This is a genomic window from Alterinioella sp., from assembly GCF_058343375.1.
Window position 1 is genome coordinate 1 of sequence record NZ_JBTUJH010000016.1, and the last position, 53,442, is coordinate 53,442.

The window sequence follows — 53,442 nt, forward strand, 5'->3', positions numbered from 1 at the left end:
CCAATGTGGTGCCGCGCAGGGTGACGATCCCGTCGGAGACATAGACGGCGACAGCATCATAGCCGTCGAGCTGTTGGATGATCTCGCGAATGCGCACGGCCATTGCGGCGTCCTGCTGGACCGAGTTTTCCACCGAAATGATGCTGTCAGGTTGGGTTGTGCCCTGCGCGAATGCCGAAAAGGGCAGGGCAAGCAGGAACAGGAAAAGAATATATCGCATGGCAATCACCGGTTGAAATCAGAATTTCCCGATGATCCTAAGGGCTTCGCGGACCCGGGGAAAGTCAGATTGTCTGGTCGTAATCGCCCCCCGATGGCTCGGTGCGGATGACGGCATCAAGATCGGCGAAGATTGCCCGCATCTCATCGGCGCTTTCGGGGCTTTCGCAGACCACGACCAGATTGGGAGTGTTCGAGGGAGCCCGGACCAGCCCCCAACCGCCATTGTCCAGCATCACGCGCGCGCCGTGGACGGTGCCGATATCGGCAATCTTGCGCCTCCCCAACCGACCGCCGGTCGCATGCGGCGCCTGCAGGTTTCCGACCAGCCGGGCCAGCACTTGGTATTTTTCGGTATCGGGGCAATGGGGCGACATCATGGGGGTGGCGCAGGTCACGGGGCGGCTCCGTCCGGTCAGATCCGGATCGGATCTGCCTTGGCCAGTTGATCGAACTGCATCAGGCCTTGCACCAACGCACCCATCTGATCCAGCGGGATCATGTTTGGCCCGTCCGAGGGCGCGGTATCGGGGGCTTCATGGGTTTCGATGAAGACGGCGGCAATGCCAAGTGCCACGGCACAGCGCGCCATCACCGGCGCAAATTCACGCTGCCCGCCGGATGACCCGCCTTGTCCGCCCGGCTGCTGCACTGAATGGGTCGCGTCCATCACCACCGGGTAGCCCGACTGCATCATCTGGGGCAGGGCGCGCATGTCAGCAACCAGCGTGTTATAGCCGAAACTTGTGCCGCGTTCCGTCAGCAGGATGCGGGTATTGCCGGTGCTTTCCAGCTTGGAAATGACATTGAGCATATCCCAGGGGGCCAGAAACTGCCCCTTTTTCACGTTGATCGCCGCCCCGGTTTCACCGGCCGCGATCAACAGATCGGTCTGGCGGCACAAAAAGGCGGGGATTTGCAGGATATCGGCAGCCTCGGCCACCGGCGCGCATTGCGCCTCAGTATGGATATCGGTCAGGACAGGGCAGCCAAACGCCTCACGGACGCTTTGCAGGATTGTCAGCCCCGCATCCATGCCCAGGCCACGTTTGCCCGACAGGCTGGTGCGGTTGGCCTTGTCGAAACTGGCCTTGAACACATATTGCGCGCCCGCCGCTTCGCAGATCTCGGCCATCCGGCCTGCAATCATATGGGCGTGGTCGCGGCTTTCCAGCTGGCAGGGGCCGGCAATGACCGTCAGGGGGCGGTCATTGCCAAGGCTGATCTTCCCGATCTCAATGGTTTTCATGGTTTACGCAGATACCTGTTCCCGGAGGATGGACGCCGTCATCGACACCATCAGGTAAAGCCCCGAAAAGATCAGGAACGCAAGCATCGTGTTCTCCAGCTTGCGCGGATAGGCGGCCTCGTCTGTGGCCACCGGGTTCACACTGACCGTCAGGTAAAGCGATTGCCGACCGGCTTCGATCCGCGCGCTTTCCAGCTGTTGCAGGGCCTGGGCCAACATCAGTTGCCGGGTTTGCAGATCGGCCTGGGCCACAATGAGTTCCGAAGATATCTGCGCCAGCGATATTTCGCTCGTCTCTCCGCCGGTCATCGAGGCGCGCAAGCTGGCAATCAGGGTCTCAAGATGTTGAATATTGCGTTCGGCCACTTCCACCCGGGTCTGGTTGGGGCGGGAGTTCGACTGAAGTTCGGCCAGGCGCAAGCGTTCCTGCTGCAACTGGATCTCGAAAGTGGAGATCTGGCTAAACAACGCACCAACCTCGGCTTCTGAGCTGAGGATGCCGGATTGCTCCTGCAAGGCGACAATACGCCGTTGGGCGGCCATCATGTTGGCTTCGGCCTCTTCATAGCTGTCTCTTGCGCCTTCCATCTGGTCGCCGCGCAGGCGCTGCGCCATCTGACCGACGCGCTCTTCGGCATATCTGATCAGCGCGTTGGAAAAGGCCTCGGACAGGGCCGGGTCGGCGGACACGACTTCCATCCGGATCAGGCCTTCGGTCGGGTCGTATCCAATTGTCAGGTTGCGGGAATACAGGTCATAGAGGTCTTCCTCAGACGCATCAGGCGCCAGCCGATTCAGCGGGTCGATATCAGGGGAAGAGAAATGTTCGCGCAGGCCCAGTTCCGCATCGATCAGCCGCATGGCTTCGCGGCTTTCGAGAAAGCTTTGCACTGCAATCGAATCCTGCACCGTGGCAAATGTCGTGCCGCCAAAGAGGCCAGCAAGGCCGCCTGCGGGGCTGGACGATTCTGCCTTTTGAATCTGAAATTCCGAATTGGCCGCATAGAACGGCGTCGCGACAGCGTAGAAATAGTAGCCCACAAACATGGTTGGCAGCAGCACAAACACCAGCAGCCGCGCGCCAAGCAGGATCAGCCGTTTGCGGCGGCGGGCGGCAATATCGCGCTGCATGCGCAGAATTTCCTGCGCCCGGGTCGCCTCATCCAGTGTGGGGGGGGGCGCAGCCGTTGCCGGGGCCGGGACGGAAGGCTGGCGCACAGTCGCGGGAAGGCGCGGCGCATTGGTTTTCTGCTGGCCTTCATTGACCACCAGCTCCAGCATGTTGGAGCGTTCGAACGGGTCGATGCCCTGGCGGCGCAACAGGCGCACGGCATCGAAATCCGAGGCCGGTTGCAGCCCGTGTTTTTGCGCGGTGCGGCGCGCCATGCGCAATTGCCGCCCGGTCAGTCCTTCCTGACGGATCGCTGCAAGTTCCTGCTCGATCGACAGGGTCTGTGGCGGTTGGCTGTCGGCTTTGGCCGCCGCCGAGCCGGGGAACGCGCCGGGGCCAAAGCCGTCTTCGCTGTCGGAACCGGCTGCGTCGGGTTGCCGGGTTTCACCTGTGTTGGGTGATGTGCCGGTGCGCCTGATGCGGAACTTCCTACCCTTGGGTTTCATAGTCATAAAGTCTCTTTGCTTCTTCGAGCGTGTCAAACTGGTAGAAATGGCCGTCTTTCAGAACAGCAGCTTTATTCGCAAATTTTTCCAGCGTCTTGGCCTGATGCGACACGATGACCACGGTCGAGCTGGCCAGCCGATCGGCCAGAATACCGCCCGCCTTGCGATTGAATTCGGCGTCCGTCGTGCGCGGCATGCCTTCGTCGATCAGATATATATCAAATTCCAGCGCCAGCATCAGCGCAAACTGGAATCGCGCTTTCATGCCCTGGCTATAGGTTCCGATGGGGCGGTCGAAATATTCCTCAAGATCGCACAACCAGCGGCAGAACGCCTCAATGTAATCGGGGTCCAGCCCGTATAGCTGCGCGATATAGCGGGAGTTTTCGGTGGCCGACAGCTTGCTGATGACGCCGCCCATGAAGCCAAGCGGGAACGAGATCCGGCAGCCGCGCACAATCTCGCCCTCGTCGGGCTTTTCCAGCCCCGCCATCATGTTGATAACGGTCGATTTACCGGTGCCGTTGGGGGCGAGAATGCCAAGCGATTGGCCGATTTCAACGCGAAACGACGCGCGATCAAGGATCACCTTGCGCTGCGTGCCAGTCCAGAAGGACTTGGAGACGTTTCGAAATTCGAGCATCGTTGCCCTATACTGCTGCCATATCCATGCCCCATTTTTAGCGCGGGGCTTATGAACAGGAGATGTAAGCGATCAATTGGGCACCATTATGTCCAACACGGCCGTGTTTTCATAGCGCCAACCCGCATTTTGTGCGGCAATTGGACAATCGCCTGCAAAATGCCCCCCCGAAGGCTGCATCTGGCGGAGGGTCAAAAAGCAGCGGCTCAGATATCTTTCTTTTGGACCCTCAGCAACTTGCCCATGATGAAGGCGATAATCGCGGCAAAGAAGCTCAGGAGCGCGCCCATTTTTGCGGCGTCCTGCACCGGCCCGGAGTCGAAAGCCACCGAAGCCACAAACAGCGAGACGGTAAAGCCGATTGCCGCCACACAGCCGATCACGACAAGATCGATGAGGCGCATGCCGTTCGGAAGGCCCAGGCCAAGCGGGCGCGCGGCAATCCAGCCGAAGAGGAATATCCCCAGAGGCTTTCCGATCAGCAGACCGGCCAGAACCAGCCAGGTCGCAGACCCGATGGCGGAAAACTCGACCCCCGCATTCATCAACCCGAACAGGCCCAGAATAATCTCGACCGGGTATTTCAGCGCGTGCTCCATCTTGTTCAGGAGGTCATGTAAATGACGTTCCGCATCGGCAAATAACCCAAAGGCCCGATCGGCATGCGGAATGGCGGGCACGATGGGCAACAGGCCAAGCGCGGGATGCAGCCCGCTTTCCTGAAAGCCATACCAGCTGAGGCTGCCGGCGATGGCGTAGGGCCAGAAGCTGAATACTTTGCGCACGAAGGTTGACCGGGTGCGAAGCTGATCGCCCTTGTCCATCCGGCGCGGCAGCCAGTTGAACAGGAAATAAACCGCAACGGTCGCGCCAAGGCTGAGCAGCAGCCATTGCGGTGCCAGTTCGCCCGAAGGGTAGAAGATCGCCAAAATCAACAGCCCCGCCGCGTCATCGGCAATCGCCAACAGCAGCAGAAACCGCACCGCCGGGTGACCGGCACCAAAGACCATGCGGCCCACAAGGTAGGAAAAGGCGATATCGGTCGCAGTAGGAATGGCCCAACCATTGGCAACAGCATCATAGGTCTCGGACCCCATCACGACCGCTATTCCAAGATAGACCAGAATGGGGCCGAACATGCCGCCAGCCGTCGCAAACAGCGGTGTTGCCGCTTTTCGGCCACGCAGGCTGCCGTTTTTCAGGATCACGGCCTCCCACACTTCTTTGGCGGCAATGGCAAAAAACAGCGCCATCAGAACATCGTTGACGAAGTAATGCAGCGTCAGCACGCGCACCATTTCGCCAAGCTCGTTTTCCTCCAGGACGCCGATGAAGAAGTCTTCGATCAGAACGATCTCAAGAAACTCGTGATAGCCTTCCGGGTTCGTATTCGCCCAAATCAGGGCAATGATCGCTCCACCGATCAGGAACAGGGAATAGTTGGTGACAAAATTCCAGACGCGATACATCAGGCCCCTCCGCTTGTCCTTTCGCGGTCAGATAGCGGATGGGGCTTGCTTGGACAATGCAACTTTTGACCAAGCGCAATATGCGGGAACTGCCAGGGAACTGCGCGCGACCTTCGGGATACCCGGTAGATCGCGCTGGTAGGGTCAGGCAATGCCACCCCAGATGATCCCGGCGATTATGGCACCGGTAGTGGCAAACCCGAGATAGGCGGCGAAAATCCGCGGTTTGACCAGCGCCCAGACCGCAACGGCGGCGGGGATGGAACTGACGCCGCCGGCAATCACAAAGGACATTGCGGCCCCATTGCTCATGCCCTGTTCCAGCAGGCCCGCAATCAGCGGCACGGCTGCATAGCCATTCAGATAGGCGGGCGCGCCCAGGACGGCCCCCAGCAGGATCGGGCCAAGACCGTCACCGCCCAATGTGGTTCCGATCCAGGCCGCCGGCACGTAGCGGATCAACAGCGCTTGCAGAAGATAGGCCAGCAGCAGCCATTTGCCGAGAAACAGAAGGTTGCTCCAGGCGGCATCAGTAAAGATGCGCCGCCGCGGGGCCTCGTGCCAGAAGCGCCAGTTCAGTGTCAGGCGCGGGCCGCTGTTGCACGACCCGCAGCCCGATGGTGTCTGCGCCTTGAGCGGATCGGCGAAGAAGGCCGATTTCGACAATATGCTGACGGAAAACCCGCCCATCAGGCCGATCCCGACGGCGGCAATGGTCTTGGCAATGGCGAAATCGGCCCCGAGCGCGCCGGTGGTGATTGCGAACATGGCCGGGTCCATCAGCGGCGAGGCCAGCCAAAAGGCCATGACGGCCGATAGCGGCGCGCCTGCCGCCAATAAAGCCGCAACAAAGGGAATGACTTCGCAGGAACAGAAGGGCGACAACCCGCCAACCAATGCGCCAAGCACGATCATCCGCATCTCGCGGCCCTCAAAGGCCCCTTCCATCAGCCGTTCCGAACCTGAGGCCCGCATCACTCCGATGGCGGCGACCGCGAACAGGATGAAGGGGGCGGTGCTGGCAAGGCTGGAAAACGCGTTGGACATTGACGGCCAGAACGCGGCCCGGTCCAGCAGGAAGATGCCCGCCGCGATGGCCAGACAGGTCAAAAGGACCTTGTCGATCCGGCCCGCCAAACCGCGCAAAGGGGCCGGAGATTGCGTAAGATCAGCCATGCTGGCCGGCTTGCTCGTTGGGGCTGTTATCGGCGCAGCATTCCTGCAAAAGGTAATCGGAAACCGCGCGGATCTGGTCATAATCGACCGCGCAAAGGATCCGCCGCCCGTCGCGTCGTTGAATGACAAGCCCGGCGCTGACCAGTTGTTTCAGATGATGGGTCAGGACCGACCCTGTAATGCCGACACTGTCGCCCAATCTGCCCATTGGAACGCCGTCTGGCCCGGCGCGCACGAGGCGGCGCAGAATGGTCAGCCGGTGTTCCGAGCCGAGCGCCGCAAAGGCGGTGGCGGCAACGATATGGGCGGGGGCATTGGTTATCATTTTCATGATTCTATAAATATAGAATTAAAAAGGCCATGTCCAGAGGGTTTTCATTCCAGGCGTGGCGGGGTTTGGTGCGGTCATGTCCCTTGACGCGCTGATCTCGGAAATCTCTGCCTGCCGTCTCTGCGCAGATCGCTTTGCGGTGACCAGAACCGGCCATGAACCGCGCCCGGTGGTCTGGCTGTCGCAAAACGCGCGGGTGTTGATTGCGGGGCAGGCACCGGGCGCGCGGGTGCATGTTTCGGGCAGGCCCTTTAGCGACCCGTCGGGGGACCGGTTGCGCGACTGGATGGGGGTCGATGAGGCGGTTTTCTATGACCGAGACCGCATCGCCATTTTGCCGATGGCGTTTTGTTTTCCGGGTTATGATGCGCGTGGCTCCGATCTGCCGCCGCCGCCGGTATGTGCGAAAACCTGGCGATCTGCGGTCTTGCAGTATCTGCCTGATATTCGGCTGATCTTGCTGGTTGGCGGCCATGCGCAGGCCTGGCATCTGCCGGGCAAGGCCACTGTTGCGGCCCGGGTGGGCGCGTGGCGCGACCATGCGCCCGCCATCTTCCCCTTGCCGCATCCGTCCTGGCGCAATACCGGTTGGATCCGGAAAAACCCGTGCTTCGAGGCTGAGCTGTTGCCGGCCCTGCGCGCCCGCCTGAAAGAGGTTCTGAAGACATGAGCGAAACCCCCACGGCGCTGGACCGCGCCTTTGCGGCGATGGATGCTGCCCCCGAAGATGAGGCCCTGCGGCTGCGGTTTTATGAGCGAATGGCGGATGCCGAACTGTTCTTGCTGTTGGTCGAGGAACCGGGTGAAGAGGACATAGCTCCGCAGATATTCCCGGTTGAGGATCAGGAGTTCGTGCTGGTGTTCGACCGCGAGGAACGGTTGGCCGAATTTTCCGCCGGGGTGGCGGCGCTTGCGGTTCTTTCGGGGCGAAATATTGCGCTGATGCTGGCGGGTTCGGGGATCGGAATGGCGGTCAATCTGGGCGCGCCCTCCTCGATCCTGATCCCGGGCGAGGCGGTTGACTGGCTGTCAGAGACGCTGGGCTCGGGGCCCGAAGAGGTCGAGGAACTGCCCGAAGAAATCCGGCCGCCGGTGGGCCTGCCGGAAGCGGTGATCACGTCGCTGGACACCAAGCTTGCCATGGCGGCAGGCTTGGCGCGAATGGCGTATTTATGTGCGGTCACCTATCGCGGCGGGCGGGCCTCGCATTTGCTGGCGATCATCGATCCGGTGCCGGGGGCGGAACCGGCCCTGGCGCAGGCCGCGGGCGAAGCGCTGATTTTTTCCGGCATCGAGGCGGGGGTGATCGATGTCGGGTTCTTCAAGGCCTCCGATCCGATCTGTGCCAGGCTGGCGCGGGTCGGGTTGCGGTTTGATCTGCCGGTCGCTGAACGCGCAACGGAAATGCCGGGATTCGGACCGGGGATGGACCCGGAAAAGCCGCCCAGATTGCGCTGATGGGTGCGCCCCGGGGGCGGCCCGCGTCAAGCCCCCTTCGGGAGCCATCCTTGCGCCGCATTGCCATGGGTTTGCGGCGAGGGTCGGCGCGAAATTTCCATGTCACACCCTGTGCACCAGGCGTGCACAACCGGTGCATATGCTGGCGCAGGATGGGCGGTGGGGTTCCGGCGTGCCAATGTTGGCGTGGCGCGGTATTTCGGGTGGTGGATTCGAGTATTTTTGCAAAGAAGAAGACGGGGTTGTGGCCGCAGATTGGCCTGGGTCAATACCCCAGTTTGCGATCGACGAGATGCAGCAATGGCTGGCCGGCTTCAGCGCGCGCGATATTGCGGGCGATGCTTTCGGATGCGGTTTGGGGCCGGGTTTCAGATGCGATATGTGGGGTGACCGTGACGCGGGGATGGGCCCAAAACGGGTGGTGGGGCGGCAGCGGTTCAACCCGGAACGTGTCCAGGGTGGCGTGGCCGATCTGGCCCGTATCGAGCGCGGCCAGCAGGGCTTCATCGTCGATCAGCGGGCCGCGACCGGGATTCAGGATCACCGCGCCCTTTGGCATCACGCCAAGCGTGCGCGCGTTCAGGGTGTTTTCCGTGGCCGGAGTGTCGGGCAAGAGCAGCACGGCAATTTCAGCGCTGGAAAGACAGGCATCGAGGCCGTCTGCGCCATGATGGGTCTTGATGCCCGCCAGTGATTTGGGGCTGCGGCTCCAGCCGCTGGTGTCGAAATTGAGCGCCGCCAGCGCCTTGGCGCAGGCGGTGCCGAGCGCGCCAAGGCCCAGTATGGCAACCTTGCGATTGCGCGCCAGCGGCGGCACGTCGGCGCGCCAGATGCCATCCTGACCATGGATATGCCTGTCCATCCCCAGATGATGGCGCAGCACATGGCCGGTGACCCATTCCACCATGCCTTCGCGCAGGCCGGCATCGACCATGCGGGTCAGCGGCACGCGCAAGGTGTCATTGCCGACGATGCCTTCGACCCCGGCCCAGAGGCTGAGCACGGCCTTGAGGCGCGGGAAGGCCCCGAAATCCTGCACGGCGCTGTTGGGGGCGTAGATGATGTAATCCACCATGTCCGGGTCGCAATCGGTGCCGAGATCCGCATCGCCCAGACCTTCGGCCTGCAATGCGGCGCGCAGATGCGGTTCATAGGTTTTCCAGCGCTCGGACAAGGCGGCAAACAGGATTGTGGGCATCATAGCCTGCCTTTCAGCGCGGGCGGTGGATATGGGCCGATTGCACCAGCCCGAAGGCCACCAGAACCACCAGCATCGCCGATCCGCCATAGCTGACCATTGGCAGGGGCACACCGACCACCGGGACAAGACCCATCACCATCGCCATGTTGATCGCAAAATAGAGAAAGAACGTTGCCGCGACCCCAAGTGTGACCAATGATGCGAAGCGATCTTTGGTCCGCAGGCCGGTGGTGATGCAAAAGAGCAGGATAAGAAGGTAGAGCGCCAGAAGGGAAACAGCCCCGACAAAGCCGAATTCCTCTGCCAATGTGGTGAAAATGAAATCGGTCTGTTTTTCGGGCAGAAAATCAAGGCCGCTTTGCGTGCCTTGCATGAACCCCCGGCCGGTCCAGCCGCCCGAGCCGAGCGCGATCTGGCTTTGCGTGATGTGATAGCCCGCCCCAAGCGGGTCGATCGAGGGATCAAGGAAGGTGTCGATGCGGCGATACTGATAATCCTGCAACAGCTGCCAGGATGTGCCGCGCGAATAGAACACGGCGACAACCATCCCCATGGCGGCGGCGAACACGGCCCCGAAATAGGCCCAGTGGACCCCGGCCAGAAACATCACTGCCGCGCCGCCGGTCAGCAGCAGGATGGCGGTGCCAAGGTCAGGCTGGCGTAGTGTGAGCAAGGTTGGCACCAGGATAAACACTACCGGGATCAGCACGAAGAGCGGCCGCGAGATGCGGCGCGGATCGAGCCAGTCGTAATAGGCCGCCAGCAGCATCACGACAGTGATCTTGGCCAGTTCCGAGGGTTGCAGACGGATGAAACCGAGATCGATCCAGCGCTGCGCGCCCATCCCGACCGAGCCCATGATTTCGACCATCAACAAAAGCAGGACCGACGTGCCATAAGCCACGCCCGAGATGTTGCGCCAGAACCAGATCGGCGTGAACGCCACAAACAGCATCGCCGCGAACCCGAGCACAAAGCGCTGAAGTTGCGGCGTGACCCAGGGCCGCATCGAGCCGCCGGCAACGGAATAGAGCATCATGAACCCGACCCCGGAAACGGCAAGGATCAGCAAGATGAGCGCCCAGTTGAGATACAGCACCTTGCTGAGCCCCGAGGGCGTGGATTTTTGCGAATATTCGAGAAAGCTCATGCCCGGATCCGCCCGGGTTCCTCAGGCAGATCGAACGACCGCAGGTCCATCTGGTTCTGCAATTGTTCGATATCGCGGCGCTGACCCACCGGATAGGCGGATAGCGGGGGCATTTCACCAAAATGGGCGCGCAACAAGATGTCGCGGGCGATCGGGGCAGCGACGGTGGATCCGCCGCCGCCATGTTCCACAACGACACTGACGGCATAGCGCGGGTTGTCGGCGGGCGCGTAGGCCACGAACAAGGCGTGGTCGCGCCGGTTCCAGGGCAGCTCGTCATCGCCCAGGACACCTGTTGCGCGTTCGGCCATGGTGATATTGCGGACCTGGCTGGTGCCGGATTTGCCTGCGATCTCGAAGCCTTCGGCGATGGAACGCGTGCGATAGGCGGTGCCGCGCGGGTGATTGGTGACAGACCACATGCCGCGGCGGACAATCTCCAGATTGGCAGGATCAAGGCCCAGATCGCCGCCTTCATCCATGCGGGTGGAAACGCCGTTGATGGTGCGCACAAGGCGCGGCCGGATCGCCCGGCCGGTGGCAAGGCGGCTTGTCATGATGGCAAGTTGCAGTGGCGAGGCCAGCACAAAGCCCTGCCCGATGGTCGAGTTGAGCGTATCGCCGACCACCCAATCCTCGCCGCGGTTGGCGCGTTTCCATTCGCGGGAGGGGATCAGCCCTTCAGATACGCCGGACAAGGGAAGTTCATGGTGTTCGCCAAGACCAAAGCGGCGCGACATGGCAGCGATGGCGTCGATCCCCACGCGCTGCGACAGCTCGTAATAATAGACGTCACAGGACTGAGAGAGACCGTTATTCATGTCCATTCGGCCATGGCCGCGGCGTTTCCAGCAATGGAAGCGGCGGGTGCCAAGCTCGATATAGCCGATGCAGTTGATCAGCTCCTCGGGGTCGATCAGACCCATCTCAAGGCCGGCCAGTGCGGTCATCATCTTGAAGGTCGATCCGGGCGGGTAGGTGCCCTGCACCGTCTTGCTGGCCAGCGGGCGGTAGGGGTCTTCGGTCAGGGTGGCATAATCCGCCACCGAGATGCCGCGCACGAAAAGGTTGGGGTCAAAGGCCGGGGACGAGGCCATGGCGACAATCTCGCCGGATTGAACATCCATCACGACGGCGGACGCGCTTTCACCGGCCAGCCGCGCCTTGGCGAAGTTCTGCAGACCTGCATCGACCGTCAGTTGCACATCATCGCCGGGGGTCGCGGGCACGCGGTCCAGCTCGCGCATGATGCGACCGGCGGCATTGACTTCAACCCGGCGGGTGCCTGTCTGGCCGCGCAGATTATCCTCCATCCGGGATTCCAGCCCGTAGCGGCCAACCTGAAAATCGGGGATTTGCAGGACCGGGTCGGTATCGCCGGTGGATTCGAGATAATATGCTGAAACCGGGCCGACATAGCCGGTGATATGGGCAAGATCGGATCCAACCGGATAGATGCGGCTGAACCCCACCTCGGGCGTGATACCGGGCAGCGACGGCGCGTTGACGGCGACAGCGGAGAATTCCTCCCAGCTGAGCCGGTCGGCGATGGTCACGGGGACGAAAGGGGCGCGGTCGAGGATTTCGTCCAGAGCGCGCGCCATGGCCGCCATGTCCAGATTGACGAGACGCGACAGACGCTCCAGCACGGCCTCTACGTCATCGGCGTTTTCGCGCACCATGACCACGCGGTAATTCTGTTCATTGCCGGCCACCAGCCGCCCGACCCGGTCGTAGATCAGCCCGCGTGCAGGCGGCAAAAGCTGGATGTTGATCCGGTTTTCTTCGGCCAGAAGGAGATAATCACTGGCGCGCTGGACCTGCAGATACTGCATTCGTGCCGTCAGCACGGCCCCGGTCGCCAGCATGGTGCCGCCCATGATCACGGCGCGGCGGCCCACTTTGCGGGCGCTGTCCTCGGTTACCTTCTGATTGCGTTTCATTGCGTCACCGGGCCTCAAGATCGACAAGTGGCAACTTATCCATTCCGAGCAGGAATTTCGAGACAAAGACCACAATCGGATAGATCACAATTGTAGCAAGCCCCTCCATCAGGACCAGGCCCAGGCTCGGCTGGTCGGTAAACAGCACCCAAAGGATCAGCCGTTGGGCCACAATCATGGCCAGGATCATCCCCGCGATAATGGCCATTTCCACAAGGAAAGGTGCCTCGGTCAGGGCCGCGCGACGATTTTGCAGGGCCACGACCGCCATCAGTGCCAGCATAGTCCAGAGGCCGACGGGTCGTTGCAGCAGAAAATCGCCCAGAAGGAACAAAAACACGATTGCGGCGACCGGCACGGCGGCGGGTTGGCGCAAGATCCAGGCCAGCGTGACGGCAAGGATGATATCTGGCCCCGGCAGGCCCGGGGTGCCGGTTTCCAGCGGCAGGATGCGGAAGAATATGACGCCAAGACCGAGGCCAAGGTAAATTCCGCGATATGTCCAGATCCGGCGCGGGGGTGTCTTTCTAGCCATCGCTTGTCTCGGAATGCGGGTCGGATTGCGTCGTTTCGGCGGGGGCCTCTGGCGTTGGCTCATCCGCGCCGTTTGCGGGCATCAGCGGCCAGGGCGGGCCGATCAAGCCGCCGGGATCGGACAGCGCGGTGCCCGGATGGCTGCGCATCACGCGCAGGAAATTGAGACGCGAGAAATCGGCCGAGGGGCGCACCCGAAGCTGCCCGTCCCGGTCGATCACCACCTGACCTACCAGAAGCCCGGCCGGAAACACGCCGCCATCGCCCGAGGTGATCACCCTGTCACCGGCGGCGATATCCTCGGCGGCGTCCAGAAACTCGATCAGCGGCGCGGCGGAATTGTCGCCCATCAAAATGGCGCGCTGGCCCGATGGCAGGACGGTCACCGGAATGCGGCTGTTCGAATCGGTCAGCAGGATCACCCGCGAGGTGTTTTCGGCAACGCCGGAAATCCGGCCCACGACACCCAGACCGTCCATCGTGGCCCAACCATCGAGAATGCCGTCCCGCGCGCCCACATTCAGCAGCACCGAGCGGCGGAACGGTGATCCGCTATCGGCCAGCACCAGGCCGGTGACAAAGGTCAGTTCAGGGTCAAGCTGCACCCGGTTCAGGTCCAGCAGCCGGGCATTTTCCTGTTCCAGTTGCAAGGCCGCCTCGCGCCAGGTGCGCATCTGCTGCAATTCGCGCCTGAGTTCCGCGTTTTGTTCATAAAGCCGGGCGTAGCTCTGGAAATCATCGACCATACGACCAAGCGCCGTGACCGGGGCCATCACCCATTCAAGATTGGGCACGATCCGGTCGGTGACCGCGCTGCGCAGCCGTTCAACGCGGGGGTTGTCGATGCGCCAGACCAGAACGAGCACAGCAAGACACAGGATGAGAACCGTCATCAGCAGGCGCCGGACGGGGCGGACATGGCTGGTATCGGCGCTTTCTCGGGCCATGAGGTCCTATGCGTCGGGGTTGCGGTTCAGGCGATGGTCAGCTGTCATAGTCGATTGCGTGGCGCAACAGGTCTTCGTATTCCAGCGCCTTGCCGGTGCCCAATGCAACACAATTCAGGCTTTCATCGGCAACCGAAATGGCAAGCCCGGTCTGCTCGCGCAGCGCCAGGTCAAGTTCACCCAACAGCGCACCGCCACCGGTCAGCATGACGCCGCGGTCAACGATATCGGCGGCAAGGTCGGGCGGGGTCGCCTCCAGCGCGCTCATCACCGCCTCGCAGATCTGCTGCACCGGCTCGGCCAGCGCCTCGGCCACCTGGGCCTGGTTGATCTCGGTTTCCTTGGGCACGCCGTTCAGAAGATCGCGTCCGCGGATCTGCATTGACGCCCCGCGGCCATCATCGGGCATCCGTGCGGTGCCGATCGAGGTCTTGATACGTTCCGAGGTTGCTTCGCCGATCAGAAGGTTCTGCTGGCGGCGCAGATAGGCGATGATCGCCTCATCCATGCGGTCGCCACCAACCCGGACCGAGCGGGCATAGACGATATCGGCCAGGCTGAGGATAGCCACCTCGGTGGTGCCGCCGCCGATATCGACCACCATCGACCCGGTCGGGTCGGTGATGGGCATGCCGGCACCAATGGCGGCCGCGATAGGTTCGGCAATCAGCCCCGCCTTGCGCGCACCGGCGCTGAGGACCGACTGCCGGATGGCGCGTTTTTCCACCGGCGTCGCGCCATGCGGCACGCAGACGATGATTTTCGGCTTGGTAAAGGTGGAGCGTTTATGGACCTTGCGGATGAAATGCTTGATCATTTCTTCGGCCACGTCGAAATCGGCGATCACGCCGTCGCGCATCGGGCGGATGGCCTGGATCGAGCCCGGCGTGCGGCCAAGCATCAGTTTGGCGTCCTCACCGAAGGCCAATGCCTTCTTGACGCCATCCTTGATCTGATAGGCCACGACGGAAGGTTCGTTCAGCACGACGCCCTTGCCCTTTACATAGATGAGCGTGTTCGCGGTGCCGAGATCGATTGCCATATCGGCGGAAAAAAGGCTGCCTAATCCAAAGACCATTTTGGGCGCTATCCTGCTGTGAGTCCAAGAGGGCGCGCAAGAGACTCAGAGCACCCGGATCGGGCTGCATATAGTCACCCCGGCCCGATTACGTAAAGGGCGATAAGCGGAAAGGTCAGCGCGTTCTTGCCGGGCTCGGCCGGGAAACAGGGCATGTGGCGGCAATGCGGCCCATATCCGCGCCGCCCTCGGGGCCGGGACAGTGCCGCGCGGGCGACGGCTCGGGCGGGCAGCCAACACGGCCTTGTCTGCCCGCCGGGCTTCAACTGCCGGTATCTTTGTAGGAAATTTCCTTCATATCGGACCCGCCCATCTTTTCGCGCCGCAGGATCAGCCGGTTCAGCGCATTCACATAGGCGCGCACGCTGGCAACCACGGTATCGGTATCGGCCGATTGGCCGGTGGCGATGCGGCCGTCTTCCTCGATTCGCACCGATACTGTCGCCTGCGCATCCATGCCTTCAGTCACGGCGCTGACCTGATAGAGCTGTAACTGCGCATCATTGGGAAAGATCATCTTGACCGCGTTGAACGCCGCATCCACCGGCCCGTCGCCCTGTGCCGTGACCTGATGTTCGGTATCGCCCACGCGCAGGGTCAGATCCGCTGATTGCGGCGCTTGCGTGCCGCAGATGACGCGCAGAAACTTGACCTCCAGTTGGTCGGAGGCATCCGAGGCCCCGGCATCGGTGACCAGCGCGATCAGGTCGTCGTCAAACACTTCCTTTTTGCGGTCGGCCAGCGCCTTGTAACGCACGAACACATCATTGAGCTGGTTGTCGGCCAGATCATAGCCCAGATCCTTCAGTTTGGAACGCAGCGCGGCGCGGCCCGAATGCTTGCCCATGACAATGTTGGTCTCAGCCAGGCCGACATCCTCGGGGCGCATGATCTCGAAGGTTTCGGCGTTTTTCAACATGCCGTCCTGATGGATGCCGGACTCGTGGGCAAAGGCGTTCTTGCCGACGATGGCCTTGTTGAACTGCACCGCAAAGCCCGAGACAGCGGCCACCCGGCGGCTGATATTCATCAGCCTGGTGGTGTCGATGCCGGTGGACCAGGGCATGATGTCATGGCGGACCTTGAGCGCCATCACCACCTCTTCCAGCGCGGTGTTGCCGGCGCGTTCGCCCAGGCCGTTGATGGTGCATTCGATCTGGCGCGCGCCGCCCGCCACCGCGGCCAGGCTGTTGGCCGTCGCCATGCCCAGATCATTGTGGCAATGGGTGGCGAAAACAACCTCGTCGGCGCCGGGCACGGTTTCGATCAGGCGGCGGATCAGATCGGCGGATTCGACGGGGGCGGTGTAGCCCACGGTATCGGGGATGTTGATCGTGGTGGCCCCGGCCTTGATGGCAATCTCGACCGTGCGGCACAGGTAATCCCATTCCGTTCGCGTCGCATCCATCGGCGACCATTGCACATTGTCACACAGATTGCGCGCATGGGTCACGGTGTCGTGGATGCGGTCGGCCATTTCATCCATGGTCAGGTTCGGAATGGCGCGGTGCAGCTCCGAGGTGCCGATGAAGGTGTGGATGCGCGGAAAGCGGGCGTGTTTCACAGCCTCCCAACAGCGGTCGATATCCTTGAAACTGGCGCGGGCCAGGCCGCAGATCACGGCCCGTTGCGCGGTTTTGGCAATATCGGACACGGCGGCGAAATCGCCTTCGGAGGCAATCGGAAACCCGGCCTCGATGATATCGACGCCCATTTCATCCAGCAGGCCCGCGATCTCCAGCTTCTCGGCATGGCTCATGGTGGCGCCGGGGCTTTGTTCGCCGTCGCGCAGGGTGGTGTCGAAAATGACGACGCGGTTCTTGTCAGTAGTCATGGGTTTGGTGTCCTTGGTCTCAGCCTGGATATATGCGTGGATTTTCGGCGCTGGTTCCCCTCTGAGCGGTCGCGCCGAAAGGCACGCTCAGAGCAGGCTAAGGAGAAGAAGCGCGCGCGTGGACAGATCGCCCAACGGGGCGACAGGGGCTGTGATATGCGCGTGCGTCGTCATGGGGTGGATTATTACCGCCGCAGCCAGCGATGGAAAGCGGTTTTTTGTCAAAGAGCGCGCGCATCCTGTTCCGGGCGGACAAGGACGGGCAGCCCGGGGCCCAGAATGAGGCTCAGGCCGGTTCCACATAGATCAGGTTGGGCAGTCGGGTATCGGTCGGGATGCAATAGGGCATTTCAGGATAGCTGAGCGATGCCACGCGCACCCGCCGCGCGCCGGTTCCGATGGCCTGCAACCCGACCAGACCCTGGGGAAGCAGCGTCCGCATACCGTTTTCATGTTCGATCTGCAGGCAGGGGGTGGCTGATTCATTATACCAGTCTGCCGGGCAGGATGCCATTTCCTCCAGCACGGTTACGGTTTCCACCATGCGGCTGAGTGTCGGCGCGCATTCCAACCGGTCCGAATAGCTTTGCCTGATATAGGCCTGCGCGTCGTAGTCTGGGTCAGGCGGGCGGGTCTCTGTGGTGGTTGTTTCGGGCACGCAAGCGATCAGCAAAGCAAGCGAAATTGACCCCGATGACAGCCTGATCGCACCCCCGGTATCAGCCATTTCCGGCTGGATCCGCGGCTTCGGGTTCGGCGTCTTCGGGCGGCGTTTCGGGGTTTTCATCTTCTGGCGTGTCTGCGGAGCTGAGCAGACGGCCATCTTCCCAATTGCCCTGCACCACGCGCGCCGCCTCGCCATCGGTCGCGGCATAGGTCATCGTGCCCGTGCCCTGGCGGGTGCCGTTCACAAACAGCCCCTGATAGACATCGCCATTGGCATAGGTCGCGCGCCCGGTGCCGTTGATCTCACCGTTTTGCCATTCGCCGGAATAGGTGAACCCGTCGGGCATGGTCAACGTCCCTTCGCCGTCGCGTTGGCCGGCGGTAAAGCCGCCCTCATAGACGGTGCCATCCTCATAGGTGGCAATGCCCTGCCCGTGGCGCAGGCCATCGGCCCAGGCCCCCTCATAGCGGTAAAGAAACTGCGGCACGTCATAGCTGTTGCCGGCCGCAATGGCGGCGGCGGCGGCCTCGGGGTCATAATCGGGGTTGGCATTGGTCATGACGCCCTGGCCATGCTGGCGGGCATTCAGGAACTGGCCTTCATAGACCAGACCGTTGGTGAAGGTGGCAATGCCAAAGCCCTGAATCACGCCCTCGACCCAATCGCCTTCATAGGTGGAGCCATCTTCATAGGTAATGGTGCCGCGCCCATGCGCGAGGTCATTGCGGAACGTGCCTTCATAGACCGAGCCATCGGGATAGGTCACGCGGCCTTCTCCCTCGATCCGGCCATCGATCCATTGGCCGACATAAAGATACCCGTCGACGCCGCGGAATTCGCCCTGTCCATGACGGCGGTCATTGGCGAAATCGCCCTCGTAGCGGTCGCCATTGGCATAGCGCACGATGCCCCGGCCCTGGCGCTGGCCATTGACCAGCTGGCCCTCATAGACGTCGCCATTGGGTTGCGTCAGCGTGCCGGTGCCGTTGATCTGGCCCTCGCTCCATTCCCCTTCATAGATGACACCATCGGGCATCTCCAGGCGGCCCTGCCCGGAGCGCTGGCCAGCCTCGAAATTGCCTTCATAGATGGCACCATCCGGGTAGGAGATGCGCCCGAGCCCCTGTTTCAGCCCGTTCACCCAGGCCCCTTCATAGCGGTAGCCATTGGGGCTGGTCATGGTGCCCTGGCCATGGTGAAGCGCGTTGCGGAACCCGCCCTCATAGCGCACGCCATTGGCATAAAGCGCAAGACCGGTGCCATTGATCCGACCCTCGGCCCATTCGCCCTCATAGGTCGACCCGTCGGCGAAGGTGATCAGGCCAAACCCTTCGGGGCGCCCCGCCACAAAGCTGCCGACATAGATCGAGCCATCGGGAAACACCGCGCGGCCCTGGCCCAGGATCTCTCCATCCACCCATTCGCCGGTATATTCATACCCGTTGGGCAGCCGATAGGTGCCGGTGCCATGCTGGACCCCGCCCCTGAAGGTGCCCTCATAGATACCGCCGCCTTCATATTGAAAGATCTCGACCTCACCGCTGTCCTGTGCGCCTGCGGCACCGGCCAGCATCATGGCAATGCAAGAGATTGAAAAAACCCGCCGAAGGGTGCCTGCACCTGTTTGGCTCACCTGATATCTCCTTTGGGGAGGTTGTTGTTAGGCCCGAGCCTAACCTAGTGGAGGGTCGTTAACCCCGCAATCTCTTTTGCCAATGGCGGCTTGGCGGCAGGCGATGATCTGCTAAAAGCGGGGCCGACCCGACCCCAAGGAAGCCCGCATGTCCGATAGATTCCGCCTGACCCTTGCGCAACTGAACGCCACCGTCGGCGCGCTTGAGGACAACGCCGCCAAGGCCCGGGATGCCTGGGCCGAGGCCAAGGCCGCGGGGGCCGATATGATCGCCTTCCCCGAGATGTTCATCACCGGCTATCAGTTGCAGGATCTGGTCCGCAAATCGGCTTTTGCGATGGATGTGCAGCGGGTGTTGAAGCAATTGGCCGCCGATTGCGCCGACGGCCCGGTGATCGGTATCGGCGGCCCCTGGCCCGGCCCGGACAAGCCCTTCAACGCCTATTTCATCCTGCGGGAGGGCAAAGTCACCACGCAGATTCTCAAGCAGCATCTGCCGAATTACAACGTGTTTGACGAAAAACGTTACTACCACGCCGGCACCCCGCAAGGCCCTGTCTCGGTTGGCCCGCTGCGCATCGGGGTGCCGATCTGCGAGGATGTCTGGTTCGAGGATGTAAGCGAGACCCTGGCCGAAAGCGGTGCCGATATTCTGCTGGTGCCGAACGGGTCGCCCTATCATCGCGGCAAGATGGGTATCCGGCAGGCGGTGACGGTGGCGCGCGTGATCGAAACCGGCCTGCCGCTGGTCTATCTGAACCTGACCGGGGGCCAGGATGATCAGATGTTCGACGGGGCCAGTTTCGTGCTCAACCCCGGCGGCGTGCTGTGCCACCAGATGCCGGCCTTCGATGTGGCGCTGGCGCATGTGGATTTCTACCGCACCGCAGAGGGTTGGCGCGCGGTCGAGGGCGAAAAGGCCGTGCTGCCCGACATTTGGGAATCGGATTATCGCGCCATGGTCGAATCAGTGCGCGACTATCTGGCCAAGACCGGGTTTGCCCGGGTTCTGCTCGGCCTGTCCGGTGGCATTGATTCGGCGATCGTGGCAACCATCGCCGCCGATGCCCTTGGCCCGGAAAACGTGCATTGCGTGATGATGCCATCGGAATACACGTCACAGGCTTCGCTCGATGATGCCGCTGAAGTGGCGAAAAACCTCGGCGTGCGCCTCGACACGGTGCCGATTTCCGGCCCCCGCGCGGCGATGACAGATGCGCTTGCGCCGCTATTTGCGGGCACCGAACCAGACCTGACCGAGGAAAACATCCAGTCCCGCCTGCGCGGTGTGATCCTGATGGCGCTGTCCAATAAATTCGGCGCGATGCTGCTGACCACCGGCAATAAATCCGAAGTCGCGGTGGGCTACGCCACGATCTACGGCGATATGGCCGGCGGCTATAACCCGATCAAGGACATGTATAAGACCCGCGTGTTTCAGACCTGCCGCTGGCGCAACGCCAATCACCGGCCCTGGATGAAGGCCCCGGCGGGGCAGGTCATTCCGCCGCGTGTGATCGACAAGCCACCCACTGCGGAATTGCGCGCCGATCAAAAAGACAGCGACAGCCTGCCGCCCTACGAGGTGCTGGATGAGATCCTTGAAATGCTGATCGACAAGGAAGCCTCGGTTGCCGATATCGTTGCCATGGGCCATGATCGGGCCACAGTGAAAAAAATCGAAAACCTGCTCTACATTTCGGAATATAAACGCTTCCAATCGGCCCCCGGCGTGCGCCTGTCCGAAAAGGCCTTCTGGCTCGATCGCCGCTATCCGATTGCAAACAGCTGGCGCGACAACAGCTGACCGCCACTTTCCCTTTCATCTTGGTCAAAATACCTCGGGGGTGTGGGGGCAGGGCCCCCACCCGGATCGGATTGCACAGCAATCCGATCCATCCCCGCAATCACCCGGCCTCGATTATATTCCTCGGCCCCGCCCCGCGCGCCCCGGCGACATCATCGGGATTATACAAAGCACAGCTTTTCAGGCTCAGGCAGCCGCAACCGATACAGCCATCCAGCCTGTCGCGCGTGCGTTCCAATTCCGCAATCCGCGCATCCAGGCGCTTGCGGAACATCCGGCTGATCTTTTCCCAGTCGGCCTTGGTTGGCGTTCGCCCCTCGGGCAGCTTCGCCATCTCACCCCTGATCTCGGCCAGCGAAAACCCAAGTTCCTGCGCGATCTTCACAAATGAAAGCCGCCGGATATCGGAACGCCGAAACTGCCGTTGCCCGGCCTCGGTGCGGATCGGATGGATCAGCCCTTCGGCCTCGTAATAGCGGATCGCCGATACCGCCAGGCCGGTGCGCTCGGAAATCCGGCCTATTGCCAGCATGTCGTTCGGACGGCGCATGAAAAACCCCTTGAGCTAAAGCCAACTTGAGGGGTTACACCACAGTCATGGCACCCGAATCAACCCGAAGGATACCGCGCATGGCCCAGGCCTTTCTCGAACATGTAAACGTCACTGTCAGTGACCCGCAGGCGACTGCAAAACTGCTCTGCGATCTCTTTGACTGGCGTATCCGGTGGCAAGGCGACGCGAAATCGGATGGCTATTCGATCCATGTCGGTGGCGATCATTCCTATATCGTGGTCTACAGCCGGGGCGGGGCCATCCCGGCCCCCAACAGCTACCTGACCCCCGGCGGGCTGAACCATATCGGCGTTGTCGTGGGCGATATTCAGGGGGTTGAGGCAAAGGTGAGGTCGGCCGGCTATGATCCCTACAGCTTTGGCGATTACGAGCCGGGGCATCGCTTCTATTTTCTCGGCCCGGACCAGATCGAGATCGAGGTGGTCAGCTACGCCTGAAATTCTGGCGCGGGGCAATTCCAATGATACCTTGCCCCTCAGGTGGGCCCGCACCATGAGCGGCCCGGCGAACAGGACACCGCCGTTTGTGGGCTATGGCCGCTTTCATCATACCTGTGCCTCGGGCCGACAGGGTGATTTTCCGGCCACTGGGTTTTCGCCGCGCAAGGCCAATCTCTCGATCTGCATCATGCCGGGATATGGTGCGTTCGCGGGCATTATGGCGCGCCTTGGCAAGCACAAGACCGGCCGGTCCTGCGTCTATGTCAACAAACTGGCGGATATCGACAGGGGCGTGTCGGGTAATTTGATCCACGCCGGGCTGCACGATCTGGCGACGCAGTGGCCGGTTGAACCATGCTGACGCGGGCCCGTCTTGGTTGGTGATCACTCCCACCAGCGGTCGATGGCGGCGATATCGGCGTCGGACCAGCCGACATGATGGGCGAATTCATGCACAAAGACATGCGCAATCAGCGCCGCAAGCGCGATGTTGCCCCGGTCGGCCCATTCTTCCAGAATCGGGCGCCGGAACAGCCAGATCACATCCGGGCCATGCGGCTGATCCATCACCGATTTTTCGGTCAGCGGGATGCCGTCATAGAGACCGGTCAGCGCATAGGGGCTGTCGATCTCAAGCGCGTCCAGCATGTCGTCATCGGCAAAATCCTCGACCCGCAGCACCACGCCAGCGGCCAGGTCCGCATAGGGTGCGGGCAAAGCGGCGCGGGCCGCATGGGCCATGGCCTCAAACGCAGGCAGGTCGGGCGGCAGGGCGTGGGTCCAATCTATCATTGCCCCAGTATGAGCGCAGAACGCTCAGCCCATCAACTGCCCGCTTTCCGGCACCCAGCCGAATCCATCCTCGCGCCGGTCAATAAACCCAAGCGCGGGAAATGGCATGTGGTAGCCGACGGCGGGGATACGGTCGGTTGCGATCATGTCCAGCACCCGGCGGCGGCTGGCGGCGGCGGCAGCCTTGTCCATGTCGAACCGCATCTCCCAATCGGGCCGGGCCAGCGACCAGACCGGATGATTGGCCAGATCGGCAAACAGCATCAGCCGCGCGCCGTCACTTTCCAGATGATACCCCATATGGCCGGGCGTATGGCCAAAGGCCGCAACCGAGGTGACGCCGCTGGCGACATCCTGCCCGGGTGCCAGGAATGTCATGCGGTCTGCCAGCGGGCGCACTTTACCATCGAAGCCGGAATTGCCGGCCCCGGCCCAATGATCATATTCCACCTGTCCCGTCACATAGGCCGCGTTGGGAAAGGTCGGCACCCCGGCATCGACCAGCCCGCCAATATGGTCGCCATGCATATGGGTGATCACCACTATGTCGATCTGGTCCGGCTGGTATCCGGCCCCGGCCAGGGCCCCGGTAATGCCACCGGCACCAAGGCCGGTATCGAACAGGATGACCTGCGCGCCGGTATTGACCACGACCGGCGTGAAGAAGAACCGGGCCTCGGTCGCGGGCAGAAAATTTTCTGCGCTGACGGCCGCAAATTCAGCGGCATCGACATTCTGGCCAAATATGCTCTGCGGGTCGGCCCGCACAGAGGTGCTTGCCAACAGTGTCGTGACCTCGAAACTGCCCAATATGATGCGCCGGTGCCGGGCAAAGAACGCGCCCAGCGGCGGGGCCTCTGCTATCGCCTTGGCGGCGAGGCCCGAAAGCGGCAGGGCGGCGGCGGTTGTGATCAGGCTGCGGCGGGTCAGGTCGGACATGCAAGGCTTCCTCTGCTTTGCCGGCCAGCCTACCGGGCCTGGCCCAACTTGTCGCTCAAATTGATGTGAGCCCGCGGCCCAACTGGACAAACCCTGCCGTCTGTGAAACAGGATCGGGCTGATTGATGAGGAGGGCCAGACCCCATGACCGTGACCCGCTTTGCCCCTTCGCCCACCGGGTATCTGCATGTCGGAAACCTGCGCACGGCGCTGTTCAACTATCTGATCTCAAGGAAAGCTGGCGGCAGGTTCATCCTGCGGCTGGATGATACCGACCCGGAGCGGTCAACGCCGGAATTTGCCGATGCGATCCAGCGCGATCTGGAATGGCTGGGGCTGGGCTGGGACCGGATCGAGCGGCAATCGGACCGATTGGACCGCTACGCCGCCGCCGCCGATACCCTGCGCGAAAATGGCCGCCTCTATGAGGCATTCGAGACCCCGGTGGAACTGGACCTCAAACGCAAGAAACAACTGAATATGCATCTGCCGCCGGTCTATGACCGGGCCGCGCTGAAGCTGAGCGAGGCCGAGAAGGACCGTTTGCGTGCCGAGCGCGGCCAGGGCGTCTGGCGGTTCTTGCTGAAACAGGAGCGGATCGAATGGCGTGATGGCATTCTGGGGGATCTGTCGATTGATGCGGCCAGCGTGTCGGACCCGGTGCTGATCCGTCAGGATGGGCAGGTGCTTTATACCATCGCCTCGGTGGTCGATGATACCGATATGGGCGTCACGCATGTGGTGCGCGGGTCAGATCACGTGACCAATACCGCAACCCAGATCCAGATCATGGAGGCGTTGGGCCACAGCGCGCCGAAATTCGCGCATCATTCGCTGCTGACCGGCCCGCAGGGCGAAGCGCTGTCAAAACGGCTTGGCACCTTGGCGCTGCGCGATCTGCGCGAGGCCGGGGTTGAGCCGATGGCGCTGCTGTCGCATATGGCGCGGCTGGGATCGTCGCAGCCGATCGCGCTTTGTTCGACGATGGATGAATTGGCCGATGGGTTCGACCTGACCCATTTCGGGGCCGCGCCGACCAAATTCGACAAGCAGGATCTTTATCCGATCACCGCGCGCTATCTGCATGGCTTGCCGCTGGAGGCGGTGGCCGATCAATTGGCCGATATCGGCGTGCCGGAGGATCTGGCCCCGACATTCTGGACCGTTGCCCGCGCCAATATCACCACGCGCCACGACATTGCGGGCTGGTGGGAGCTGTTCCGCGATGGGGCCACGCCGCTGGTGGCCGATGAGGATCGGGAGTTTGTGGCGCAGGCCTTTGCCCTGCTGCCCGAGCCGCCCTATGGCGAAACCACCTGGAAAGACTGGACCGACGCCGTGAAAGAGGCGACCGGCCGCAAGGGCAGGGGCCTGTTCATGCCGCTGCGCAAGGCGGTGACAGGGCTGGAACGCGGGCCGGAAATGTCAGATGTGATGCAGCTTTTGCAGAAAAAGCCGGTGCTCTGACCAGCCGGAGTCTTGGCGGGTCTTTGCTTGCATTCTGCGGTCGCTGTGCAATCGGAATCCTTCTGTGCCCAATCGCACATGAACGCCCAAGACAGAGCAGAAGTGTTCTGATACGCAAAGTGGATGAACCAACAGGCAAAGTTTCTGCAAGGTAGCCTCATTGGGCATATCACAACGATGTCGCTGACTGCCTCGCTTGGGCTGATGGCGATATTTCTGGTCGATTTCGTCGACATGATCTTCATCTCGATGCTGGGCAAGGCGGAACTGGCGGCGGCGGTGGGATATGCCGGCGCGATCCTGTTTTTCACCTCATCTTTTGGCATTGGCATGTCGATTGCGGCGGGCGCTTTGGTGGCGCGGGCCCTGGGCGAAGGCGATCGGGCCCTGGCGCAACGCCGGGCCACGACCTCGCTGCTTTACGGCGTCATTTTCGGGTCGCTGTTTGCGCTGGCGGTCTGGTTGTCGCTGGAGCCATTGGCGCGGCTGATGGGGGCAAGTGGCGAGACGCTGGACCTGGCGGTTGGCTATCTGCGCATCATTGTCCCGAGCCTGCCCATCTTGCTGGTCGGCATGGTCGGCAGCGCCATTCTGCGCGCCCATGGGGCGGCACGGCGCGCGATGATGGTGACGATCACCGGCGGGATCGTGAACGCCGTGCTGGACCCCATTCTGATTTTCGGGCTGGATCTGGAACTGACCGGCGCGGCGCTGGCCTCGGTCGCGGCACGGATTTCCATTGGCGTTGCGGCGCTGATCCCGATTATTCGACATTATGGCGGGCTGACGCGCCCGACGCCTTTGCAGTTACGGGCCGATTTTCCGGCCATTATCGGGCTGGCCCTGCCTGCGATTCTGACACAGTTGGCCACGCCCATCGGGCAGGCCTATGTGACCCGGTCCATGGCCGCATATGGCGAGGAAGCGGTGGCGGGCATGGCAATTGTCGGCCGTCTGATCCCGGTGGCCTTTGGCGTGATCTTTGCGTTGTCAGGCGCGATCGGGCCAATCATCGGGCAAAATTTCGGGGCCGGGAACATGGCCCGCGTGCGGGGCGCTTTCCGCGACGGGCTGATCTTTACCGCCGGTGTGGTTGTGCTGATCTCACTGGTGTTGTTCGCGCTGCGCGGGCCGATTGCGGCCTTGTTTCAGGCCGAGGGCATTGCGCGCGATCTGATCTACCTTTTCTGCGGCCCGCTGGCGCTGGCGTGGTTTTTCAACGGGATGCTGTTCGTGTCGAATGCCAGTTTCAACAATCTGGGGCATCCATTCACGTCGACCTGGATGAACTGGGGGCGGCACACGCTTGGCACCATTCCGTTTGTCATCGTCTTTTCATGGTGGTTCGGGGCGGCGGGTGTGTTGATCGGGCAGGCGGTGGGCGGGGTGATCTTCGGGCTTTTGTCAGCGGTGCTGGCGTTGCGCCTGATGGCGCGCGCCGATCTGCCCGGCGGCCCGCCGCAGCCCTTCCAGCGGCAGGCCCGGATGTTGCAGCTTTTCAATTTCCGGCGCTGAGGGTCAGGCGGGCCGTTCCGAGGCGGGTTCCGCTGCCGGGCGGTTGGTGCGGATATCCTCAACCAATGCGGCGTCTGTGAAGACCCGCGCCCGGCCCGCAAGGGCTCGGTCGACAAAGCCCATCTCCTCGACCGTCAGGCTTTGGTGGCGCGGATAGATCGGTGTGGCACGATCGTCCAGAACAGCGACATTCCAGCCATGTGTGGTGGCGAAAAACCGGTCGGCCCCGGCGGGCCCGAATTCCCGCAGATAGCCCTGCACCACGACATCGACATAGCTGAGCAGGATCGGGTGATCGCCGCTTGGGTCGGCGTCATGTTCGGCCCGTGTGCGGTAGATCTGAATGTCGGACAGCGGCGGGTGATCATGGCGGATCTCTGCCACTGCGATGCGCTGATAGGCCCATTCGCGTTCATCGAGCGCGGCCCAATCGGCCCCCGGAACCGCCGCGATCAACCCGTCGATTTCTTCGCCATGGGCCTCAATGGCCGTCAGGAAGGCCACTTTGCGCAGGCTGGTCTTTTTCCACATCCGCGCCCAACCGCGCACAGTGGCGCGCGCCATATGCGGAAAGTCATGCGTGGCGCGGTTGACCAGGCTGCCATATCCGAAAAAGAACGGGTCTTTCATGGGCTCTGAAATGCCCGCGCATTGCGCCTGATGCAAGCCCTTGCCGAACCCAGAAAGGCTGCTATCTTGCGCCTCGTTCACTCAGGGAGAATCGGCGCTTGCGCCGGTGCCGAAGGAGCAACCGCCCCGGTAAACTCTCAGGCATCAGGACCTGATGGACATTGACGATACTCTGGAGAGTGGTGCCACATGCACCCGCCGAAGGGATAACGATCTCAGGCTGAAGGACAGAGGGGGCATCGGGATGCGCGCGGTTTCGCGCAGGAAATCGATGCCGGGACGACACCCCGGTGAACCATGATCGGGGGGACGTATGAGCGACCTGAAACAATTGCCCTTACACAATCTGCACGTCGAACTGGGCGGTAAATTCGTGCCATTCGCGGGCTATGAGATGGCGGTGCAATATCCGGCCGGGGTCATGGCCGAACATCTGCATACGCGCGAAAAGGCCGGGCTGTTCGATGTCAGCCATATGGGCCAGGTGCTGTTGCCGCTGGGTGCCGATGTGGCGCTGGAAGGGCTGGTGCCGGTCGATGTGCAGGGGCTGAAACCGGGGCGGCAGCGCTATGGGCTGTTCACGGCTGAAAATGGCGGTGTGCTGGATGATCTGATGATTGCGCGGCGCGCGGAGGATCTGTTTCTGGTCGTCAATGCCGCGCGCAAGGAACATGATATCGCGCATTTGGCGGGTCATATTGACGGCGTCACGGAAGTGACCGACCGCGCATTGCTGGCCTTGCAGGGGCCATTGGCCGAAACCGCGCTGGCGCGCCTGGTGCCGGATGTGGCGGCGATGAAATTCATGGATGTGATGCAGATCGGCTGGGGCGGCGCAGAGCTGTGGATCAGCCGGTCGGGCTATACCGGGGAAGACGGCTTTGAAATATCGCTGCCCGCCGCTGTCGCCGATGGTTTCGCGCGCGCCCTGCTGGAGATGGACGAGGTGGCACCCATCGGGCTTGGGGCCCGCGACAGCCTGCGGCTTGAGGCCGGGATGCCGCTTTACGGTCAGGATCTGGACGTGGATATTTCCCCGATCGAGGCCAGCATGGCCTGGGCCATCAACAAGGTGCGCCGCGTCGGTGGTGCCCGGGAAGGCGGCTTTCCGGGGGCGGCAAGGATCCTGTCCGAGATGACCGATGGCGCGCCGCGTCGCCGCGTCGGCCTGCGCCCCGAAGGGCGGGCGCCGATGCGTGCGGGCGTGGCCTTGTTTGCCAGCGCAGAGGGCGGCAGCCAGATTGGCATGGTGACCTCTGGCGGTTTTGGCCCCTCGGTCGGCGCGCCCATTGCGATGGGGTTGATCGATAATTCCGTTCCGGCCGATGCGGCCCTGTATGGCGAACTGCGCGGCAAACGGCTGCGGGTTGCACAGGCCGACCTGCCGTTCCACAAACCTGATTACAAACGCTGAACATCACCAAATTGGGAGACCTGAAAATGAAATTCACCGAAGAACATGAATGGCTGCGCGTCGAGGGCGATCTGGTCGTGGTTGGCATCACCGATCATGCCGCCACCCAACTGGGCGATGTGGTGTTTATCGAACTGCCCGAGGCCGGCGATGTCGTGGTCAAGGATGATGACATCGTGGTCATTGAATCGGTCAAGGCCGCGTCTGATGTCATGGCCCCGCTGGATGGTGAGATCGTCGAGGTCAATGACGCGCTTGTCGATAATCCGGGCATGGTCAATGAACATGCGATGGATGATGCCTGGTTCTTCAAGATGCGCCCCACGGATATCGCGCAGATGGATGAATATATGGACGAGGCCGCCTATAAGCAGATGATCGGCTAGCGGTTCACCCTGCCGACCGATCTGTCGCTGTTTCTGACCGGCGTAAAAACCGGCCCTTGCGGCACCGGGGGATGGCCCGTCAGACCGGCGCATCACACGATACCCCGCGTGGCAACCTGGACAAGGTGCCACGCCACGCAATCAATTCTGACCGAGCGGAGCATGCCATGCCCTTCACCCCCACCGACTATGAGCCCCATGATTTTGCCAACCGCCGCCATATCGGCCCGTCGCCATCCGAGATGGAGGAAATGCTGGCGGTTCTGGGGGTGGAAAGCCTAGATGAGCTGATCGAACAGACCGTGCCTGCCGATCTGCGCCAGGCCGCGCCGCTGGATACCGGCGATGCGATGTCAGAGCGGGAATTGCTGTGGTATATGCGTCAGGTCGCCAAAAAGAACATTCCCTTCACCACGATGATCGGTCAGGGGTTCTATGGCACCGTCTGCCCGCCGGCCATTCAGCGCAACATCCTTGAAAACCCGGCCTGGTATACCGCCTACACGCCCTATCAGCCCGAGATCAGCCAGGGACGGCTGGAAGCGCTGCTGAATTTTCAGACCATGGTGACCGATCTGACCGGTCTGGACATCGCCAATGCGTCGCTGCTGGATGAGGCGACGGCAGCGGCGGAAGCCATGACCATGGCCGAGCGGGTCTCGAAATCGAAGGCAAAGGGGTTCTTTGTCGATGAGAATTGTCACCCGCAGAACATCGCCGTGATGCGGACGCGGGCGGCCCCGTTGGGTATCGAGGTGATTGTCGGCAACCCCGATGATCTGGACGCAACGACGGTGTTCGGCGCGATTTTCCAATATCCCGGCACCTATGGCCATCTGCGTGATTTCACCGATCTGATCGAAAAGCTGCACGCTACCAAGGCCATTGCCATCATGATCGCGGATCCTCTGGCGCTGACCGTGCTGAAAGAGCCCGGCGCGATGGGGGCCGATATCGCCGTGGGGTCGACGCAACGCTTTGGCGTTCCGATGGGCTTTGGCGGCCCGGCTGCGGCCTATATGGCCTGTCGTGATGCCTATAAGCGCAACATGCCGGGCCGCATTGTCGGCGTGTCGGTGGATGCCCAGGGTGGCAAAGCCTACCGGCTGTCGCTGCAGACCCGCGAACAGCATATCCGGCGCGAAAAGGCCACATCGAACGTGTGCACCGCGCAGGCGCTGCTGGCCAATATGGCGTCCTTTTATGCGGTGTTCCATGGCCCCGAAGGGCTGAAGGCCATCGCGCAACGCATGCATTTCAAGACCGCCCGCGTCGCGCGCAAGCTGCAAGCGGCGGGGTTCCGCGTTGAGCCGGAGCATTATTTCGACACGCTGACCGTCGATGTCGGCGCGCTTCAGGGGATCGTGCTGAAGGCCGCGCGGTCCGAACGGATAAACCTGCGCAAGGTGGGCAGGACCAAGGTGGGTCTCAGCCTGGATGAAACCACACGGGCCGACACGCTGAACCGGTTGTTGCGCGCCTTTGGCATTGCCGACGGTCCCGATGATGAGCGGGTGGATTTTCAGGTGCCGGACGGGTTGTTGCGCGAAAGCGACTATCTGACCCACCCGATCTTTCACCTGAACCGGGCCGAAACCGAGATGATGCGCTATATGCGGCGTCTGGCGGATCGTGATCTGGCACTTGACCGGGCCATGATCCCGCTGGGTTCCTGCACCATGAAGCTGAATGCCGCCGCCGAGATGATGCCGATCACCTGGCCGGAATTTGCCAATATGCACCCTTTTGCCCCTGCGGAACAGACCCAGGGCTTTGCCGATATGGCGACCGATCTGAGCAAGAAACTGTGTGAAATCACCGGCTATGACGCGATGAGCCTGCAACCCAATTCCGGGGCTCAGGGCGAATATGCCGGGCTGCTGGCCATTCAGGCCTATCACCGGTCCAATGGCGAAGGGCACCGCAATATCTGCCTCATTCCGGTGTCGGCGCATGGCACCAACCCGGCTTCGGCGCAGATGGTGGGGCTGAAGGTCGTGGTGGTGAAATCGGCGGAAAACGGCGATATCGACGTGGAGGATTTCCGCGCCAAGGCCGAAGCGGCGGGCGAAAATCTGGCGGCCTGCATGATCACCTACCCCTCGACCCATGGCGTGTTCTAGGAAACCGTGAGCGACATTTGCCGGATCACGCATGATCTTGGCGGTCAGGTCTATATCGACGGGGCCAACATGAACGCCATGGTGGGGCTGGTGCGCCCCGGCGATATCGGCGGCGATGTCAGCCACCTGAACCTGCACAAGACATTCTGCATCCCGCATGGCGGCGGCGGCCCCGGCATGGGCCCGATCGGTGTGAAGGCGCATCTTGAACCGCATCTGCCGGGGCATCCCGAAACCGGCGGCACCGAGGGCCCGGTCAGCGGTGCGCCTCTGGGGTCGGCCTCGATCCTGCCAATCTCCTGGGCCTATATCCTGCTGATGGGCGGCGAGGGGCTGACGCAGGCGACCAAGGTGGCGATCCTGAATGCCAACTATATCGCCAAGCGGCTGGAAGGGGCCTATGACGTCCATTTCAAGGGCAGGCAGGGCCGTATCGCGCATGAATGCATTCTCGATACACGGCCCTTTGAGGACAGCGCCAATGTGACCGTCGACGACATCGCCAAACGGCTGATCGACAACGGGTTCCACGCACCGACAATGAGCTGGCCGGTGGCGGGCACGTTGATGGTGGAACCCACCGAATCCGAGACCAAGGCCGAGCTTGACCGCTTCATCACCGCGATGTTGGCCATCCGCGCGGAAATAGGCGCGATCGAAAGCGGTGAGATGGATGCCGAGAACAACCCGCTGAAACATGCGCCGCATACCGTGTCGGCGTTGATCGGCGATTGGGACCGGCCCTATAGCCGCGAACAGGGATGTTTCCCGCCGGCCTCGTTCCGGGTCGACAAATACTGGCCGCCGGTGGGCCGCGTCGACAATGCCTATGGCGACCGGCATCTGGTCTGCACCTGCCCGCCGCTGGAGGAGTATCTGGACGCGGCCGAATAATCTGGGCCGGGGGGCTGGTTATTGCCAGCCCCCCGGCTTCACCGCCCCGCGAAGCGCGCGCGCAATTCCGACAGGGTGTATTGCTTGTTCACCTGTCCGCGCGCGTCCATTTGGGAATTGGGATCAGACGGCAGGCAATCCGCGCCGCAATACTGGTGGATCTCGCCGGTTTGCCCGTTGATATACCAAAGCCGCCCGCCCGGTGTGGCCAGCCAGCCATCGATGCCCCGGGACATGTCGCCCTCAACGTCGATCAGTGATGGCACTTCGTTATCATAGCCCTGCGCCCAGGCCGCATGGGTGTGCCAGGATGACACCACTTCATAACCTGAAGGTGTTGGCATCATGCCGCAGGAATCCGGGCCGCCCCAACTGGCCTTGCTGACCTCGAGCCGCCCTGCCGGGTTGCGCAGGATATGGCCACAAACCTCTCGGTCATAGGCGATGGATTGCGCGTTCATGACGCGAAACATGGCCTGAACCAGCGCCGCCTCCGGCTCCGATTGTGCGGTTGCGGCGGATGGGATGAAAAATGCCATGCAGACGGCAAGAACCAAGCGCATATAGGGTCTCCAAATTCTTCAATCTGCCCAAAAGATAGGGTGGTTTCGGGCATGAGGCCAGTCTTGTCTTCCGCCCGGGCGGGCGTCATGGTCGGTGAAATACGCAAAGGATGCAAAATGTGTGAAGATCCCGGCCCCCAGGGTGCCTTGACCCTGCGCACCATCGCAATGCCCTCCGATGTCAATGTAAACGGCGACATTTTCGGCGGCTGGGTGCTGAGCCAGATGGATATCGCCGCCGGCATCCTGTCGCGGGAACGCTCGCGCGGGCGGTCGGCCACGATTGCGGTGGATGCAATGAAATTCATCCGGCCGGTCGGTGTGGGCGACGTGCTCTGCGTCTATACGGCGCTCAAACGGGTCGGGCGCACATCCATGGCGATCGATGTCGAGGCCTGGGTGAACCGGGGTGTCATCGGTGCGCGCGAGAAGGTGACAGAGGCGATTTTCACCTTTGTGGCGATAGATGAAAACGGCAAGCCGCGCCCGGTGCCTGACCTCGGTTAAACGCATCCCGCCCAATGAAAAACAGGACATGCCCGGGCGGGGCGTGTCCTGTTCTTCGGGCAGCGGCGACGGGAGGGTCAGATCATCGCCCAATCGGTAAAGCGCACCGGGGCCTGGGGCTGACGGACGGGTGCCTCGGCACTGCCGCGGCGCGGAGAGGGGCCTGGGCGGAAGCTGGCGGGTTCGGGGCGCATCGTCTGTCCTTTCATGGCCTTGTGGGCGGTTACATCTATGGGTCGTGCGGCCCGGCTTGCGGGTTCAATTCTTTCTGCTTCGGGTAGCATCAATATAGGGCACCCGCGCATCGATGCGCGCGATGTTTCAGCCATTTGGCGCTTATGTGAGAGCCGGTGAGGTGCCCGAGCGCGGCGTTGCGCGGATGGTTTTGCTAACGGAAGATCGGCAGGTCAGGCGGATTTCGGGCTGTGCTGAACCACAAAGGCCTCGATCTCGGCCTTGGGGCGTGCGCCGGACAGGCGGGCAACCTCGCGGCCCTTGTGGAACAGGATCAGGAGCGGGATGCCGCGGATGCCGAATTTCTGACTGACCGCGGGGTAATCCTGCGTGTCGATCTTGGCAAAGCGCGCCTTGGGGCTGAGCGACATGGCGGCCTGTTGAAACTGCGGCGCCATCATCTTGCAGGGGCCGCACCAGGGGGCCCAGAAATCCACCAGAAGCGGCACCTGGTCGGATTTGATCGCCTTGGCGAGGGTCTTCGGGTCCAGCGCGCGCACCTTGCCGTCGGTCAGCTTGGCCCCGCAGACGCCGCATTTCGGCCCGGCCGAGAGCTTGTCGGTTGGTATCCGGTTGAGGGCGGCGCAGTCCAGGCAAGTGAGGGTGAGGGGCATGGGAGCGTTCCTGAGTGGTTGACTGCGTCAATAGATGGGGGAACGGCATGGGGTGTGCAAGGGGGGTGTTGTTGCGCCCGGAATCAAGCGGGGAGCGCGCCTGTCGGCAACACATCGCAAGCGATATGTGAGAGGCCGTTCCGGCGGGCTGGCGCTTTGGTGAGGTAAGCGCTGCGATCAGAGGGCGGATATAGGCGGTGAGATAAAGCGCTCCGAACAGACGTTTGCAGCGCCACCCCACGGGCAGGCACCCGCCCGCCTCATGGGTTTAGCGGACAAACTTCTTATGCTTCAGCCGTTTTGGTTCCAGCGCATCGGCCCCCAAGCGGCGTTTCTTGTCTTCCTCGTAATCCTCAAAGTTGCCCTCGAACCATTCCACCTTCGCCTCACCCTCAAAGGCCAGGATATGGGTGCAGATGCGGTCGAGGAAGAAGCGGTCGTGCGAAATAACCACGGCGCAGCCGGCGAAATCGACCAGGGCGTCTTCCAATGCGCGCAGGGTTTCCACATCCAGATCATTGGTCGGCTCATCCAGCAGCAGCACATTGCCGCCCTCTTTCAGCAGCTTCGCCATATGGACCCGGTTGCGTTCGCCGCCTGACAATTGCCCGACCTTCTTTTGCTGATCGCCGCCCTTGAAGTTGAACGAGGAACAATAGGCGCGGGAATTGACGGTGGCGTCGCCCAGCTCGATGATCTCGGCCCCGCCCGAGATTTCCTCCCAGACCGTGGCATTGGCGTCCAGGGCATCGCGGGACTGGTCGACATAGCTCAAATCGACCGTATCGCCATATTCGATGGAACCGCTATCGGGCTGTTCCTGTCCGGTCAGCATCCGGAACAGGGTCGATTTGCCGGCCCCGTTGGGGCCGATCACGCCGACAATGCCACCGGGCGGCAGTGCGAAACTCAGGCCTTCGATCAGTTGCTTGTCGCCGTAATGTTTGGCTAGGTTTTCAACCTCGATCACCTTGCCACCAAGGCGCGGGCCGTTGGGGATGACGATCTGGGCGCGGGACAGTTTTTCGCGTTCCGATTGCGCGGCCAGATCATTATAGGCATTGATCCGGGCCTTGGATTTGGCCTGCCGGGCCTTTGCCCCCTGCCGCATCCATTCCAGCTCGCGCTCCAGCGTTTTCTGCTTGGATTTATCCTCGCGCGCCTCCTGCGACAGGCGTTTGGCCTTCTGCTCCAGCCAGGCCGAGTAGTTGCCCTCGTAGGGGATGCCGCGGCCGCGGTCCAGTTCGAGGATCCAGCTGGTGATGTCATCAAGGAAATACCGATCATGGGTGACAATCAGGATCGTGCCCTTGTAATCCATCAGGTGCTGTTGCAGCCAGGCGATGGTTTCGGCATCCAGGTGGTTGGTGGGTTCGTCGAGCAGCAGCATGTCGGGTGCCTCCAACAACAGTTTGCACAGCGCAACGCGGCGGGCTTCGCCACCTGAGAGGCTTTCCGGCATCGCATCATCGGGCGGGCAACGAAGTGCCTCCAGCGCCACGTCGATCTGACTGTCGAGATCCCACAGGTTTTCGGCGTCGATCTGGTCCTGCAATTGCGCCATTTCATCGGCGGTCTCATCGCTGTAATTCATCGCCAGTTCGTTGAACCGGTCCAGCTTGGCCTGCTTTTCGGCCACCCCGAGCATGACGTTGTCCCGGACGTTCAGCGTCGCGTCGAGGTTCGGCTCCTGCGGCAGATAGCCGACCTTGGCCCCCTTGGCGGCCCAGGCTTCGCCGGTGAAATCCTTGTCCAGACCGGCCATGATCTTCATCAGTGTCGATTTGCCCGAACCGTTCACGCCGACGACGCCGATCTTCACGCCGGGCAGGAAGGAAAGGCGGATATTTTCAAAGCATTTCTTGCCACCTGGATAGGTCTTTGAGACGCCATCCATGTGGTAGACATATTGGTAAGCAGCCATTGCGCGTATCCTCTGGGCAAGCCGAATTTCGGGCCTTGATAGCCGGGATGCCGGGCCGGGGCAATTGGGCGGCGGCGGTGTGGCGGCCCAGGTGCAGCAATGCCTTGGCGACACCAGAACGGAGCTTGAACAGATCGGTCCTGACCCCGGGGGCGATGCCCTCGGGCGCTCGGAATGAACAGGAGGCAGTCGGGAAAATACCAAAAAATAGTATTGCTGTTCAGATACTTGCGGAGCTGTCCATGGGGTTCATGAGAAAGGTTGAAAATCTCGCGACGGAAAGAGGCCGCTGCCGCGTGTTACCTCGTGTTGGTGCCTGTTGCTCAGGCATGTTTTTAAAATACTTAAGGAAACACGATTATGAAACGTTCCATCTTTGCTTTCGCCACTGTTGCTTTCACCGCTCTGGCCGTGGTTCCGGCCTCGGCCCAGACATTCCTCGGTGCCCGTATCGTCGCCGACAATACCGAGACCGACGTGATCAACGTGCCCGGCAACGACCTGTTCCGGTCGGTGCAGTTCTGCGTCGCCAACCGCGCCGTGCATTTTACCGATGTCGATGTGCGCTTTGCCAATGGCGGCAGTCAGGATCTGCCGGTGCGGGCGCTGATCGGCCCCGGCGGCTGCACCAACTGGTTGGATCTGCGTGGCCCGGTCCGCAATATCGACCAGATTGTTTTGCGCTATGACACGCTGATCAATGCAGGCCCACAAGCGATCGTCATCGCGCGGGGCCGGTAAGCGGCCTAGCCGTCTGCCGAAATCAATCCGGATTCCAACAGGACAGGCTGGCCATGGGGCGTGCGTTGATAGGCGCGCGCCCATTCGGTTTTCCGGGTTTTCAGGTGGTCGGGCGTCAGGTCGGTGGCCTTGGTGGTCAGGGCTTCCAACGCCTCCAATGCGGCGGTGAAATAGGTTTCGGTGGTATCCGGTTTGCCCGCGGCCTCTGCCGCGCGCAGGCGTGCCCCCAGGGTTTCGGCCCAATCGCCGGCGCTGAACCGGCCTGCGTGCACAAAGATGTCTGCCATGGCCAGAACCTGCGCCTGCCAGGCTTGGTCAAAACCGGGTTCTGGCGGCTGCAGCGGGTCGTCAGGCTGGAACAAGATAACTCTCCCACAATTCCAGCGTCACGGTATCGGCGGGGTGGGCATCGCTGCCCCACAGTTCCTGCGCCGAGAAGCTGACAGTATAGAGATGCGCACCGACATGGCGGCCCCGCGCGCCTTCATCCGGCAGCAGGTGACAGCCATGATGCGCGATGATGGTGCCGCAACGGTTGCGGGCATAGGCGGGCAGGCGGGTATGCGGGGCGGTGCCGTGTTTTCGGGTCTGGACGGTGCTGCCGATGGCAAATTGTGCTCCCGCGTCGGCAGGGGTGGAAAAATCGGTGCATCCGGCCCGGACCTGTTCGAGCACCTGCGCCACCGTCTTGGGCGCGGCAGGCGGCGCGGTTTGCGCGACATGGCCTGCCGCGATTTCGTCCAGCGTGGCGATCCCGTCATCGGCAAAGATCATCAGGTAATTCGTCGCCCATTTCTGGAAATAGGCATAGGTGAGGTAATCGCCGGGCACCATCATCTCCAGCCCGTGGCGGAACCAGTCGATGGTGATCGAGGGCACCAGCCCGGCACGGGCCAGCCCCCACATGCGGCGTTCCCAATCATGGGCGAAGGGCGCATCGCCGGTTTCAACCGGAACCGGCCCGTAGCCCTGTTTGCCGCCAAGATCGTGAATGCCATCCAATGGGTCAGCCCTCTGCCCGCAGCACGCGGTCGGTGCCGATCATGGAATTTCGGGTGACGGTGGCGGCCAGGCGGTCGGCGTCCCAGCCTTTGGTGCCTTGCGGGCGTTCAGGGATCACGATGTAGCGCAGCTCGGCGGTTGAATCCCAGACCCGGACGGCGACACTATCTGGCAGGTCGACGCCAAATTCGGCCAGAACGGCACGCGGTTCGCGCACCGCGCGCGACCGATAGGCGGCGGATTTATACCAGGCAGGCGACATCCCGAGGATCGAGAACGGATAGCAGGAGCACAGCGTGCAGACGACCATATTGTGCTGTGTCGCGGTGTTCTCGACCGCGTGCAGATGGCCGGTGGCGTTGCCCTCAAAGCCAAATTCGGAGATCGCATCGGTGGCGTTGTCCAGCAGCCGTGCCCTGAAATCGGGATCCGTCCAGGCGCGCGCGATGACCCTGGCCCCGCGCATCGGGCCGATATGGTCTGAATAGGCCTCGACCCAGGCGTCGATTGTTTCGGGCGCAATCAGGCCGCGTTCCACCGCCAGGCTTTCCAGCGCCTTGACGCGCAGCGCGGGATCAGGCGGCAGATGGCTGTGCAGATGGCGGTGGATCTCGGCCGCTTTCTTGCTGTCGAAACTGGTCATGGGGGTGCCTTTCCTCCACCGAAACAGAACCGGGCGTGGTGCCGGTGTCAAGTGCGCCGCCACTGGACAGGCGCGGCCTGGCCCGCGACAAGGGGCACCATGATGCGCGCAGGAATGCCATATGCCCGCCCCGGCATGACCGTGGGCCTGTTCGGGGGGTCGTTCGACCCGCCGCATGCGGGCCATGTCCATGTCAGCCGCGAGGCGCTGAAACGGTTCGGGCTGGATCGGGTCTGGTGGCTGGTGTCGCCCGGAAACCCCCTGAAAACAACCGGCCCGGCGCCGCTGGAGCGTCGGATGGCGGCGGCCCGGGCGCTGGTCACCCACCCCCGGATTGCCGTGACCGATCTGGAGGCGCGGTTTGGCACCCGCTTTACCGCCGAGACGCTGGAGCGGCTGTTTGCGTCCTATCCCGGCGTGCGGTTTGTCTGGCTGATGGGGGCCGACAGCCTGGCGTCACTGCATCGCTGGCAGCGTTGGCAGTGGATTGCCCAGAATGTTCCGATGGGCATTCTGGCGCGCCCGGGGCAGCGAATATCGGCGCGTAGTGGCAAGGCCGCGCAGATCTACCGCGACTGGAAAGTGCCCGCATCCGCCGCACAGGGGCTGGCATACCGATCTGCGCCAGCCTGGTGTTTTCTGAATGTGCCGATGGTCGATGTCTCGTCCAGTCAGATCCGCGCGCGGGGCGATTGGACCGGCTAGGATCGGTGAAAGGGTTGAGCAATTCCCCGAGCTGAGGTTTACTCGGCGGGTCCGTAGGGTTTATTTCAAAGATGGTTTCCAGAAGGTTATTTCTAAGCGGCGCGTTCGCAGGCCTGGCCCAGGCCGGGTTTGCCACGCCGCCCGAAACCTCGCTTGTGCCGCAATTGCGTCCCGATGGGTATTCCCCGAATGCGGTTCTTCCGGCGGCTGATCTGATCGCGGATGCGGCTTTGGGTGGCCATGTCTCATTTGTCGTGGCTGACGCCAATTCCGGCACCGTGCTGGAAACTGAAAACCCGTTGCGCGCGCTGCCGCCCGCATCGGTCACCAAAGCCTTGACGACGGCCTATGCGCTGGACCGGCTTGGCCCCGGCTATCGGTTCCGCACCCGCGTGCTGGCCGATGGCAGGCTGACCAATGGCCGGCTGGAGGGCGATTTGTGGCTGGTCGGCGGGGCCGATCCGGTGCTGGATACCGATCGCCTGAACGACCTGACCCGCGCCCTGGCGGAGGCTGGCCTGCGTGAGGTCACGGGGCGGTTCATGGTGGCCACGGGGGCTGTGCCCTTTATTCACGAGATTGACCGCGATCAGCCGCTGCAAGCCGGATACAACCCGGCCATTTCGGCGCTGAGCCTGAATTTCAACCGCGTCTTTTTTGAATGGGAACGCGGACCCGACGGCTATACCGTAAGCATGGACGCGCGGTCGCCATCGGTGCGTCCGCCGGTCTCGATGACGCGGATGCAGGTCGTCGACGGCAATGCCCCGATCTACCAATATTCCGAGACCGCAACGCAGGAAACCTGGACCGTGGCCCGCAGCGCGCTTGGCCGCGAGGGCGGGCGCTGGTTGCCGGTGCGCCTGCCGCATCTTTATGCGGCCGAGGTGTTTCAGGTGCTGGCGCGGTCGCGCGGCATCGTGCTGGAGGCCCCGGGGGTGGCCGAAACCGCCCCGCAAAACACGCTGGTATTGGCCGAACATGTGTCAGAGCCGCTGGAGGATATCCTGCGCGGCATGATGCGCTGGTCAACCAATCTGACGGCCGAGATCGTCGGGCTGATGGCGACGCAGGCAAGCGGCGCGACACCTGCAAGCCTGCAGGATTCGGCCATGGCCATGAGCGACTGGATGCGGCAGCGATGGGGCAGCAATCGCCAATCATTCGTCGACCATTCCGGGCTTGGCGATGAAAGCCGCATGACAACGCGCGAGATGGTTCGCGCATTGGTGGGAACCGGGGCCAATGGCGGGCTGCGGCGATTGATGCGAGACATCCCGATGCGCGACGCGGAGGGCAATCTGCTGCCCGATCATCCGGTCGGGGTCGTGGGCAAGACCGGAACGCTTTATTTCGTTTCCACCCTTGCAGGCTTTGCCCGCATGCCAAACGGCCGCGATCTGGCCTTTGCGATTTTTTGTGGTGACCTTGACCGGCGGGCTGACCTGGACACCGCGGTGGAACAGCGCCCGCAAGGCGCGCGCAACTATAACAGAAGCGCCAAACGGTTACAGCAGCAGTTGATTGAACGGTGGGCGGCCGTGTATCAGTAAACCTCAATATCGGGAGCGGACATGCAACGACGCAGTATCATGCAACGACGCAGTATATTGGCAGGAGGGGTGGCCATGGCAGCATCTGGTTGGATGGCAGGCAGCGGGCGCGCCGAGGGCCCTGACGGTTTCCGCGTTTTGGCGGAGGAGTCGCCACACCAGCGAACCTTCATGCAGTGGCCAGTCAGCCGCGAGGTGTATCCCGATCCGGTTTTCCTTGAAATGACGCAGCAGGCCATTGCCGATGTCGCCAATGCGATCGTGGCTTTTGAGCCCGTGGTGATGCTGGCTGATTCCAGTGACCACAGGCGTGCGCGGCGCATGCTTTCGGATGCCGTCGAGATCTGGGATATCCCGACAGAGGATCTGTGGTGCCGCGATGCCGGGCCGATTTTTGTGACCGATGCCAGCGGGGCCTTGGCCGTGCGGCATATTCAGTTCAACGGATGGGGCGGAAAACAGGTTCATACCCGCGATGCCCGGATTGCCGAACGGGTGGCGAACCGTTTGGGGCTGCCCTTGTTGCCGACCAATTTACGGGGTGAGGCCGGCGGGGTTGAACAAGATGGCCACGGGCTCTTGATGGCGCATGAAAGCTCCTGGGTGAATGACAACCGCAATCCGGGGCAAACGCGCGATCAGATCGAAGCGGCATTGCTTGGTGCCTATGGTGCCGGGCGGATGATCTGGTCGGATGGCGTCTGGGGCGAGGATATCACCGATTACCATATCGACAGTTTGGCGCGGTTCACCGGGCCGGGGCGGGTTCTGATCAACTTGCCGATCGAATTTGACTTCGACGACCCGTTCCACGCCGCTGCCGCCGACACGCATGATATATTGGTGGCCGCCGGGCTGGAGGTCGATGTGATCCCTGAACCTGTGCGGCGGCGGGTGGATGATATCGACTTCGTGGCCTCATATGCGAATTACTATGTCTGCAACGGTGCCGTGATTGCAGCAGAGTTTGGCGACCGGGAAACCGATGCCGAGGCGGCGGAGGCATTGCGTCGGCACTATCCGGGGCGCGAGGTGCTGATGTTGAATGTGGACCCTCTGGGTGAATTGGGCGGTGGGGTTCACTGTGCCACACAACAAATGCCAGTGGGATGAATTGGCGCGCTCATCGGCGATCAGAAGATGCGCAGCAGCAGCAGATCGTAACAACCGGGCCTGTCTGTTCAGCCGGTGACCCGATCCGCAGCCGATATCGAGAACGCGCAACCTTCTTCTTGGCAAGCCCTTGGAATACCGCGCGAATGCAGCTGTGTCTTTGCCGAGCGCATTGGCCTCGTTGCGATATGATCTGTCGCAATCATACGCCATGCCCCAAGAATAGGGGCAGTTCAGACACTGGGCCAGATCAATTGTTGCAGGGCCCCTGCAGGCGTGAATTCATACCACCATATGCCGGGCGCGTGCGCCGCGTTCGATGGCGGCGGCATGCAGGCGGTCGATATTGAACTGATAGCGCACCTCCAACAGCATTTGCAGCTCGGTCTGTTGCAACAGACCATCGGCGGCGGCCACATCGCAGGCCAGCGCATAGCCGGTCTCGTATAGCTGTTCGGGCAGGGCATCGATGATCAGCCCGAACAGCGCATCCAGGCCGTCTTCCTCCTCGAACAGGTCGAACACGATCTGGCTGACGATGCTGAGCCGGTCGGTATCGTAATCGGCAAAGACCGGCAGGTGATTGACGATGCGTTCAATCGTGATCAGTTCGGAGGTGCGGATATTCTCATCCGAGACCGATACGGCAATCATCAGGGCGACCAGCGCATCCTGCGGTGAGATGGAGGGTTGTTCGGACACGGGCGTGAAGCTCCCTTTCATGTGGGCTTGCCCCGGTATTTATTGACCCCGGAGCCACAGGGCAATAGGGGCATGGCCACACGCGGCACCGGGCCGCGCGCCCTGACCCGAAATGGAAAGAGACATGTCTGATCTGCGTGACGTTGCACTGAGTTCGAAAGCCTGGCCCTTTGAAGAGGCGCGCCGGCTGCTCAAACGTTACGAAAAGGCCCCGCCGGAAAAAGGATATGTGCTGTTCGAAACCGGCTACGGCCCCTCGGGTCTGCCCCATATCGGCACCTTTGGCGAAGTGCTGCGCACCACGATGATCCGGCGCGCCTTCGAGGTGATCTCGGATATCCCGACCCGGATGATCTGTTTTTCCGATGATATGGACGGGATGCGCAAGATACCGGGCAATGTGCCGAACCGCGACGCGCTGGCGGAACATCTGCAAAAACCGCTGACTTCTGTGCCGGACCCGTTTGGCACGCATGACAGCTTTGGGGATCATAACAACGCGATGCTGCGCCGGTTTCTGGACACGTTCGGGTTTGAGTATGAATTCATCTCGGCCACGGAATTCTATAAATCCGGCAAGTTCGATACCGTATTGCTGCGCGCTGCCGAACGCTATGATGATGTGATGGCGGTGATGCTGAAATCCCTGCGCGAGGAGCGCCGCCAGACCTATTCCATCTTCCTGCCGATCCACCCTGAAACCGGGCGGGTGCTGTATGTGCCGATGAAGGAAGTGAATGCCAGGGAGGGCACCATCACCTTTGACGATGAGGATGGGCGCGAATGGACGCTGCCAGTGACGGGCGGCCAGGTAAAGCTGCAATGGAAACCCGATTTCGGCGCAAGATGGGCGGCGTTGGGCGTCGATTTCGAGATGTATGGCAAGGATCATTCCACCAACACGCCGATCTATGATCGGATCTGCGAGATTCTGGGGCAGAGAAAGCCCGAGCATTTCATCTATGAATTGTTTCTCGATGAAAGCGGCCAGAAAATTTCGAAATCCACCGGCAATGGCATCTCGATTGACGAATGGCTCAGCTATGCCTCGACCGAATCGCTGTCCTATTTCATGTATCTCAAGCCCAAGACGGCCAAGCGCATGCATTTTGATGTGATCCCCAGGGCGGTCGATGAATATCACCAGCAATTGCGCGCCTATGCCGGGCAGGATGACAAGGCACGGCTGAACAACCCCGTCTTCCACATTCACGGGGCCGATGTTCCGGCCTCGAACATGGTGGTCAGCTTTGCGATGCTGCTCAATCTGGTCAGCGTGGCCCATGCCAGGGACAAGGACGCGCTATGGGGCTTTATCCGGCGTTATGCGCCCGAGGCGGCCCCAGAGACACATCCCGATCTGGACGCGGCGGCGGGGTTTGCGATCCGTTATTACAATGATTTCGTCAAACCCCACAAAGTGTTCCGTCTGGCCGATGATCACGAGGCCACGGCGATGGCCGACCTTTCGGCGCGGTTGCGCAGCTATGAGGGTGCGGTCGATGATGAAGCCCTGCAAACGCTGGTCTTTGCGGTCGGCAAGGATCACGGGTTCGATCCGCTGCGGGGTTGGTTCAAGGCGCTCTACGAGGTCTGTCTTGGGGCCTCTCAGGGGCCGCGGTTCGGCGGCTTCATTGCGCTTTATGGGGTCAGCGAAACGGCGGATCTGATTGATGCCGCGCTGGCGGGGAAATTGGCGGTGTGATTTGATTTTCGTCGGTTATTCGCTACATTTGCGGCCAGGAAGGACGCAAGCGGGAGGATGACATGCGCCGGGCGATCCTGGTTTTGACCTTGATGCTGGCCCCTTTGGTGGTGTCGGCGCAGGATAATGGCGGGCCGGAAAGCGCCATACAGGACGTTATCGGCAACCAGTTATCTGCCTTTTCCACCGGCAATGTGATCATCGCCTGGGGCTATGCCAGCCCGGTCATTCAGGACCTGTTCCAGACCCCCGAATATTTCGCGGCCATGGTCGAGCGCGGCTTTCCGATGGTGTGGCAGCCCGGCGAGGTGACGTTCCACGGCATCGGCCGCCGCAATGGCCGCCCGGTGCAGCGGGTGCAGGTGATTGATGCGGAAGGTCGGCTGCATCTGCTGGATTACGAGATGGTGCAGGTTGACGGCAATTGGCGGATCAGCGCCGTTGAAATTGTGCGGGCACCATCCTTGGGGGTGTGATGCCGGTGCAGGGTTAACCGCATTTTAAGACATCATCGCTACTTCTTGGTCATAACCGGGCCTTCGGGTGCCGGCGCTATTTCCGGATATTGAACACAATCGAGGCACCCTTCGCGCCAGATGGCACGTGGGGTCAAAACGCGTGTCCGGTCGGGCGCGCGGCAAGAAAAGGGGTTTACCATGAACCAAGTGATCACCGACGGGCTGAACCTGATGCCGCCAGAGTTTGCCGATGGCCTGAGCGTCTGGAGCCAGGAAGATGGCACACCGGGCACCGATACCTATGCAAGCGCTGCCAATGCCGCCCTGGTGACCGCAGATCAGGATTTCGGAACCTGTCTGGAGATCCTGAAAACCTCCAGCACGACGCGGCTGCGATATATGGGCCAAACGCCGGTTCTGCCGGGGCTGTATCTGCGCGTGTCGGCGCGGGTCAAGGCCCTGTCCGGCACGTTGCCCGATGTGCGTATTGCCGGCTGGGCCGGGCAGGCCAACAACACGAACGTGGCGGGCGTCACGCAGATCGGGCCGCAGGTGACCTTGACCAGCTATGGCCAGGTTGTGACCGTTTCGGCGATCATTGGCGTGGGCGACCGGGGCGGCGTGGACATGGCCTGGGGCGAGACCGCAGCTTATGGCCATTTCGGACTGGATCTGACCGGCGGCAATGGCGGCACCGTGCGGATCGAAAGCATCCAGGTCGAGGACATCACCCATGTCTTTTACCGCAAGCTGATGGATTGGGTCGATGTCAAGGATTTTGGCGCGGCAGGCGATGGCACCACCGATGACACCGCCGCCTTCAACGCCGCCGATGCGGCCGCGAACGGGCGCGAGGTTCTGGTGTCGGAAGGCACCTATCGCATTGCCACCAACCTGACGATGCAAAGCCCGGTGCGGTTTCAGGGGCAATTGTCGATGCCAGACGGCGCGCGGCTGGTTCTGGCCAGCAATTTCGACCTGCCAAGCTATGCCGATGCCTTTGGCGGCGATGAGCTGCAGGGGTTCAAGAAGGGCTTTCAGGCCATGCTGAACCATGGCGACCATGATGTGTTCGATCTGGGCGGGCGGCGCGTGTTGCTGGACGCGCCGATTGATATGCAAGCCGTGGTCGGCAACAAAAACACCTATGCCAATCAACGCAGCATCCAGAACGGGCAATTCAGCTGTATCAACAGCCCGAACTGGGATGACACCGTGGTTACCCGCAACGCCACCTGGACGGCATCCGCGCCCGACCGGCTGGACAATGTCACCAATGCCGGTGCCATTCCCATCGGGTCGCTGGTCACCGCCAATCAGGGTGTCGGCCGTGAAATCTATGTCCGCGCCATCAATATCGCAGCGGGCCGTGTTTTTCTGTCCAGCCCGCTTGGCGTGCCGCCGAGCAACCAGAGCTATACCTTCACCCGGTTCAAATACATCCTCGATTTTTCGGGCTTCGAGCAGTTGCAGCGCTTTTCGATCTCGAATGTCGAATTTGTCTGCGCCGGGCGGGCCAGCGCCATCATGTTGCCGACCGATGGTCTGATCTTTCACGTCAAGGATTGTTTCTTCACCGGCCCCAAGGATCGCGGCATCACCTCGATCGATGGCGGCTGCGCGGGCATGCTGCTGGACCGGAACCAGTTCCTGTCGAATGAGCAGACCCTGCGGGTGCAGGATCGCACCTCGATTGCCTTCAACACCAATTCCAACGATGTGAAGGTGCGCAATAACCGGGCGGTCAAGTTCAAGCATTTCGGCGTGTTTGGCGGCAATGGCAATCTGATCACGGGCAACCACTGGTTCCAGGGCGACAGCGAGCCGAACGGGTTGATTACCGCCGGGATCGTGCTGACCAACACCAATGTCAAAACCACGATCCACGGTAATTATGTCGATAACAGTTTCATCGAATGGGGCAATGAGCATGACGCCGCCCCCGAGATGTCAGGTGAGTTTTCCTTTGGCGGGCTGACGATCAATGCCAATATATTCACCGCCAACGGCATCGCCAACTGGTCGAACTTCATCCAGATCAAACCCTATGGCCCGGATCATTATATCAACGGTCTGTCGATCTGCGACAATGTCTTCAAGCACCTCAATGGCAGCGCGCTGGATGCCGCCGAAGGGGTGGATGACAGCATAGCGCCACTCGATAACAGCCGGACGCGCAATTTCCTGATGACGGGGAATGTCTATCACGGGGTCAGCAAGAATGCGCAGAACCCGGTGACCGTGAAAGTCACGCAAGCGTCCGATAGCGCAACCTGGGAGGTCGATCTGCGCAATTACCTGCCATTCGATTCCGAGGCCCGCGTTGCCGTATCGGTGCAGCCCCAAGGGGCCATTCGATCGCCATCCAATGTGGCCATCTACACGATGCCCTATTGCACCACGCGCCACGGCGTCGGGCGTGGGTCAATCCGGATAAACTGGTCGCAGCCGGTGCATGGCTCGGTGCAGTTGACGGCGCGCACCGACACGGTCTGAACGCCAGTGAAACGCACCGGCGGGCCGCATGATTTGCGGGCCGCCGGTTTTATCAAGGTCGGTGATATTCGATCAGCACAGCCCAGGTTTCGGGGTTCATCAGGGTCCAGGTTTTTGCATCAACCGTGTAGCCATAGCGAATGGGCGCGCCCGAATGCAGGTGAAAGCTGACCTCGGCCCCGGTGGTGTCGATCCGCCCCAGTTCTTCGCGCGTCCACAGTTTCGCGCCATCTTCCTGCAGCGCCCAGATGCCATGGGCTTCTTCGCCATCGGGCCAGTGCAGCGTGTAGCTGCCATCGGGGCGGAAATACCATTCATCGCCACTGTCGCGGGCACGCCAGACGCCCTCGACCCGGTCGCCCTCGCCCAGGATCCGCTCCAGTTCGGTCTTGCCCCATTTCAGGAACAGGCCACCGCGAAAAAGGGAATACTGCGCCGCGGGCTCGGCAATATGATAGCCGCCATCGGGGCTGACCTCGAAGGTTGCGGGTTCCCCGGGGATGATCCAGATGCCAAGAAGGTCGGGGTCGATCTGCGGATCTGACATAAACGCACGCCTGCCTCTGATATGGGGCCGTTACACAATGGTGACGGGTCCAGAGGGCTTTGGCAATGCAGCTTATGGATGCGCGGCCGCTGCTTGCGCAAGGTCCAGATCATCGGGGTCAAGCCTGTAGGCCTTGCCGAAACCGCCGTTCAGATGGGCTGCCAGAACCTCCAGCCGCATCATGATGAAATCACTGAAATCATAGTACAGCGTTGCCTTGGGATGTTGTGACAGAAACAGCTGTTTCAGGGCGGCCTTTTCGGTTTGCCGGGCCGAACATTGCAGCGTCAGTCGCGGATGCGTCAGCGGGTCGCCGCGCCCGCCCGGCTCGCCCACCAAAAGCGAGCAGGCCGGGTTTCGGCGCAGCGCGCTGGTGTGCAGTGAGATCTCGGAAATCAGCGTGACCGGCATGCCATCGGGCGCGGTGCCGACCGAGACGCGGGAAACAATCGGGGTGTCTGTGTCAGGGCAGAGAACGCCAAGCGCGCCATGGCGGGCCGACCGCAAAAGATGCTGCGCCAGCGATCGCGATGTATCGCCGGTTTTCAAAAGATAAGGCTTAGCCTCCGACATCTTCGCGCCTCCTTGCCGTAACGGCAATAACATGGCGGGCGATTATTATGAACATGGCCATTCGTCCAAGCGCCTGACCCTCGGGAAATGGCTTATACGCGGGATCAGAACTGGTGCCACAGCCCCAGTTCGAGGCCGATCTGCGGATTGTCGTCAAAGCTGGTGCGCGCGCCCAGTTCGATCGACGTGCCCTCGCGGATCTGGAACACCACCGACGGGTTCAGGCCAAAGCTGATATCGGCCCCTGGCCAATCCTCGGCAATGACCTGCAGCATCAGCGACACCCGTTCAGAGGGGCGCAGGCCCAATGTGGCCTCGATCTTCCAGCGTCGTTCGTCGCGGGTCAGATCATAGATGGCGACCGCGTCCAGGCCGATCCAGCCGCCGGTCAGCTCCAATGGCAGCCAATCCAGCGCCGCCGCGTCAAACCCGCGCCCGAAAGACAGCCCGACACGCGCCAGTCGGCTGTCGCCCAGAACCTCCACCCGGCGTTCGCCATAGCCGAAATCAACAGCCACCTGATACCGCGCGCCGGGCCGGGTCAGGGTGCGGCGCAGGAACAAGATGGCCTCATCGGTGTAATCGCCGCGGCCAAGATCCAGGCCAAGGGTCAGCCCGCGGCCAAGCCCCAGTTCGGCATAGATCGAGGAATAGGCGCTCAGCTCCATGGTGCCGGTGGCAAGCGCTTCGGCGCTGGAGGACATGTTTTGCGAGAAGGACAGGAACATCTCGCCGGGCGCGCGCGCCCATGGCCCTGCCTGAACCGTGGGCGCGCCCATGCTGAACAAAGCCAGCAGGAGGGGGAAGATCCAGCGCATCACGCGGTTAAGGATGTCTTAATCAGGTTAACACAACCCTAACGCGGCCCGCGCCGCGCCGAGTTTGGCTCATGTTGCGGGTTCCCTGCCCGCCGCTTTGGTATAAAGCAGGCGCAATCATTGCCTGAGGATACCGCCGCCGCCATGTCCGAGCCTTGCATGAAACTGGTGCTGGTCGCGCCCGAGATCCCCGGCAATACCGGTGCCATCGGGCGCACCTGCGTGGCGCTGGATCTGGAGCTGATCCTGATCCGGCCATACGGGTTTTCCATTGATGACAAGGCCGTGCGCCGGGCCGGGCTGGATTACTGGAAACATGTCCGGCTTTGCGAATATGACAGCTGGCACGCTTTTCTGGCGGCCCGCAGGCCGGCGCGCGACCAGCTGTTTTTCTTTGAGGAACACGGCGCGCAATCGGTTTATGAACCTGATTTCCCGGCCGATGCCTATCTGATCTTTGGCTGTGAGAGCAAAGGGCTTGCGCCCGATATCCTGGACGGGTTCGCGGACCGCATCTTTCACCTGCCGATGCGCAGCCCGCATATCCGGTCGCTCAATCTTGCCAATTCGGCCACGGCGGTGGTGTATCAGGCGTTGCGCAGTCAGTTCACTGGCTGATCTGGTCCGGGAAAGATTGCCGGGTCTGGTGGGCAGCTTGTGTGCTTGCTAGGCTGCAGGTCACAACAAGGGGAAATCCAGATGCCGCATATCCAGAAAGGTGCCGCCCTGCAAACGGTGATCACCACATTCGAAACCACACCCGGAACCTGCCAGGACCTGTTGGATGCGCTGACTGAGGCCTATGCTGATTTCATTTCGCACCAGCCGGGCTTTATCGCTGCCGGCCTGCATGTGAACGATGCCCAGACCCGCGTGGCGAATTATTCGCAATGGACCCGGCGTGAGGATTTTATGGCCATGCTGCGCAGCGATGAGATGCGCAAAAGGAACCGGGCGATGAATGATCTGTGCAAGAGCTTTGAGCCGGTGATGTATGACGTGGCCGAGACGTTTTGACGAAAACCGGGCTGAAGATTTGCGTCGATACATTGGCGGGGCAAAAGCCGCGCAGGCGACCGGCGTGACCGGGATTCATGCCGCCTGCCTGTCACCGGCCCACGGCCCGCGCGCATTCGCGGATTTCGACCCGCCGGGCGGGCGGTTTGTAACCGATGCAGGCAAGCTGCGCGCAATGGTGGAGGCCTTGGCATGAGCGATGAACTGAACGAGGAAATGCGCCGCTTGCGCGAGGAAGTGGCAATGCTGAACGCGCATCGGTTCATCCAGGTGCAAAATTCCATCCCGCGGCTGCTGGCCTTCAATTTTGCCCGTGGGCTGGCCTTTGGGCTTGGCACGGTGGTGGGCGCGTCCCTGCTGGTTTCGGTGGTGGTCTATTCGCTCAGCCAGATAGATTTCATTCCGGTGATCGGCGAATGGGCGTCACAGATTGCCGATCAGATCCGGACCGGACGTTGATCGGCGACGAGCGTCCTCACGATAGGCGGGGTTCTCCGCTACTGGAAATTCACGATGATCAGGTCCAGGTCAAACGGGCTGCCGGGTGCGCAGGTGCTGCGCCCGTCGGATGCCCTCCTCGGAAAGGGCGACCTGCGCCCCGGAGGGCTTTCGAGAGGGTCAGAAAAAGGGCGACGGCACCGCGCCATCGGGACATGTCAATCCCTGTCGGCGCAGAGCACGAGCTCGCGCAGGGTGCACATCGCATCAAGGCAGGTGATCTGCTCGATCTGTGACAGGTTGGTTGGGGCCTCACCGGTTGCGAAGATGCGGGTGATGCAGGCAGGGATGTCAGTGAAAAATGGAACCGGATCGCGGGCAAATCGCGCCGGAATCAAATCAAGCCCTGCACCCGGGGCGGCGTTGTAGGCGGCGGCGGGTGTGGCTGGGCTGAGGCCAAGGGCAATAAGAAATAGAAAATGGCGCATATGTGGGTCTCTGAAACTGGCAGGGTCTCAAATAGGTCGCGCGGGCGGGATGGGCGGTTCAAAACAAGACGAATCGAGGGCCGGTTTGCCATCGCAGGGCCGGGCGATTGACATCGAAGCTCCGCCCATGCACCCCGGCGATGAATTTATCCATCTCAAGCAAGAGATCGGTGACCTGACCGACCGCGCCAACCGGATGCGGGCGCAGTTTCCGTCTGGTGATCTGCCGGTTCAAAGCAACGCCCATAACGTCAATATCCGCCAACAGACCTGCCGCGTGTTCAAACGCGACCGGTTGGTGCCAGAGATTCTGGCGGACCCGCGGTATTGGCAGCAGGCCCGGTCGCCGGTCACGGCGGCGGATTTCAACGGCTACGGCCTGCGGGCGATGCAATCGACCTCGACCAATGCGCCAACCGCCAGCGCCGTCACGCCCACGGTGGTGCGGGCCGGGCGGCGTTCGGGGTCGAAATATTCCTGATAGGTCTCGTTGAAAGCGGCATAGTCGCGCTCGAATTCGGTCAGATAGGCACGGGCCTGCACCAGATGGGTCAGGTCGAGCCCAAGTTCCGCAAGGATCAACGCGAGGTTGTCCATGACGCGGGCGGTCTGCGCCTCGATGCCCTGGGGCAGGGCTGCGTCGGGGGCATTGGGGTCGGTCGGCATCTGGCCCGTCAAAAACACCCAACCATCGGTTTCCACGGCATGGGAAAAGGGCGCGACGGGGCGCGGGCCCTTGGCGAAAAGGTGAAACTCGGGCGGCATGGCGGGGCCTCTCGGATGGGTCTTCGGGATCAGGCGGAGGGGGCGGACGTGCAGGTGCGGAAGCTGGCAATGGCAGGCGCGGCGTTTTCGAGCGGAAAGGGAATTTCCGTGTCCCCGATCAGCGCCGTGGCCGTGGCGTTGAATTGCAGCCCGTCCAGCACATTGCCAAAGCCGCGGTCGGTTACGGTCAGGGCCGGGCCATCCGTGACATGCCGGTCGGTGCTGATCAGATTGGGCTGCGGGCCGGTGAATTGCAGGGCGAAGACAGGCGCTTCGGGCCAGTCATCCTCTGACCGGGTCAGCGTGATGGCATAAAGCGGCGGGCCGGGGTCGTAGGTGAGACGAATGGCAAGATCGGCCTCGGCATGGGTCAGGACACAGATCGGGCCATCGGTCGAGACCTCCCAGGCCTGGGCCTGGGTTGCGACCAAGGCGAGGATCAGGGCAAGCGGCGGTCTCAATTTCTGGTCGAGGCCATGGCCGGCATCTTTGTTGCCTGATGGGCATGGTCATCGGCGGATTTCAATCTGGTGCGCAGGAGGAAGGGCATCTTGGGTCGTCTCGTTCATGTTGGATGCGCCATCTGGCCCCGGAAAAGCGCGAAAGGTCAAGGCGCAGGGGCCTGTGCGGTTGCGAAGCGGACTTGCAAGCGTGGCTGAGGCTGTGCAGGTTCAGGCGATGACACGCGATGAATTCAACAGGTTCTGCGGTGGGCTGAAATCCACCAACCATGTGGTGCAATGGGGCAATGCCGATGTCTGGAAGGTCGGTGCCAAGGTCTTTGCCATCTGCGGCTGGAATGAGGGCCGCGATGCCTTCACCTTCAAGGTCAGCGATATCGCCTTTGAGGTTCTGGGAGGGCAACCCGGCATCCGCCCCGCGCCCTATCTGGCATCGCGCGGCATGAAATGGCTGCAGGTCCATGAGGAAGACGCGATGAGCGAGGCGTCGCTGCGCGAGCATATCGTGATGAGCTATGATCTGGTGGTGGCGGGGATGACCAGGAAGAAGCGGGCGGAGTTGGGGGTGTAGGGCGCGCTTGGAGCGTCTAACTGCCCCATCATTTGCGCGGGACTGCCCGCACAACACGCCCGATCCGACCCCCCGGTGGGCGCGAACTCGCACCCACCGTGGGGTCGAGCGTAAGGGATTAGAAGAGGCCGCGAACGACATTATTTCCCTCAAAGAGTTCTGAAGCGTGATTTATTCACCGGCAACTGAAACAGGCCGTTTACCACACTAGACCTTTGCGTCAATATTTTGTCCCAGTGCCAAATAATTGATGCGGCCTGCTCATTCACTCTCAATTTCTGGAGTGCGGGGGACAGATAAAAGGCAACAATGTTGTTTCTGAGGATCGCAGCTCGCTCTGCTCTTTTTCGTGAATTTTGTAGGTCTTTTGATATTACAATCCACGTTCGACCAAGGGCATTGAAGTAGTCGACATCCGAGATATTAGGTTTGAACTCGTCACGAAGCGCGATCGCCTGATGCCCGTCGTCTTTTATTAGCTCGTGAATCGCGCGCGCGATACGAGGTGGCATATTATGGTCAAATAGTACCTGAGAGGCTGATTGGAAAAGGGTTGAGTGAATTCAGCAGGTTATGATTCTATTCGGCTGCACAACTGAACGGAGATCGAAATGGCCTGGACTGAATTCACCCGGAACCGATATGAGCGCCAAAGCGCGCGATATTCAAGCGAT

At 61.8% G+C, this 53,442-nt stretch carries 55 protein-coding genes, 3 pseudogenes and 1 riboswitch; of the genes and pseudogenes, 23 read left to right on the forward strand and 35 right to left on the reverse strand.

All coding sequences use genetic code 11. From position 1 onward, the window contains the following. The 8 genes and pseudogenes from ACW8PS_RS02695 to ACW8PS_RS02730 form a co-directional block, all read right to left on the reverse strand. Positions 1 to 220: pseudogene (locus ACW8PS_RS02695) on the reverse strand (mechanosensitive ion channel protein MscS); the annotation flags it as partial. Positions 221 to 284: 64 nt separating this feature from the next. After that, positions 285 to 614 (reverse strand): annotated as a pseudogene (locus tag ACW8PS_RS02700) (phosphomannomutase/phosphoglucomutase); the annotation flags it as partial. A gap of 20 nt (positions 615 to 634) precedes the next feature. After that, positions 635 to 1,468, reverse strand: a complete 834-nt coding sequence (gene kdsA, locus ACW8PS_RS02705; protein ID WP_491525722.1) for a 3-deoxy-8-phosphooctulonate synthase — start codon at positions 1,466 to 1,468, stop codon at positions 635 to 637. A gap of 3 nt (positions 1,469 to 1,471) precedes the next feature. Continuing rightward, positions 1,472 to 3,091 carry a KpsE/RkpR family capsule polysaccharide export protein gene (locus ACW8PS_RS02710; protein ID WP_491525723.1) on the reverse strand — a complete coding sequence of 540 codons (1,620 nt, stop codon included), beginning with the start codon at positions 3,089 to 3,091 and terminating at the stop codon, positions 1,472 to 1,474. Further along, positions 3,069 to 3,728: an ABC transporter ATP-binding protein gene (locus tag ACW8PS_RS02715; RefSeq protein ID WP_491525724.1), complete on the reverse strand. Its 660-nt coding sequence runs from the start codon at positions 3,726 to 3,728 to the stop codon at positions 3,069 to 3,071. The genes ACW8PS_RS02710 and ACW8PS_RS02715 overlap by 23 nt, the downstream gene beginning before the upstream one ends. 206 nt (positions 3,729 to 3,934) lie before the next feature. Continuing rightward, positions 3,935 to 5,197 carry a Na+/H+ antiporter NhaA gene (locus ACW8PS_RS02720; RefSeq protein ID WP_491525725.1) on the reverse strand — a complete coding sequence of 421 codons (1,263 nt, stop codon included), beginning with the start codon at positions 5,195 to 5,197 and terminating at the stop codon, positions 3,935 to 3,937. 144 nt (positions 5,198 to 5,341) lie between these two features. After that, positions 5,342 to 6,373, reverse strand: coding sequence for a permease (locus ACW8PS_RS02725; protein ID WP_491525726.1), 1,032 nt, complete (start codon positions 6,371 to 6,373; stop codon positions 5,342 to 5,344). After that, positions 6,366 to 6,704, reverse strand: a complete 339-nt coding sequence (locus ACW8PS_RS02730; protein ID WP_491525727.1) for an ArsR/SmtB family transcription factor — start codon at positions 6,702 to 6,704, stop codon at positions 6,366 to 6,368. Before ACW8PS_RS02730 ends, ACW8PS_RS02725 begins: the two co-directional genes overlap by 8 nt. Positions 6,705 to 6,780: 76 nt before the next feature. Here ACW8PS_RS02730 and ACW8PS_RS02735 point away from each other — a divergent pair, with 76 nt between their 5' ends. Together ACW8PS_RS02735 and ACW8PS_RS02740 are read left to right on the forward strand one after the other, a co-directional pair. Beyond that, positions 6,781 to 7,374 carry a uracil-DNA glycosylase family protein gene (locus ACW8PS_RS02735; protein WP_491525728.1) on the forward strand — a complete coding sequence of 198 codons (594 nt, stop codon included), beginning with the start codon at positions 6,781 to 6,783 and terminating at the stop codon, positions 7,372 to 7,374. Then, entirely contained in the window at positions 7,371 to 8,162 is a 792-nt protein-coding gene (locus tag ACW8PS_RS02740) for an SseB family protein (protein WP_491525730.1), read from the forward strand. The genes ACW8PS_RS02735 and ACW8PS_RS02740 overlap by 4 nt, the downstream gene beginning before the upstream one ends. 265 nt (positions 8,163 to 8,427) lie before the next feature. On the opposite strand, the gene ACW8PS_RS02745 is transcribed toward ACW8PS_RS02740, so the two are convergent. From ACW8PS_RS02745 to ACW8PS_RS02785, 9 genes are all read right to left on the reverse strand, one after another. Next, positions 8,428 to 9,363 carry a 2-hydroxyacid dehydrogenase gene (locus tag ACW8PS_RS02745; protein WP_491525731.1) on the reverse strand — a complete coding sequence of 312 codons (936 nt, stop codon included), beginning with the start codon at positions 9,361 to 9,363 and terminating at the stop codon, positions 8,428 to 8,430. A 10-nt stretch (positions 9,364 to 9,373) separates the two neighbouring features. Then, positions 9,374 to 10,513 carry a rod shape-determining protein RodA gene (rodA, locus tag ACW8PS_RS02750; protein ID WP_491525732.1) on the reverse strand — a complete coding sequence of 380 codons (1,140 nt, stop codon included), beginning with the start codon at positions 10,511 to 10,513 and terminating at the stop codon, positions 9,374 to 9,376. Further along, a complete protein-coding gene (mrdA, locus tag ACW8PS_RS02755) occupies positions 10,510 to 12,456 on the reverse strand; it encodes a penicillin-binding protein 2 (RefSeq protein WP_491525733.1) in 1,947 nt (648 codons plus the stop codon). Before mrdA ends, rodA begins: the two co-directional genes overlap by 4 nt. 4 nt (positions 12,457 to 12,460) lie before the next feature. Next, entirely contained in the window at positions 12,461 to 12,991 is a 531-nt protein-coding gene (locus ACW8PS_RS02760; RefSeq protein ID WP_491525734.1) for a rod shape-determining protein MreD, read from the reverse strand. Further along, a complete protein-coding gene (gene mreC, locus ACW8PS_RS02765; RefSeq protein WP_491525736.1) occupies positions 12,984 to 13,937 on the reverse strand; it encodes a rod shape-determining protein MreC in 954 nt (317 codons plus the stop codon). Before mreC ends, ACW8PS_RS02760 begins: the two co-directional genes overlap by 8 nt. Positions 13,938 to 13,974: 37 nt before the next feature. Continuing rightward, the gene (locus ACW8PS_RS02770; protein WP_491525737.1) at positions 13,975 to 15,015 is read right to left on the reverse strand and encodes a rod shape-determining protein; all 1,041 of its coding nucleotides are present in this window, start codon (positions 15,013 to 15,015) and stop codon (positions 13,975 to 13,977) included. A gap of 262 nt (positions 15,016 to 15,277) precedes the next feature. Continuing rightward, on the reverse strand, positions 15,278 to 16,849 hold the full coding sequence (locus ACW8PS_RS02775) for a 2-isopropylmalate synthase (RefSeq protein ID WP_491525738.1): 1,572 nt from the start codon (positions 16,847 to 16,849) through the stop codon (positions 15,278 to 15,280). Between the two features lie 286 nt (positions 16,850 to 17,135). Continuing rightward, a complete protein-coding gene (locus ACW8PS_RS02780) occupies positions 17,136 to 17,576 on the reverse strand; it encodes a hypothetical protein (protein WP_491525740.1) in 441 nt (146 codons plus the stop codon). Continuing rightward, positions 17,569 to 19,092, reverse strand: a complete 1,524-nt coding sequence (locus ACW8PS_RS02785; protein WP_491525778.1) for an MORN repeat-containing protein — start codon at positions 19,090 to 19,092, stop codon at positions 17,569 to 17,571. Before ACW8PS_RS02785 ends, ACW8PS_RS02780 begins: the two co-directional genes overlap by 8 nt. A gap of 205 nt (positions 19,093 to 19,297) precedes the next feature. Here ACW8PS_RS02785 and ACW8PS_RS02790 point away from each other — a divergent pair, with 205 nt between their 5' ends. After that, a complete protein-coding gene (locus ACW8PS_RS02790; protein WP_491525741.1) occupies positions 19,298 to 20,956 on the forward strand; it encodes an NAD+ synthase in 1,659 nt (552 codons plus the stop codon). A gap of 100 nt (positions 20,957 to 21,056) precedes the next feature. Here ACW8PS_RS02790 and soxR read toward each other — a convergent pair whose 3' ends face one another. After that, positions 21,057 to 21,506, reverse strand: a complete 450-nt coding sequence (gene soxR, locus ACW8PS_RS02795; protein ID WP_491525742.1) for a redox-sensitive transcriptional activator SoxR — start codon at positions 21,504 to 21,506, stop codon at positions 21,057 to 21,059. An 80-nt stretch (positions 21,507 to 21,586) separates the two neighbouring features. Here soxR and ACW8PS_RS02800 point away from each other — a divergent pair, with 80 nt between their 5' ends. Continuing rightward, a complete protein-coding gene (locus tag ACW8PS_RS02800; protein ID WP_491525743.1) occupies positions 21,587 to 21,967 on the forward strand; it encodes a VOC family protein in 381 nt (126 codons plus the stop codon). 55 nt (positions 21,968 to 22,022) lie between these two features. Further along, the gene (locus tag ACW8PS_RS02805) at positions 22,023 to 22,331 is read left to right on the forward strand and encodes a hypothetical protein (protein ID WP_491525744.1); all 309 of its coding nucleotides are present in this window, start codon (positions 22,023 to 22,025) and stop codon (positions 22,329 to 22,331) included. Between the two features lie 23 nt (positions 22,332 to 22,354). On the opposite strand, the gene ACW8PS_RS02810 is transcribed toward ACW8PS_RS02805, so the two are convergent. Both ACW8PS_RS02810 and ACW8PS_RS02815 read right to left on the reverse strand, forming a co-directional pair. Next, the gene (locus tag ACW8PS_RS02810) at positions 22,355 to 22,762 is read right to left on the reverse strand and encodes a metallopeptidase family protein (protein ID WP_491525745.1); all 408 of its coding nucleotides are present in this window, start codon (positions 22,760 to 22,762) and stop codon (positions 22,355 to 22,357) included. 24 nt (positions 22,763 to 22,786) lie between these two features. Next, positions 22,787 to 23,701 carry an MBL fold metallo-hydrolase gene (locus ACW8PS_RS02815; RefSeq protein ID WP_491525746.1) on the reverse strand — a complete coding sequence of 305 codons (915 nt, stop codon included), beginning with the start codon at positions 23,699 to 23,701 and terminating at the stop codon, positions 22,787 to 22,789. Positions 23,702 to 23,845: 144 nt separating this feature from the next. Here ACW8PS_RS02815 and gltX point away from each other — a divergent pair, with 144 nt between their 5' ends. Both gltX and ACW8PS_RS02825 read left to right on the forward strand, forming a co-directional pair. After that, the gene (gene gltX / locus ACW8PS_RS02820; protein ID WP_491525747.1) at positions 23,846 to 25,168 is read left to right on the forward strand and encodes a glutamate--tRNA ligase; all 1,323 of its coding nucleotides are present in this window, start codon (positions 23,846 to 23,848) and stop codon (positions 25,166 to 25,168) included. Positions 25,169 to 25,291: 123 nt separating this feature from the next. Next, entirely contained in the window at positions 25,292 to 26,683 is a 1,392-nt protein-coding gene (locus ACW8PS_RS02825) for an MATE family efflux transporter (RefSeq protein ID WP_491525748.1), read from the forward strand. Between the two features lie 3 nt (positions 26,684 to 26,686). Here ACW8PS_RS02825 and ACW8PS_RS02830 read toward each other — a convergent pair whose 3' ends face one another. Next, positions 26,687 to 27,313: a gamma-glutamylcyclotransferase family protein gene (locus ACW8PS_RS02830; RefSeq protein WP_491525749.1), complete on the reverse strand. Its 627-nt coding sequence runs from the start codon at positions 27,311 to 27,313 to the stop codon at positions 26,687 to 26,689. A gap of 73 nt (positions 27,314 to 27,386) precedes the next feature. Beyond that, positions 27,387 to 27,476: riboswitch (glycine riboswitch) on the forward strand. Between the two features lie 150 nt (positions 27,477 to 27,626). Here ACW8PS_RS02830 and gcvT point away from each other — a divergent pair. From gcvT to gcvP, 3 genes and pseudogenes are all read left to right on the forward strand, one after another. Beyond that, a complete protein-coding gene (gene gcvT, locus ACW8PS_RS02835) occupies positions 27,627 to 28,727 on the forward strand; it encodes a glycine cleavage system aminomethyltransferase GcvT (RefSeq protein ID WP_491525750.1) in 1,101 nt (366 codons plus the stop codon). 26 nt (positions 28,728 to 28,753) lie between these two features. Then, positions 28,754 to 29,113 carry a glycine cleavage system protein GcvH gene (gene gcvH, locus ACW8PS_RS02840; protein WP_491525751.1) on the forward strand — a complete coding sequence of 120 codons (360 nt, stop codon included), beginning with the start codon at positions 28,754 to 28,756 and terminating at the stop codon, positions 29,111 to 29,113. Between the two features lie 167 nt (positions 29,114 to 29,280). Then, positions 29,281 to 32,130 (forward strand): annotated as a pseudogene (gene gcvP, locus ACW8PS_RS02845) (aminomethyl-transferring glycine dehydrogenase). Between the two features lie 38 nt (positions 32,131 to 32,168). Here gcvP and ACW8PS_RS02850 read toward each other — a convergent pair. Beyond that, on the reverse strand, positions 32,169 to 32,693 hold the full coding sequence (locus ACW8PS_RS02850) for a DUF4329 domain-containing protein (RefSeq protein WP_491525752.1): 525 nt from the start codon (positions 32,691 to 32,693) through the stop codon (positions 32,169 to 32,171). 117 nt (positions 32,694 to 32,810) lie between these two features. Here ACW8PS_RS02850 and ACW8PS_RS02855 point away from each other — a divergent pair, with 117 nt between their 5' ends. Next, positions 32,811 to 33,200, forward strand: a complete 390-nt coding sequence (locus ACW8PS_RS02855) for an acyl-CoA thioesterase (RefSeq protein ID WP_491525753.1) — start codon at positions 32,811 to 32,813, stop codon at positions 33,198 to 33,200. Positions 33,201 to 33,607: 407 nt separating this feature from the next. On the opposite strand, the gene trxC is transcribed toward ACW8PS_RS02855, so the two are convergent. Together trxC and ettA are read right to left on the reverse strand one after the other, a co-directional pair. Next, entirely contained in the window at positions 33,608 to 34,048 is a 441-nt protein-coding gene (gene trxC, locus ACW8PS_RS02860) for a thioredoxin TrxC (RefSeq protein WP_491525754.1), read from the reverse strand. Positions 34,049 to 34,316: 268 nt separating this feature from the next. Then, a complete protein-coding gene (gene ettA / locus ACW8PS_RS02865) occupies positions 34,317 to 35,972 on the reverse strand; it encodes an energy-dependent translational throttle protein EttA (RefSeq protein WP_491525755.1) in 1,656 nt (551 codons plus the stop codon). Between the two features lie 360 nt (positions 35,973 to 36,332). On the opposite strand from ettA, the gene ACW8PS_RS02870 reads away from it, so the two are divergent. After that, positions 36,333 to 36,713, forward strand: a complete 381-nt coding sequence (locus ACW8PS_RS02870; RefSeq protein ID WP_491525756.1) for a DUF2541 family protein — start codon at positions 36,333 to 36,335, stop codon at positions 36,711 to 36,713. A gap of 5 nt (positions 36,714 to 36,718) precedes the next feature. Here ACW8PS_RS02870 and ACW8PS_RS02875 read toward each other — a convergent pair whose 3' ends face one another. The 3 genes from ACW8PS_RS02875 to nthA are packed head-to-tail and all read right to left on the reverse strand — an operon-like array spanning position 36,719 to position 38,358. After that, positions 36,719 to 37,075 carry a nitrile hydratase accessory protein gene (locus ACW8PS_RS02875; protein ID WP_491525757.1) on the reverse strand — a complete coding sequence of 119 codons (357 nt, stop codon included), beginning with the start codon at positions 37,073 to 37,075 and terminating at the stop codon, positions 36,719 to 36,721. Beyond that, positions 37,062 to 37,715: a nitrile hydratase subunit beta gene (nthB, locus tag ACW8PS_RS02880; RefSeq protein WP_491525758.1), complete on the reverse strand. Its 654-nt coding sequence runs from the start codon at positions 37,713 to 37,715 to the stop codon at positions 37,062 to 37,064. The genes ACW8PS_RS02875 and nthB overlap by 14 nt, the downstream gene beginning before the upstream one ends. Positions 37,716 to 37,719: 4 nt before the next feature. Beyond that, positions 37,720 to 38,358: a nitrile hydratase subunit alpha gene (gene nthA, locus ACW8PS_RS02885; RefSeq protein WP_491525759.1), complete on the reverse strand. Its 639-nt coding sequence runs from the start codon at positions 38,356 to 38,358 to the stop codon at positions 37,720 to 37,722. Between the two features lie 102 nt (positions 38,359 to 38,460). Here nthA and ACW8PS_RS02890 point away from each other — a divergent pair, with 102 nt between their 5' ends. From ACW8PS_RS02890 to ACW8PS_RS02900, 3 genes are all read left to right on the forward strand, one after another. Next, positions 38,461 to 39,063, forward strand: coding sequence for a nicotinate-nucleotide adenylyltransferase (locus ACW8PS_RS02890; RefSeq protein WP_491525760.1), 603 nt, complete (start codon positions 38,461 to 38,463; stop codon positions 39,061 to 39,063). A gap of 71 nt (positions 39,064 to 39,134) precedes the next feature. Then, positions 39,135 to 40,616 carry a D-alanyl-D-alanine carboxypeptidase/D-alanyl-D-alanine endopeptidase gene (gene dacB / locus ACW8PS_RS02895; RefSeq protein WP_491525761.1) on the forward strand — a complete coding sequence of 494 codons (1,482 nt, stop codon included), beginning with the start codon at positions 39,135 to 39,137 and terminating at the stop codon, positions 40,614 to 40,616. A gap of 39 nt (positions 40,617 to 40,655) precedes the next feature. After that, on the forward strand, positions 40,656 to 41,729 hold the full coding sequence (locus ACW8PS_RS02900) for an agmatine deiminase family protein (RefSeq protein WP_491525780.1): 1,074 nt from the start codon (positions 40,656 to 40,658) through the stop codon (positions 41,727 to 41,729). A 282-nt stretch (positions 41,730 to 42,011) separates the two neighbouring features. Here ACW8PS_RS02900 and ACW8PS_RS02905 read toward each other — a convergent pair whose 3' ends face one another. Beyond that, positions 42,012 to 42,431, reverse strand: a complete 420-nt coding sequence (locus ACW8PS_RS02905) for a tellurite resistance TerB family protein (protein ID WP_491525762.1) — start codon at positions 42,429 to 42,431, stop codon at positions 42,012 to 42,014. 124 nt (positions 42,432 to 42,555) lie between these two features. On the opposite strand from ACW8PS_RS02905, the gene ACW8PS_RS02910 reads away from it, so the two are divergent. From ACW8PS_RS02910 to ACW8PS_RS02920, 3 genes are all read left to right on the forward strand, one after another. Further along, positions 42,556 to 44,136 carry a lysine--tRNA ligase gene (locus ACW8PS_RS02910; RefSeq protein WP_491525763.1) on the forward strand — a complete coding sequence of 527 codons (1,581 nt, stop codon included), beginning with the start codon at positions 42,556 to 42,558 and terminating at the stop codon, positions 44,134 to 44,136. Between the two features lie 62 nt (positions 44,137 to 44,198). Beyond that, a complete protein-coding gene (locus ACW8PS_RS02915) occupies positions 44,199 to 44,612 on the forward strand; it encodes a DUF4864 domain-containing protein (RefSeq protein WP_491525764.1) in 414 nt (137 codons plus the stop codon). Between the two features lie 180 nt (positions 44,613 to 44,792). Next, positions 44,793 to 47,090, forward strand: a complete 2,298-nt coding sequence (locus ACW8PS_RS02920) for a glycosyl hydrolase family 28-related protein (protein WP_491525765.1) — start codon at positions 44,793 to 44,795, stop codon at positions 47,088 to 47,090. Between the two features lie 52 nt (positions 47,091 to 47,142). Here the strand turns inward: ACW8PS_RS02920 and ACW8PS_RS02925 are convergent, their stop codons facing one another. The 3 genes from ACW8PS_RS02925 to ACW8PS_RS02935 all read right to left on the reverse strand — a co-directional run bounded on the left by ACW8PS_RS02925 (position 47,143) and on the right by ACW8PS_RS02935 (position 49,028). Further along, complete coding sequence (locus ACW8PS_RS02925; protein WP_491525766.1) at positions 47,143 to 47,637, reverse strand: hypothetical protein; 495 nt, start codon at positions 47,635 to 47,637, stop codon at positions 47,143 to 47,145. 72 nt (positions 47,638 to 47,709) lie between these two features. After that, positions 47,710 to 48,210 (reverse strand): HugZ family pyridoxamine 5'-phosphate oxidase, encoded by a 501-nt coding sequence (locus ACW8PS_RS02930; protein WP_491525767.1) that lies wholly within the window; start codon positions 48,208 to 48,210, stop codon positions 47,710 to 47,712. A 104-nt stretch (positions 48,211 to 48,314) separates the two neighbouring features. Continuing rightward, the gene (locus ACW8PS_RS02935) at positions 48,315 to 49,028 is read right to left on the reverse strand and encodes a hypothetical protein (protein WP_491525768.1); all 714 of its coding nucleotides are present in this window, start codon (positions 49,026 to 49,028) and stop codon (positions 48,315 to 48,317) included. Between the two features lie 120 nt (positions 49,029 to 49,148). On the opposite strand from ACW8PS_RS02935, the gene ACW8PS_RS02940 reads away from it, so the two are divergent. From ACW8PS_RS02940 to ACW8PS_RS02955, 4 genes are all read left to right on the forward strand, one after another. Next, positions 49,149 to 49,646, forward strand: a complete 498-nt coding sequence (locus tag ACW8PS_RS02940; protein ID WP_491525769.1) for a tRNA (cytidine(34)-2'-O)-methyltransferase — start codon at positions 49,149 to 49,151, stop codon at positions 49,644 to 49,646. Between the two features lie 81 nt (positions 49,647 to 49,727). Further along, entirely contained in the window at positions 49,728 to 50,045 is a 318-nt protein-coding gene (locus ACW8PS_RS02945) for an antibiotic biosynthesis monooxygenase family protein (RefSeq protein ID WP_491525770.1), read from the forward strand. A gap of 64 nt (positions 50,046 to 50,109) precedes the next feature. Continuing rightward, positions 50,110 to 50,241 carry a hypothetical protein gene (locus ACW8PS_RS02950; protein ID WP_491525771.1) on the forward strand — a complete coding sequence of 44 codons (132 nt, stop codon included), beginning with the start codon at positions 50,110 to 50,112 and terminating at the stop codon, positions 50,239 to 50,241. After that, positions 50,238 to 50,504, forward strand: a complete 267-nt coding sequence (locus ACW8PS_RS02955) for a DUF5665 domain-containing protein (RefSeq protein ID WP_491525772.1) — start codon at positions 50,238 to 50,240, stop codon at positions 50,502 to 50,504. Before ACW8PS_RS02950 ends, ACW8PS_RS02955 begins: the two co-directional genes overlap by 4 nt. 197 nt (positions 50,505 to 50,701) lie before the next feature. On the opposite strand, the gene ACW8PS_RS02960 is transcribed toward ACW8PS_RS02955, so the two are convergent. From ACW8PS_RS02960 to ACW8PS_RS02970, 3 genes are all read right to left on the reverse strand, one after another. Then, positions 50,702 to 50,971, reverse strand: coding sequence for a hypothetical protein (locus ACW8PS_RS02960; RefSeq protein ID WP_491525773.1), 270 nt, complete (start codon positions 50,969 to 50,971; stop codon positions 50,702 to 50,704). Between the two features lie 372 nt (positions 50,972 to 51,343). Next, a complete protein-coding gene (locus tag ACW8PS_RS02965) occupies positions 51,344 to 51,736 on the reverse strand; it encodes a RidA family protein (protein ID WP_491525775.1) in 393 nt (130 codons plus the stop codon). 29 nt (positions 51,737 to 51,765) lie between these two features. Further along, complete coding sequence (locus tag ACW8PS_RS02970; protein WP_491525776.1) at positions 51,766 to 52,197, reverse strand: hypothetical protein; 432 nt, start codon at positions 52,195 to 52,197, stop codon at positions 51,766 to 51,768. A gap of 217 nt (positions 52,198 to 52,414) precedes the next feature. Here ACW8PS_RS02970 and ACW8PS_RS02975 point away from each other — a divergent pair, with 217 nt between their 5' ends. Beyond that, positions 52,415 to 52,768, forward strand: a complete 354-nt coding sequence (locus ACW8PS_RS02975) for an MmcQ/YjbR family DNA-binding protein (RefSeq protein WP_491525777.1) — start codon at positions 52,415 to 52,417, stop codon at positions 52,766 to 52,768. Positions 52,769 to 52,917: 149 nt separating this feature from the next. Here ACW8PS_RS02975 and ACW8PS_RS02980 read toward each other — a convergent pair whose 3' ends face one another. After that, positions 52,918 to 53,331, reverse strand: a complete 414-nt coding sequence (locus tag ACW8PS_RS02980; RefSeq protein WP_491525781.1) for a PIN-like domain-containing protein — start codon at positions 53,329 to 53,331, stop codon at positions 52,918 to 52,920. Positions 53,332 to 53,442: the final 111 nt, after the last annotated feature.

What these genes read in the sequence shown, in the direction of transcription:
- kdsA (WP_491525722.1), bottom strand. Translation starts at nt 1,468, where the DNA reads ATGAAAACCATTGAGATCGGGAAGATCAGCCTTGGCAATGACCGCCCC.
- ACW8PS_RS02710 (WP_491525723.1), bottom strand. Translation starts at nt 3,091, where the DNA reads ATGACTATGAAACCCAAGGGTAGGAAGTTCCGCATCAGGCGCACCGGC.
- ACW8PS_RS02715 (WP_491525724.1), bottom strand. Translation starts at nt 3,728, where the DNA reads ATGCTCGAATTTCGAAACGTCTCCAAGTCCTTCTGGACTGGCACGCAG.
- ACW8PS_RS02720 (WP_491525725.1), bottom strand. Translation starts at nt 5,197, where the DNA reads ATGTATCGCGTCTGGAATTTTGTCACCAACTATTCCCTGTTCCTGATC.
- ACW8PS_RS02725 (WP_491525726.1), bottom strand. Translation starts at nt 6,373, where the DNA reads ATGGCTGATCTTACGCAATCTCCGGCCCCTTTGCGCGGTTTGGCGGGC.
- ACW8PS_RS02730 (WP_491525727.1), bottom strand. Translation starts at nt 6,704, where the DNA reads ATGAAAATGATAACCAATGCCCCCGCCCATATCGTTGCCGCCACCGCC.
- ACW8PS_RS02735 (WP_491525728.1), top strand. Translation starts at nt 6,781, where the DNA reads ATGTCCCTTGACGCGCTGATCTCGGAAATCTCTGCCTGCCGTCTCTGC.
- ACW8PS_RS02740 (WP_491525730.1), top strand. Translation starts at nt 7,371, where the DNA reads ATGAGCGAAACCCCCACGGCGCTGGACCGCGCCTTTGCGGCGATGGAT.
- ACW8PS_RS02745 (WP_491525731.1), bottom strand. Translation starts at nt 9,363, where the DNA reads ATGATGCCCACAATCCTGTTTGCCGCCTTGTCCGAGCGCTGGAAAACC.
- rodA (WP_491525732.1), bottom strand. Translation starts at nt 10,513, where the DNA reads ATGAGCTTTCTCGAATATTCGCAAAAATCCACGCCCTCGGGGCTCAGC.
- mrdA (WP_491525733.1), bottom strand. Translation starts at nt 12,456, where the DNA reads ATGAAACGCAATCAGAAGGTAACCGAGGACAGCGCCCGCAAAGTGGGC.
- ACW8PS_RS02760 (WP_491525734.1), bottom strand. Translation starts at nt 12,991, where the DNA reads ATGGCTAGAAAGACACCCCCGCGCCGGATCTGGACATATCGCGGAATT.
- mreC (WP_491525736.1), bottom strand. Translation starts at nt 13,937, where the DNA reads ATGGCCCGAGAAAGCGCCGATACCAGCCATGTCCGCCCCGTCCGGCGC.
- ACW8PS_RS02770 (WP_491525737.1), bottom strand. Translation starts at nt 15,015, where the DNA reads ATGGTCTTTGGATTAGGCAGCCTTTTTTCCGCCGATATGGCAATCGAT.
- ACW8PS_RS02775 (WP_491525738.1), bottom strand. Translation starts at nt 16,849, where the DNA reads ATGACTACTGACAAGAACCGCGTCGTCATTTTCGACACCACCCTGCGC.
- ACW8PS_RS02780 (WP_491525740.1), bottom strand. Translation starts at nt 17,576, where the DNA reads ATGGCTGATACCGGGGGTGCGATCAGGCTGTCATCGGGGTCAATTTCG.
- ACW8PS_RS02785 (WP_491525778.1), bottom strand. Translation starts at nt 19,092, where the DNA reads ATGATGCTGGCCGGTGCCGCAGGCGCACAGGACAGCGGTGAGGTCGAG.
- ACW8PS_RS02790 (WP_491525741.1), top strand. Translation starts at nt 19,298, where the DNA reads ATGTCCGATAGATTCCGCCTGACCCTTGCGCAACTGAACGCCACCGTC.
- soxR (WP_491525742.1), bottom strand. Translation starts at nt 21,506, where the DNA reads ATGCGCCGTCCGAACGACATGCTGGCAATAGGCCGGATTTCCGAGCGC.
- ACW8PS_RS02800 (WP_491525743.1), top strand. Translation starts at nt 21,587, where the DNA reads ATGGCCCAGGCCTTTCTCGAACATGTAAACGTCACTGTCAGTGACCCG.
- ACW8PS_RS02805 (WP_491525744.1), top strand. Translation starts at nt 22,023, where the DNA reads ATGAGCGGCCCGGCGAACAGGACACCGCCGTTTGTGGGCTATGGCCGC.
- ACW8PS_RS02810 (WP_491525745.1), bottom strand. Translation starts at nt 22,762, where the DNA reads ATGATAGATTGGACCCACGCCCTGCCGCCCGACCTGCCTGCGTTTGAG.
- ACW8PS_RS02815 (WP_491525746.1), bottom strand. Translation starts at nt 23,701, where the DNA reads ATGTCCGACCTGACCCGCCGCAGCCTGATCACAACCGCCGCCGCCCTG.
- gltX (WP_491525747.1), top strand. Translation starts at nt 23,846, where the DNA reads ATGACCGTGACCCGCTTTGCCCCTTCGCCCACCGGGTATCTGCATGTC.
- ACW8PS_RS02825 (WP_491525748.1), top strand. Translation starts at nt 25,292, where the DNA reads ATGAACCAACAGGCAAAGTTTCTGCAAGGTAGCCTCATTGGGCATATC.
- ACW8PS_RS02830 (WP_491525749.1), bottom strand. Translation starts at nt 27,313, where the DNA reads ATGAAAGACCCGTTCTTTTTCGGATATGGCAGCCTGGTCAACCGCGCC.
- gcvT (WP_491525750.1), top strand. Translation starts at nt 27,627, where the DNA reads ATGAGCGACCTGAAACAATTGCCCTTACACAATCTGCACGTCGAACTG.
- gcvH (WP_491525751.1), top strand. Translation starts at nt 28,754, where the DNA reads ATGAAATTCACCGAAGAACATGAATGGCTGCGCGTCGAGGGCGATCTG.
- ACW8PS_RS02850 (WP_491525752.1), bottom strand. Translation starts at nt 32,693, where the DNA reads ATGCGCTTGGTTCTTGCCGTCTGCATGGCATTTTTCATCCCATCCGCC.
- ACW8PS_RS02855 (WP_491525753.1), top strand. Translation starts at nt 32,811, where the DNA reads ATGTGTGAAGATCCCGGCCCCCAGGGTGCCTTGACCCTGCGCACCATC.
- trxC (WP_491525754.1), bottom strand. Translation starts at nt 34,048, where the DNA reads ATGCCCCTCACCCTCACTTGCCTGGACTGCGCCGCCCTCAACCGGATA.
- ettA (WP_491525755.1), bottom strand. Translation starts at nt 35,972, where the DNA reads ATGGCTGCTTACCAATATGTCTACCACATGGATGGCGTCTCAAAGACC.
- ACW8PS_RS02870 (WP_491525756.1), top strand. Translation starts at nt 36,333, where the DNA reads ATGAAACGTTCCATCTTTGCTTTCGCCACTGTTGCTTTCACCGCTCTG.
- nthA (WP_491525759.1), bottom strand. Translation starts at nt 38,358, where the DNA reads ATGACCAGTTTCGACAGCAAGAAAGCGGCCGAGATCCACCGCCATCTG.
- ACW8PS_RS02890 (WP_491525760.1), top strand. Translation starts at nt 38,461, where the DNA reads ATGCGCGCAGGAATGCCATATGCCCGCCCCGGCATGACCGTGGGCCTG.
- dacB (WP_491525761.1), top strand. Translation starts at nt 39,135, where the DNA reads ATGGTTTCCAGAAGGTTATTTCTAAGCGGCGCGTTCGCAGGCCTGGCC.
- ACW8PS_RS02900 (WP_491525780.1), top strand. Translation starts at nt 40,656, where the DNA reads ATGCAACGACGCAGTATATTGGCAGGAGGGGTGGCCATGGCAGCATCT.
- ACW8PS_RS02910 (WP_491525763.1), top strand. Translation starts at nt 42,556, where the DNA reads ATGTCTGATCTGCGTGACGTTGCACTGAGTTCGAAAGCCTGGCCCTTT.
- ACW8PS_RS02915 (WP_491525764.1), top strand. Translation starts at nt 44,199, where the DNA reads ATGCGCCGGGCGATCCTGGTTTTGACCTTGATGCTGGCCCCTTTGGTG.
- ACW8PS_RS02920 (WP_491525765.1), top strand. Translation starts at nt 44,793, where the DNA reads ATGAACCAAGTGATCACCGACGGGCTGAACCTGATGCCGCCAGAGTTT.
- ACW8PS_RS02925 (WP_491525766.1), bottom strand. Translation starts at nt 47,637, where the DNA reads ATGTCAGATCCGCAGATCGACCCCGACCTTCTTGGCATCTGGATCATC.
- ACW8PS_RS02930 (WP_491525767.1), bottom strand. Translation starts at nt 48,210, where the DNA reads ATGTCGGAGGCTAAGCCTTATCTTTTGAAAACCGGCGATACATCGCGA.
- ACW8PS_RS02935 (WP_491525768.1), bottom strand. Translation starts at nt 49,028, where the DNA reads ATGCGCTGGATCTTCCCCCTCCTGCTGGCTTTGTTCAGCATGGGCGCG.
- ACW8PS_RS02945 (WP_491525770.1), top strand. Translation starts at nt 49,728, where the DNA reads ATGCCGCATATCCAGAAAGGTGCCGCCCTGCAAACGGTGATCACCACA.
- ACW8PS_RS02955 (WP_491525772.1), top strand. Translation starts at nt 50,238, where the DNA reads ATGAGCGATGAACTGAACGAGGAAATGCGCCGCTTGCGCGAGGAAGTG.
- ACW8PS_RS02960 (WP_491525773.1), bottom strand. Translation starts at nt 50,971, where the DNA reads ATGCGCCATTTTCTATTTCTTATTGCCCTTGGCCTCAGCCCAGCCACA.
- ACW8PS_RS02965 (WP_491525775.1), bottom strand. Translation starts at nt 51,736, where the DNA reads ATGCCGCCCGAGTTTCACCTTTTCGCCAAGGGCCCGCGCCCCGTCGCG.
- ACW8PS_RS02975 (WP_491525777.1), top strand. Translation starts at nt 52,415, where the DNA reads ATGACACGCGATGAATTCAACAGGTTCTGCGGTGGGCTGAAATCCACC.